Source organism: Actinoallomurus iriomotensis (genome assembly GCF_030269445.1).
Taxonomy (GTDB): domain Bacteria; phylum Actinomycetota; class Actinomycetes; order Streptosporangiales; family Streptosporangiaceae; genus Actinoallomurus; species Actinoallomurus iriomotensis.
In genome coordinates this window covers 157,957-212,417 of sequence record NZ_BSTJ01000007.1, presented here as the reverse complement: position 1 = coordinate 212,417, position 54,461 = coordinate 157,957, and the positions used below count along the sequence as shown (strand labels likewise).

63 protein-coding genes (1 of these 63 running past the window's edge) are annotated in these 54,461 nt (G+C 71.0%); 30 read left to right on the top strand and 33 right to left on the bottom strand.

Features of this window, described 5'->3' with window-relative positions:
• Window positions 1-40, bottom strand: partial view of a S53 family peptidase gene (locus tag QSK37_RS27690; RefSeq protein ID WP_285626610.1) — the 5' portion only. Its footprint begins 1,211 nt before the window's first position; 40 of the gene's 1,251 nt are visible here — the first part of the coding sequence; its start codon is at window positions 38-40; its stop codon lies off the left edge, out of view.
• A 259-nt stretch (window positions 41-299) separates the two neighbouring features.
• Between QSK37_RS27690 and QSK37_RS27685 the strand changes: the two genes are divergently transcribed.
• Window positions 300-851, top strand: coding sequence for an RNA polymerase sigma factor (locus tag QSK37_RS27685; RefSeq protein WP_285626608.1), 552 nt, complete (start codon window positions 300-302; stop codon window positions 849-851).
• Window positions 848-1,972, top strand: a complete 1,125-nt coding sequence (locus QSK37_RS27680; RefSeq protein ID WP_285626605.1) for a CU044_5270 family protein — start codon at window positions 848-850, stop codon at window positions 1,970-1,972. Before QSK37_RS27685 ends, QSK37_RS27680 begins: the two co-directional genes overlap by 4 nt.
• Before the next feature lie 46 nt (window positions 1,973-2,018).
• Here the strand turns inward: QSK37_RS27680 and QSK37_RS27675 are convergent, their stop codons facing one another.
• Window positions 2,019-2,846 (bottom strand): SDR family NAD(P)-dependent oxidoreductase, encoded by an 828-nt coding sequence (locus QSK37_RS27675; RefSeq protein WP_285626603.1) that lies wholly within the window; start codon window positions 2,844-2,846, stop codon window positions 2,019-2,021.
• Window positions 2,847-2,924: 78 nt separating this feature from the next.
• Here QSK37_RS27675 and QSK37_RS51820 point away from each other — a divergent pair, with 78 nt between their 5' ends.
• From QSK37_RS51820 to QSK37_RS27635, 9 genes are all read left to right on the top strand, one after another.
• A complete protein-coding gene (locus tag QSK37_RS51820; RefSeq protein ID WP_432705611.1) occupies window positions 2,925-3,008 on the top strand; it encodes a putative leader peptide in 84 nt (27 codons plus the stop codon).
• A 79-nt stretch (window positions 3,009-3,087) separates the two neighbouring features.
• Entirely contained in the window at window positions 3,088-3,912 is an 825-nt protein-coding gene (locus QSK37_RS27670; RefSeq protein WP_285579812.1) for an ABC transporter permease, read from the top strand.
• Entirely contained in the window at window positions 3,885-4,616 is a 732-nt protein-coding gene (locus QSK37_RS27665) for an ABC transporter ATP-binding protein (protein WP_285626600.1), read from the top strand. The genes QSK37_RS27670 and QSK37_RS27665 overlap by 28 nt, the downstream gene beginning before the upstream one ends.
• Window positions 4,613-5,608: an ABC transporter substrate-binding protein gene (locus tag QSK37_RS27660; protein ID WP_285626597.1), complete on the top strand. Its 996-nt coding sequence runs from the start codon at window positions 4,613-4,615 to the stop codon at window positions 5,606-5,608. Before QSK37_RS27665 ends, QSK37_RS27660 begins: the two co-directional genes overlap by 4 nt.
• 64 nt (window positions 5,609-5,672) lie before the next feature.
• Window positions 5,673-6,764: an LLM class flavin-dependent oxidoreductase gene (locus QSK37_RS27655; RefSeq protein WP_285626595.1), complete on the top strand. Its 1,092-nt coding sequence runs from the start codon at window positions 5,673-5,675 to the stop codon at window positions 6,762-6,764.
• 58 nt (window positions 6,765-6,822) lie between these two features.
• Window positions 6,823-7,344, top strand: a complete 522-nt coding sequence (locus QSK37_RS27650) for an NAD(P)H-dependent oxidoreductase (protein WP_285626593.1) — start codon at window positions 6,823-6,825, stop codon at window positions 7,342-7,344.
• Window positions 7,329-7,829: a flavin reductase family protein gene (locus tag QSK37_RS27645; RefSeq protein ID WP_285626591.1), complete on the top strand. Its 501-nt coding sequence runs from the start codon at window positions 7,329-7,331 to the stop codon at window positions 7,827-7,829. Before QSK37_RS27650 ends, QSK37_RS27645 begins: the two co-directional genes overlap by 16 nt.
• Before the next feature lie 76 nt (window positions 7,830-7,905).
• Window positions 7,906-8,787, top strand: coding sequence for an MEDS domain-containing protein (locus QSK37_RS27640; protein WP_285626588.1), 882 nt, complete (start codon window positions 7,906-7,908; stop codon window positions 8,785-8,787).
• The gene (locus QSK37_RS27635; protein ID WP_285626587.1) at window positions 8,784-9,701 is read left to right on the top strand and encodes a sensor histidine kinase; all 918 of its coding nucleotides are present in this window, start codon (window positions 8,784-8,786) and stop codon (window positions 9,699-9,701) included. The genes QSK37_RS27640 and QSK37_RS27635 overlap by 4 nt, the downstream gene beginning before the upstream one ends.
• Before the next feature lie 21 nt (window positions 9,702-9,722).
• Here QSK37_RS27635 and QSK37_RS27630 read toward each other — a convergent pair whose 3' ends face one another.
• The 6 genes from QSK37_RS27630 to QSK37_RS27605 all read right to left on the bottom strand — a co-directional run bounded on the left by QSK37_RS27630 (window position 9,723) and on the right by QSK37_RS27605 (window position 14,377).
• The gene (locus QSK37_RS27630; protein ID WP_285626584.1) at window positions 9,723-10,175 is read right to left on the bottom strand and encodes a hypothetical protein; all 453 of its coding nucleotides are present in this window, start codon (window positions 10,173-10,175) and stop codon (window positions 9,723-9,725) included.
• 98 nt (window positions 10,176-10,273) lie between these two features.
• Window positions 10,274-10,867, bottom strand: coding sequence for an RdgB/HAM1 family non-canonical purine NTP pyrophosphatase (rdgB, locus tag QSK37_RS27625; protein WP_285626582.1), 594 nt, complete (start codon window positions 10,865-10,867; stop codon window positions 10,274-10,276).
• Complete coding sequence (gene rph, locus QSK37_RS27620) at window positions 10,864-11,583, bottom strand: ribonuclease PH (RefSeq protein ID WP_285626579.1); 720 nt, start codon at window positions 11,581-11,583, stop codon at window positions 10,864-10,866. The genes rdgB and rph overlap by 4 nt, the downstream gene beginning before the upstream one ends.
• A gap of 51 nt (window positions 11,584-11,634) precedes the next feature.
• Complete coding sequence (locus QSK37_RS27615) at window positions 11,635-12,384, bottom strand: MBL fold metallo-hydrolase (protein ID WP_285626576.1); 750 nt, start codon at window positions 12,382-12,384, stop codon at window positions 11,635-11,637.
• A 112-nt stretch (window positions 12,385-12,496) separates the two neighbouring features.
• Window positions 12,497-13,312, bottom strand: coding sequence for a glutamate racemase (gene murI, locus QSK37_RS27610; RefSeq protein WP_285626573.1), 816 nt, complete (start codon window positions 13,310-13,312; stop codon window positions 12,497-12,499).
• Window positions 13,313-13,582: 270 nt separating this feature from the next.
• Window positions 13,583-14,377 (bottom strand): thioesterase family protein, encoded by a 795-nt coding sequence (locus QSK37_RS27605; protein WP_285626570.1) that lies wholly within the window; start codon window positions 14,375-14,377, stop codon window positions 13,583-13,585.
• A 226-nt stretch (window positions 14,378-14,603) separates the two neighbouring features.
• Between QSK37_RS27605 and QSK37_RS27600 the strand changes: the two genes are divergently transcribed.
• Complete coding sequence (locus QSK37_RS27600; protein WP_285626568.1) at window positions 14,604-15,302, top strand: GAF and ANTAR domain-containing protein; 699 nt, start codon at window positions 14,604-14,606, stop codon at window positions 15,300-15,302.
• A gap of 359 nt (window positions 15,303-15,661) precedes the next feature.
• Entirely contained in the window at window positions 15,662-16,597 is a 936-nt protein-coding gene (locus QSK37_RS27595; protein ID WP_285626566.1) for a glycoside hydrolase family 25 domain-containing protein, read from the top strand.
• A 55-nt stretch (window positions 16,598-16,652) separates the two neighbouring features.
• Here QSK37_RS27595 and QSK37_RS27590 read toward each other — a convergent pair whose 3' ends face one another.
• From QSK37_RS27590 to clpS, 5 genes are all read right to left on the bottom strand, one after another.
• Window positions 16,653-17,600, bottom strand: coding sequence for a PLP-dependent cysteine synthase family protein (locus QSK37_RS27590; RefSeq protein WP_285580005.1), 948 nt, complete (start codon window positions 17,598-17,600; stop codon window positions 16,653-16,655).
• A 1-nt stretch (window position 17,601) separates the two neighbouring features.
• Window positions 17,602-17,874: a MoaD/ThiS family protein gene (locus tag QSK37_RS27585; RefSeq protein WP_285579779.1), complete on the bottom strand. Its 273-nt coding sequence runs from the start codon at window positions 17,872-17,874 to the stop codon at window positions 17,602-17,604.
• A gap of 201 nt (window positions 17,875-18,075) precedes the next feature.
• On the bottom strand, window positions 18,076-18,507 hold the full coding sequence (locus tag QSK37_RS27580) for a M67 family metallopeptidase (protein ID WP_285579777.1): 432 nt from the start codon (window positions 18,505-18,507) through the stop codon (window positions 18,076-18,078).
• A gap of 35 nt (window positions 18,508-18,542) precedes the next feature.
• Window positions 18,543-19,085: a DUF2017 domain-containing protein gene (locus QSK37_RS27575; protein ID WP_285626563.1), complete on the bottom strand. Its 543-nt coding sequence runs from the start codon at window positions 19,083-19,085 to the stop codon at window positions 18,543-18,545.
• Window positions 19,085-19,375 (bottom strand): ATP-dependent Clp protease adapter ClpS, encoded by a 291-nt coding sequence (gene clpS, locus QSK37_RS27570; RefSeq protein ID WP_285579775.1) that lies wholly within the window; start codon window positions 19,373-19,375, stop codon window positions 19,085-19,087. Before clpS ends, QSK37_RS27575 begins: the two co-directional genes overlap by 1 nt.
• A 66-nt stretch (window positions 19,376-19,441) precedes the next feature.
• Between clpS and QSK37_RS27565 the strand changes: the two genes are divergently transcribed.
• The 3 genes from QSK37_RS27565 (at window position 19,442) to QSK37_RS27555 (ending at window position 21,926) form a co-directional block, all read left to right on the top strand.
• Entirely contained in the window at window positions 19,442-20,737 is a 1,296-nt protein-coding gene (locus QSK37_RS27565) for a nicotinate phosphoribosyltransferase (protein ID WP_285626561.1), read from the top strand.
• 75 nt (window positions 20,738-20,812) lie between these two features.
• Window positions 20,813-21,391, top strand: coding sequence for an isochorismatase family protein (locus QSK37_RS27560; protein WP_285579772.1), 579 nt, complete (start codon window positions 20,813-20,815; stop codon window positions 21,389-21,391).
• Between the two features lie 28 nt (window positions 21,392-21,419).
• A complete protein-coding gene (locus QSK37_RS27555) occupies window positions 21,420-21,926 on the top strand; it encodes a gluconokinase (protein WP_285626559.1) in 507 nt (168 codons plus the stop codon).
• Between the two features lie 13 nt (window positions 21,927-21,939).
• On the opposite strand, the gene QSK37_RS27550 is transcribed toward QSK37_RS27555, so the two are convergent.
• The 6 genes from QSK37_RS27550 to QSK37_RS27525 form a co-directional block, all read right to left on the bottom strand.
• The gene (locus tag QSK37_RS27550; RefSeq protein WP_285626556.1) at window positions 21,940-23,352 is read right to left on the bottom strand and encodes a dihydrolipoyl dehydrogenase family protein; all 1,413 of its coding nucleotides are present in this window, start codon (window positions 23,350-23,352) and stop codon (window positions 21,940-21,942) included.
• Window positions 23,353-23,503: 151 nt separating this feature from the next.
• Window positions 23,504-25,267: a DEAD/DEAH box helicase gene (locus QSK37_RS27545; RefSeq protein WP_285626553.1), complete on the bottom strand. Its 1,764-nt coding sequence runs from the start codon at window positions 25,265-25,267 to the stop codon at window positions 23,504-23,506.
• A 152-nt stretch (window positions 25,268-25,419) separates the two neighbouring features.
• Window positions 25,420-26,265, bottom strand: a complete 846-nt coding sequence (locus tag QSK37_RS27540; protein WP_285626550.1) for an alpha/beta hydrolase — start codon at window positions 26,263-26,265, stop codon at window positions 25,420-25,422.
• Window positions 26,266-26,537: 272 nt separating this feature from the next.
• Window positions 26,538-27,527 carry a zinc metalloprotease gene (locus QSK37_RS27535; protein ID WP_285626547.1) on the bottom strand — a complete coding sequence of 330 codons (990 nt, stop codon included), beginning with the start codon at window positions 27,525-27,527 and terminating at the stop codon, window positions 26,538-26,540.
• An 83-nt stretch (window positions 27,528-27,610) separates the two neighbouring features.
• On the bottom strand, window positions 27,611-27,853 hold the full coding sequence (locus QSK37_RS27530) for a DUF3039 domain-containing protein (protein WP_285579764.1): 243 nt from the start codon (window positions 27,851-27,853) through the stop codon (window positions 27,611-27,613).
• A 4-nt stretch (window positions 27,854-27,857) separates the two neighbouring features.
• Window positions 27,858-28,433, bottom strand: coding sequence for a YqgE/AlgH family protein (locus QSK37_RS27525; RefSeq protein ID WP_285579763.1), 576 nt, complete (start codon window positions 28,431-28,433; stop codon window positions 27,858-27,860).
• A 152-nt stretch (window positions 28,434-28,585) separates the two neighbouring features.
• Between QSK37_RS27525 and QSK37_RS27520 the strand changes: the two genes are divergently transcribed.
• From QSK37_RS27520 to QSK37_RS27500, 5 genes are all read left to right on the top strand, one after another.
• Complete coding sequence (locus QSK37_RS27520) at window positions 28,586-29,266, top strand: hypothetical protein (RefSeq protein ID WP_285626545.1); 681 nt, start codon at window positions 28,586-28,588, stop codon at window positions 29,264-29,266.
• A 194-nt stretch (window positions 29,267-29,460) separates the two neighbouring features.
• A complete protein-coding gene (locus QSK37_RS27515; protein ID WP_349497995.1) occupies window positions 29,461-29,859 on the top strand; it encodes a GntR family transcriptional regulator in 399 nt (132 codons plus the stop codon).
• Window positions 29,856-30,725 (top strand): ABC transporter ATP-binding protein, encoded by an 870-nt coding sequence (locus tag QSK37_RS27510; RefSeq protein ID WP_285626543.1) that lies wholly within the window; start codon window positions 29,856-29,858, stop codon window positions 30,723-30,725. The genes QSK37_RS27515 and QSK37_RS27510 overlap by 4 nt, the downstream gene beginning before the upstream one ends.
• Window positions 30,722-31,351, top strand: coding sequence for an ABC-2 membrane transporter-related protein (locus tag QSK37_RS27505; RefSeq protein ID WP_285626541.1), 630 nt, complete (start codon window positions 30,722-30,724; stop codon window positions 31,349-31,351). The genes QSK37_RS27510 and QSK37_RS27505 overlap by 4 nt, the downstream gene beginning before the upstream one ends.
• Before the next feature lie 63 nt (window positions 31,352-31,414).
• Entirely contained in the window at window positions 31,415-31,711 is a 297-nt protein-coding gene (locus tag QSK37_RS27500; protein WP_285626539.1) for a hypothetical protein, read from the top strand.
• Between the two features lie 144 nt (window positions 31,712-31,855).
• Here QSK37_RS27500 and QSK37_RS27495 read toward each other — a convergent pair whose 3' ends face one another.
• Window positions 31,856-32,275 carry a MarR family winged helix-turn-helix transcriptional regulator gene (locus QSK37_RS27495; protein WP_285626536.1) on the bottom strand — a complete coding sequence of 140 codons (420 nt, stop codon included), beginning with the start codon at window positions 32,273-32,275 and terminating at the stop codon, window positions 31,856-31,858.
• Between the two features lie 97 nt (window positions 32,276-32,372).
• Here QSK37_RS27495 and QSK37_RS27490 point away from each other — a divergent pair, with 97 nt between their 5' ends.
• Window positions 32,373-33,227 (top strand): NAD(P)H-binding protein, encoded by an 855-nt coding sequence (locus tag QSK37_RS27490; RefSeq protein ID WP_285626534.1) that lies wholly within the window; start codon window positions 32,373-32,375, stop codon window positions 33,225-33,227.
• On the opposite strand, the gene QSK37_RS27485 is transcribed toward QSK37_RS27490, so the two are convergent.
• The 5 genes from QSK37_RS27485 to QSK37_RS27465 form a co-directional block, all read right to left on the bottom strand.
• Complete coding sequence (locus tag QSK37_RS27485; protein WP_285626531.1) at window positions 33,224-34,615, bottom strand: NAD-dependent malic enzyme; 1,392 nt, start codon at window positions 34,613-34,615, stop codon at window positions 33,224-33,226. The genes QSK37_RS27490 and QSK37_RS27485 overlap by 4 nt on opposite strands.
• Window positions 34,616-34,706: 91 nt before the next feature.
• A complete protein-coding gene (locus tag QSK37_RS27480; protein ID WP_285626528.1) occupies window positions 34,707-35,342 on the bottom strand; it encodes a cytidylate kinase-like family protein in 636 nt (211 codons plus the stop codon).
• A gap of 13 nt (window positions 35,343-35,355) precedes the next feature.
• Window positions 35,356-36,273: a tetratricopeptide repeat protein gene (locus QSK37_RS27475; protein ID WP_285626523.1), complete on the bottom strand. Its 918-nt coding sequence runs from the start codon at window positions 36,271-36,273 to the stop codon at window positions 35,356-35,358.
• Window positions 36,274-36,320: 47 nt separating this feature from the next.
• On the bottom strand, window positions 36,321-37,988 hold the full coding sequence (gene icmA / locus QSK37_RS27470; RefSeq protein WP_285626520.1) for a coenzyme B12-dependent isobutyryl-CoA mutase large subunit: 1,668 nt from the start codon (window positions 37,986-37,988) through the stop codon (window positions 36,321-36,323).
• A gap of 123 nt (window positions 37,989-38,111) precedes the next feature.
• Window positions 38,112-38,618: a MarR family winged helix-turn-helix transcriptional regulator gene (locus tag QSK37_RS27465; RefSeq protein ID WP_285626517.1), complete on the bottom strand. Its 507-nt coding sequence runs from the start codon at window positions 38,616-38,618 to the stop codon at window positions 38,112-38,114.
• A 270-nt stretch (window positions 38,619-38,888) separates the two neighbouring features.
• Here QSK37_RS27465 and QSK37_RS27460 point away from each other — a divergent pair, with 270 nt between their 5' ends.
• Both QSK37_RS27460 and QSK37_RS27455 read left to right on the top strand, forming a co-directional pair.
• Window positions 38,889-39,572, top strand: a complete 684-nt coding sequence (locus tag QSK37_RS27460; protein WP_285579744.1) for an ATP-binding cassette domain-containing protein — start codon at window positions 38,889-38,891, stop codon at window positions 39,570-39,572.
• Window positions 39,565-40,812, top strand: a complete 1,248-nt coding sequence (locus tag QSK37_RS27455; RefSeq protein ID WP_285626515.1) for a hypothetical protein — start codon at window positions 39,565-39,567, stop codon at window positions 40,810-40,812. Before QSK37_RS27460 ends, QSK37_RS27455 begins: the two co-directional genes overlap by 8 nt.
• Window positions 40,813-40,872: 60 nt before the next feature.
• On the opposite strand, the gene QSK37_RS27450 is transcribed toward QSK37_RS27455, so the two are convergent.
• The gene (locus tag QSK37_RS27450) at window positions 40,873-41,043 is read right to left on the bottom strand and encodes a YbaK/EbsC family protein (RefSeq protein ID WP_285626512.1); all 171 of its coding nucleotides are present in this window, start codon (window positions 41,041-41,043) and stop codon (window positions 40,873-40,875) included.
• A complete protein-coding gene (locus QSK37_RS27445; RefSeq protein WP_285626510.1) occupies window positions 41,033-41,179 on the bottom strand; it encodes an ArsR/SmtB family transcription factor in 147 nt (48 codons plus the stop codon). Before QSK37_RS27445 ends, QSK37_RS27450 begins: the two co-directional genes overlap by 11 nt.
• A 97-nt stretch (window positions 41,180-41,276) precedes the next feature.
• Here QSK37_RS27445 and QSK37_RS27440 point away from each other — a divergent pair, with 97 nt between their 5' ends.
• The 3 genes from QSK37_RS27440 (at window position 41,277) to QSK37_RS27430 (ending at window position 44,593) form a co-directional block, all read left to right on the top strand.
• Window positions 41,277-42,050 carry a DUF2127 domain-containing protein gene (locus QSK37_RS27440; protein ID WP_285626507.1) on the top strand — a complete coding sequence of 258 codons (774 nt, stop codon included), beginning with the start codon at window positions 41,277-41,279 and terminating at the stop codon, window positions 42,048-42,050.
• Window positions 42,051-42,106: 56 nt separating this feature from the next.
• Window positions 42,107-42,793 (top strand): DUF4230 domain-containing protein, encoded by a 687-nt coding sequence (locus tag QSK37_RS27435; protein WP_285579734.1) that lies wholly within the window; start codon window positions 42,107-42,109, stop codon window positions 42,791-42,793.
• A gap of 72 nt (window positions 42,794-42,865) precedes the next feature.
• Window positions 42,866-44,593 carry a bifunctional lysylphosphatidylglycerol flippase/synthetase MprF gene (locus tag QSK37_RS27430; protein WP_285626505.1) on the top strand — a complete coding sequence of 576 codons (1,728 nt, stop codon included), beginning with the start codon at window positions 42,866-42,868 and terminating at the stop codon, window positions 44,591-44,593.
• A gap of 20 nt (window positions 44,594-44,613) precedes the next feature.
• Here QSK37_RS27430 and meaB read toward each other — a convergent pair whose 3' ends face one another.
• Window positions 44,614-45,573, bottom strand: a complete 960-nt coding sequence (meaB, locus tag QSK37_RS27425; protein WP_285626503.1) for a methylmalonyl Co-A mutase-associated GTPase MeaB — start codon at window positions 45,571-45,573, stop codon at window positions 44,614-44,616.
• Window positions 45,574-45,577: 4 nt separating this feature from the next.
• On the bottom strand, window positions 45,578-46,756 hold the full coding sequence (locus tag QSK37_RS27420) for an acetyl-CoA C-acetyltransferase (protein ID WP_285626500.1): 1,179 nt from the start codon (window positions 46,754-46,756) through the stop codon (window positions 45,578-45,580).
• Between the two features lie 84 nt (window positions 46,757-46,840).
• Here QSK37_RS27420 and mce point away from each other — a divergent pair, with 84 nt between their 5' ends.
• The 3 genes from mce (at window position 46,841) to QSK37_RS27405 (ending at window position 50,503) form a co-directional block, all read left to right on the top strand.
• Window positions 46,841-47,296 carry a methylmalonyl-CoA epimerase gene (gene mce, locus QSK37_RS27415; protein ID WP_285626497.1) on the top strand — a complete coding sequence of 152 codons (456 nt, stop codon included), beginning with the start codon at window positions 46,841-46,843 and terminating at the stop codon, window positions 47,294-47,296.
• A 191-nt stretch (window positions 47,297-47,487) separates the two neighbouring features.
• Window positions 47,488-48,771, top strand: a complete 1,284-nt coding sequence (locus QSK37_RS27410; RefSeq protein ID WP_285579724.1) for a DivIVA domain-containing protein — start codon at window positions 47,488-47,490, stop codon at window positions 48,769-48,771.
• 412 nt (window positions 48,772-49,183) lie between these two features.
• On the top strand, window positions 49,184-50,503 hold the full coding sequence (locus QSK37_RS27405) for an AI-2E family transporter (RefSeq protein ID WP_285626494.1): 1,320 nt from the start codon (window positions 49,184-49,186) through the stop codon (window positions 50,501-50,503).
• A gap of 28 nt (window positions 50,504-50,531) precedes the next feature.
• Here QSK37_RS27405 and QSK37_RS27400 read toward each other — a convergent pair whose 3' ends face one another.
• The 4 genes from QSK37_RS27400 to QSK37_RS27385 form a co-directional block, all read right to left on the bottom strand.
• Window positions 50,532-51,317, bottom strand: coding sequence for an alpha/beta fold hydrolase (locus tag QSK37_RS27400; RefSeq protein ID WP_285626492.1), 786 nt, complete (start codon window positions 51,315-51,317; stop codon window positions 50,532-50,534).
• A 208-nt stretch (window positions 51,318-51,525) separates the two neighbouring features.
• Window positions 51,526-52,236, bottom strand: coding sequence for an alpha/beta hydrolase (locus QSK37_RS27395; RefSeq protein ID WP_285626490.1), 711 nt, complete (start codon window positions 52,234-52,236; stop codon window positions 51,526-51,528).
• Window positions 52,237-52,246: 10 nt separating this feature from the next.
• A complete protein-coding gene (locus tag QSK37_RS27390; RefSeq protein WP_285579718.1) occupies window positions 52,247-52,558 on the bottom strand; it encodes an Rv1322 family protein in 312 nt (103 codons plus the stop codon).
• Window positions 52,559-52,593: 35 nt separating this feature from the next.
• Window positions 52,594-54,234: a 3-hydroxyacyl-CoA dehydrogenase family protein gene (locus QSK37_RS27385; RefSeq protein WP_285626487.1), complete on the bottom strand. Its 1,641-nt coding sequence runs from the start codon at window positions 54,232-54,234 to the stop codon at window positions 52,594-52,596.
• Window positions 54,235-54,461 lie beyond the last annotated feature (227 nt).

Below are 54,461 nucleotides of genomic sequence, written 5' to 3'. Positions count from 1 at the left end.
TGACCGTGAGGACGACGGCGAGTCTTCGGCGGGGGTTCAAATCCGACCTCCTGTACGGGAATGGTCTCTATCCCGAACGCGGAATACCGCGTCACGGTCATATAGCCGCAAAGCCGTCCAGCAAGCCGAAACTAACCCAGTCAGGCGTGAGGTCAACGGCTCTGGCCGGAAGCGGAAACCGCCCGGCCCCAGCGCGAGGACCGGTCCCCGGCTAGGGCAGAATCCTCGGCCGCCGACGTAATCCGGTGGCGCGTACGGCGACTTCTCGACGTATCGCCCCCGAGAAGAGAGGAGGTGGCGTGGACGAGCGAGAGGCCCGATTCACTCGCCTCTACGAGACGTACTACCGCAACGTCTTCGGCTACGTCGTGCTGCGAGTCGCGCCCCAGGCCGCCGAAGACGTGACCGGCGAGGTGTTCACGATCGCGTGGCGGAAGATCGACGAGGTGCCCGAGCGGGCGCTGCCGTGGCTGCTGGGCGTGGCGAAGAACCTCGCCCGCCGGTCGCACGGCGCGGCCGGCCACGAGCGCGACCTGGTCGACCGGCTGGCCGGCCTGACCACCGACGCCGACCGGCTCGCCTGGGACGCCGCCGACCACGTCGTGGCCCGCGACCAGGCGCTCGCCGCCCTGCGGGCGCTGTCACCCAAGGAGGCCGAGGCGGTCACACTGACCGCCTGGCACGGGCTCGAGCCCGCCGATGCGGCCCGGGTCGCCGGCTGTTCCCGCACCGCCTTCACCGTCCGGCTGCACCGTGGCCGCCGCCGGCTGGCCAGGGCGCTCGACGCGTCCCACGACCCCGGCACGGAGGCACCTGCTCCGCGCCCCCGAGTCATTCAGGAGAAGCCGTGAAGCACGACGAACTCGACGGCGTGATCCACGCCCTGCGGCCCGCGATGGTCGACGAACTCGCCGACGCCGCCTACGCACGACGCCCCGACGCGGCGCTGGTCCGTACGCGCGCCGGCACGTCCGTCCCGAGCCCGGATCCGGTACGGAGGCGGCGAACGGTCCGGCGGCCGGCCTTCGCGATCGGCGTGACCGCGGTGGTGGCGGCCGGGGCGGTGCTGGCCGCGGGCTCGCTGTCCGGCGGTCACGACGGCGGCACCGGACCGAGCAGCACGACCGATACCCGTACGTTCCTGCTGGCCAGTGCGGAGACGGCCGCCAAGCAGCCCGCCACCCACGGGACCTGCTGGTACTCCCGGACCCGCATGTGGCAGGACCAGGGGCCCGCCAAGTCCGGCCCGGGGCTCCCGACGCCCAAGGGCCAGGGCCCCGCGTTCCAGGCGCGGACCGCGAGCAGCACCGAGAACTGGAGCTGCACGCTGCCGGGCGGGACCGGCATGCGGTTCCGTACGCACCTGCCATTGGACGTCCAGGTCACCTTCCCCGCCAAGAGGGACGAGGCGGCCTGGAAGGCGGCGGGCTCCCCGCCACTCGACGTCAACGGCGGCACGACGGCCACCAAGCCGCACACGGTCACGTACGACAAGGGCTCGCATCTGGTGAACCCCGACATCGGCTCCCACGAGATCGAGTGGAGGACCGTGCCGAAGCTGCCGGCGACCAAGAGCGGCCTGGAGGCCTACCTGCGGAGGCTGTGGCAGGAGGACCGCGTGGGCGGCGCGAACGGCTACACCGCGACCGCCGACTTCGGCCAGTACGTCTTCGTGAGCGCCTGGGACCTGTTCATGGCCCCGACCACCCCCGGCACCCGCGCGGCCCTCTACCGGATCCTCGCGGACTCCTCGTCCGTCCACGTCACCGGACGCATCCGCGACCGTGAGGGCCGGTCCGGGGTGGGGATCACCGCCCGGGGCACGGGCGTGCGGCTCGTGGTGGACCCGGCGACCGCTCAGCTCCTCGACTTCGAGCAGCTGCCCCAGGCCGCCCGGAGAGCCACCGGCGAGTACCTGGCCTTCGAACGCCAGGGCTGGGTCGACAGGATCGGCACCGTCCCCTCCTCCTGACGGTGCGCTGACGGCGGGCGCGCGACGGCGCGCCCGCCGCCATCGGCTACGTGTTCTTACGGAAGAACCGCCCGGCGAAACGCTCCACCAGGAGGAACGGATCGTCGCCGCCCAGGCGGGCCAGGCGTCGCATCGTCGCGGGTGACAGGCGGGCCAGGGCGTAGGCACCCCACGCGCCCGCGGTGACCGGCACCAGGGGGCGGTCGTGCTCGATGGCGCGCACGATCGCCCTCGCGACGGTCTCCGGGCCCGGCGCCCAGCGGCCCGCGAGGCGCTCGGCGAGCTCTCCCCGGCGCGTCCCCTCCGCGGGGTCCACGCCGGCGTACCGGGCCGCCCGGTAGATGCCGGTCGCGATGAATCCCGGGCACACCGCGCTGACCCCGACGCCCGTGCCGGACAGCTCCGCGCGCAGGCTCTCGGTCAGCATCAGCACGCCCGCCTTCGTGGCGCCGTACGCCGGCAGGGTCCGGGTCGGTGTGTACGCCGCGGCCGAGGCGACGTTGACGATGTGCCCGCGCCCGCGTTCGAGCAGTTGCGGACCGAAGAACAGGCAGCCGTGCACGACGCCCATGAGGTTGACGTCGACGATCCGCCGCCAGTCCGCCACCGTGTGGTCGAAGAACGAACCGCCGATGCCGATGCCCGCGTTGTTGACCAGGACGGCCGGCGCGCCGTGCTCGGCGCGCACCCACTCCGCGAACCGCTCCATCGCCGGTGCGTCGCTCACGTCGACCCGGTACGGCACGCCCACCTCGCCCGCGCGCTCCTCGTCCACGTCGGCGCAGATCACGGTGAGTCCGCGCGCGCCCAGAGCCAGCGCCGTCGCCCGTCCGATACCGCTCGCCGCCCCGGTCACGACCGCCACCACTGCCATGGGGTCGATCGTATCCAGCGGGCGATATTCCCGATATTACCGGTTGACTTTGTCGAATACGTCGCTCACGATGGGCGCGTGAGTACAGGTCAGCTCCTCGTGACGCGCCCGCACGTCGACCTCCGGCGGCAGGCCAGCGCGCTCTGTGCGCCGACCACCTGATCCCCGCAGCCAACGAACCTCGGCTTCCGGAGCGCCACTCCTGCTCCGCACAACTCACGCTCAAAGGGTCTTGTCTCTCATGTCCTCACCTGCCCTTGATCTCGGGGCGGCCCGGCAGGCTGCCCGAACCCGCGCCCGCGTCCCGCGGGCGACCGGCCTCCAACGGCTCATCAGCCCGATCGTCCTTCTCCTCCTCTGGCAGGCCGCCAGTTCCTCCGGCCTGCTCCCCGAACGTCTCATCGCCGCACCCGTGAAGATCGCCGGTACGGCGGTCGACCTGACCGCCGACGGCACCCTGCCGAACGCGATCGGGGTCTCGCTCCAGCGAGTCGTCGAAGGCTTCGTGATCGGGGCGGTGGCCGCGGTCGTGCTGGCTCTGGCCGCCGGCCTCAGCCGGGTCGGAGAGAACGCCATCGACCCGCCCATGCAGATGCTGCGGGCGCTGCCGTTCTACGGGCTCATCCCGCTGTTCATCCTCTGGTTCGGGATCGGCGAGACGCCCAAGGTCGCGCTCGTCGCGCTCGGCGTCGCCTTTCCGCTCTACCTCAACACCTACGCCGGCATCAGGGGCGTCGACGGCGGGCTCATCGAGGCGGGGCGGACACTGCGGCTCGGCCGCACGGCGCTCATCCGGCACGTCATCCTGCCGGGCGCGCTCCCCCAGACGCTCGTCGGGCTGCGGCAGAGCCTCGGCGTCGCCTGGCTCGCGCTGATCGTCGCCGAGCAGGTCAACGCCGACGCGGGCCTCGGCTACATGATCAACGACGCCCGCGAGTTCATGCGGACCGACGTGATCGTCGTCGGGCTGGTGGTCTACAGCGCTCTCGGGCTGATCACCGACGCCGTCGTACGACTCATCGAGAGGAGGGCACTGGCATGGCGACGCGCCTTCCAACCCGCGTAGCACCCGAGCACACCGCGCGGATCCGCGGGCTCAGCCGGGCCTTCGGCGACCGCACCGTCCTCGACCGGCTCGACCTGGACATCGAGCGCGGGGAGTTCGTCGCGCTGCTCGGCCGCAGCGGTTCGGGCAAGTCGACGCTGCTGCGCGCGCTGGCCGGCCTCGACCGGGACACCACCGGCGAGCTCGCCGTCGACGGCACCGTCGCGGTGGCCTTCCAGGAGCCACGGCTCCTGCCGTGGAAACGGGTGATCGACAACGTCGCCCTCGGCCTGCCGCCCGGCGGGCGGGAGCGGGCGCGCGACGCGCTGCGGGAGGTCGGCCTCACCGCGCGCGCCGACGCGTGGCCGCTCACCCTGTCCGGCGGCGAGGCCCAGCGCGCCTCGCTGGCCCGCGCCCTCGTACGCGAGCCCGGGCTGCTGCTGCTCGACGAGCCGTTCAGCGCGTTGGACGCCCTGACCCGCATCACCATGCACCGGCTCGTCCTCGACCTGTGGGACCACCATGCGCGCGACACCAGCGTGCTACTCGTCACCCACGACGTCGACGAGGCGCTGCTCCTGGCCGACCGGGTCCTCGTGCTCGGCGAGGGACGCATCGCGCACGAGTCGCGGATCGAGGCCGAGCGGCCACGCCGGATCACCGACCTGACCGCTCTGCGCGACCGGCTGCTCGGAGAACTCGGCGTCGAGGAGGGGACCCGATGAGGAGGCTCCTCCCTCTGCTCGGCGCGCTCGTCCTCCTCGCGGGCTGCGGCGGTACGGACGGCGCGGACACCGCGGCGATCCGCAAGGACGGCTCGGTCGACCTGAGCAAGGTGACGCTGCGCGTCGGCGACCAGAAGGCCGGTTCCCAGGCGCTGCTCCAGGCCGCCGGCGGGCTCACCGGCGTGAAGTACCGGATCACCTGGTCGCAGTTCACGTCCGGTCCGCCGCTGCTGGAGGCCGTCAACGCGGGCGCCATCGACATCGGCGCCGTCGGCAACACCCCGCCGATCTTCGCCGCCGCGGCCGGATCCAAGATCAAGATCGTCGCGGCGGGGTCCCAGAACCCCCAGGCGCAGGCGATCCTGGTCCCCCGGCACTCCCCGATCCGCACCATCGCGGACCTCAGGGGCAAGAAGGTCGCACTGGCCAAGGGCAGCTCCGCGCACGCGCTCCTGCTCGGCGTGCTGAAGAAGGCCGGCATCGGCTTCGGCGACATCCGGCCGGAGTACCTCCAGCCCGCCGACGCCCTCTCGGCGTTCAGCGGCGGCAAGGTCGACGCCTGGTCCATCTGGGACCCCTACACTGCGCAGGCCCAGGCCCAGACCGGCGCCCGCATCCTGGTGTGGGGCAACGGGTTCGGCACCAACTACAACTTCAACGTCGCGGCCGCCAAGGCGCTGAAGGACAAGGCCAAGGTCGCGGCGATCCGCGACTACCTGAGCCGCCTGGAGCGCGCCACCCTCTGGGCGTCGAACCACCCCGACGAGTGGGCCAGAACGTGGTCGGCGCAGATCGGCCTGCCCCTGGCGGTCACCAAGGTCGCCGCGCACCGGCGGATCACCAAGCCCGTGCCGGTCGACGACACCGTGATCGCCGGCGAGCAGCCGCTCGCCGACGCCTTCTCCGACGCCAAGCTCATCCCCGGCCGGTTGAAGATCGCCGACTTCGTCGACCGGCGCTTCAACGACATCGTTCCCAAAGGATCCTCATGACCGAGCGAAGCGAGGGAATCGGCAAGCACGGCGACCTGGTCTCACCCCCGACGAAGGAGGGCTCATGACCACCTTTCACTGGTTCCTGCCGACGAGTGGGGACGGGCGCAACCTCGTCGGCGGCGGGCACGGCGCCGCCCGGCGCGGGGTGCAGCGGCCGCCGGACATCGAGTACCTCGCGCAGATCGCCCGCTCGGCCGAGCAGCTCGGCTTCGAGGGCGTGCTCACGCCCACCGGCACACAGTGCGAGGACGCCTGGCTGACCACGGCCGCGCTCACCCGGGAGACCGAACGCCTGAAGTTCCTCGTGGCCTTCCGCCCCGGCGCGCTGTCGCCCACGCTCGCCGCGCAGATGGCGGCGACCTACCAGCGCCTGTCGCGCGGGCGGCTGCTGCTCAACATCGTCACCGGCGGTGAGACGGCCGAGCAGGCGCGCTTCGGCGACCATCTCTCCCACGACGAGCGGTACGCCCGCACGGATGAGTTCCTGTCCATCCTGCGCGGCGCGTGGAGCGGACGGCCGTACGACTTCAGCGGCGACCACTACCAGGTGGAGGGCGCGACGGTCTCCACGCCACCGGACCCGCGGCCCCGGCTGTACTTCGGCGGGTCCTCGGCGGCGGCCGGACCGGTGGCCGCCAAGCACGTGGACGTCTACCTGACCTGGGGTGAGCCGCCCGCCCAGGTGAAACGCAAGATCGAGTGGGTCCGCGAGCTCGCCGAGCGCGAGGGCCGTGAGATCCGCTTCGGCATCCGGCTGCACGTCGTGACCCGCGACTCGGCCAAGGAGGCGTGGCGGACCGCCGAGCGGCTGCTGGACGACCTCGACCCGGCCGAGATCGCCGCCGCCCAGAGCGGCCTGGCGCGCAGCGAGTCGGTCGGCCAGGCGCGGATGCGCGCGCTGCACGAGGAGTACCGGTCCGGCGGCTCCGTCCACGACCTGGAGATCTACCCGAACCTGTGGGCCGGCGTCGGCCTGGTACGCGGGGGCGCGGGCACCGCGCTCGTCGGCAGCCACGCGCAGGTGGCCGAACGCATCGCGGAGTACGCCTCACTCGGGTTGGAGGAGTTCATCCTGTCCGGGTACCCGCACCTGGAGGAGGCGTACTGGTTCGGCGAGGGCGTGCTGCCGAAGCTACTGAAGGAGGCCGCATGAGAACATCCGAACTCGCCGCGTCAGGCGTTCCGAGTCCCGGCCGGGAAGGCGGGGCCAGGTGAGCGCCCCGGCACCGACCCTGCGCGGCGGGGGCGTCGTCGCGCTGGTCGGCAACCCGCGCCCGGCGTCGCGTACGCACACGGTCGCCGTGCGGGCGGCCCGCGCCCTCGCGCCGGACGCGACGCCCGACGTGATCGACCTGACCGCGCTCGCCCCGGTCCTGCTGGGCCCCACGCCCTCGGCCGCGGTCGAGGACGCGGTCGAGCGCGTCAGCACGGCCGGGCTCCTGGTGGTGGCGAGCCCGACGTACAAGGGCACGTACACCGGCCTGCTCAAGGCGTTCCTCGACCGGGTGCGCTCGCTGGCCGGGGTCACCGCGGTGCCGCTGCTCGTGATGGGCTCGCCGCGGCACGCGCTCGCCGTCGAGGTACACCTGCGCCCGCTCCTGGTCGAACTCGGCGCGACCGTGCCCACCCCGGGCCTCGCGGTCGTCGAGTCGGACCTGGAACGCCTCGGGGAGGTCCTGGCGGAATGGGCGGCCACGCTACGGATACCGGAGTCGGTATGGGCACCCGAGTGAGTCAGACCCCGATCGTGGACGCCGCCCGGTTCCGCCGTGCGCTCGGCCGGCACGCCGCCGGGGTGGTCGTGGTCACGGGTCCGGGACCGGTCGGCATGACCGCCACCTCGCTGACCTCGGTCAGCCTCGATCCGCCGCTGGTGTCGTTCTGCGTGAACCGCGAGTCGACCACCTGGCCGGACCTGCGCGAGGCGCCGTACTTCGCGGTCAACGTGCTCGGGAGCGGCCAGGCGGCGCTGGCGGCGCGGTTCGCAGGGCGCGGCATCGACCGGTTCGCGGCTCCGACGCGCTGGCGCTCCGGCCCGTACGACGTCCCGATTCTGGCCGGGGTGACGGCCCACCTAGTCTGCGAGCCGTACGACACCATCGCGCTGGGCGACCACTGGCTCGTCGTCGGCCTCGTCGTGGGCTCCGAGCTGGGCGATTCGGGAGAGCCACTCCTGTACCACCATGGCCGGTACGGCCGCTTCGATCCGCATACGTAGGCAGTGCGAGTCAAAGACACGTCGAGTCGTTGGGCTTAAGCTGAACGCACCTGCCGGAGCCGTCGGGGTGGAGCCCATGGACAGCTGGTTCGCCGAACGATCCGTTGGGCAGATGCTGCCCGGAGACCACGCCTGGTTCTCCTACTCCAGCCAGGAGGAGCAGGACTACGTCATCGGCGCGTTCCTGCGCGACGGACTCCTCACGGCGGACAAGGTCATCTACGTGACCGACGCCGACCCGCACGAGCTTCCCGGCCTACGCGGGAGCGACGGCTTCGACCTCGACTCCTACCTGCGCACCGGCCAGCTCGCCGTCCTCCCGCGCTCGGAGACCTGCCTGACGGCCGGGGTCCTGGACCCCGGCCGGATGGCCGCCTCGTTCGAGGACGCGCTGGCCCGCGCGGAGCGCGACCGGTTCCGCGGCGTTCGCATCACCGCGGACATGACCTGGGCGATCCGGCAGCGCAGCGGCCGCTTACGCGTCCTCGACTGCGAGGCGGGCGTCGACGCGGCCATCGCTCCCAGCACCACCGCGATGGCGATCTGCCAGGTCGACCGGCGTTCGTGCACACGCGACGAGCTCGCCGCACTCAAAGAGACACATGAGGTCCTCGTGGGCGCCGACCCGGAATTCGACGATGGTGTCCTCACCATCACCCGCACGTTCGCGCCGCGTGGCCTGCGATTGACCGGCGAGCTCGACGGCGCGCGGCACACGGTGTTCGCCGAAGCCCTGCACTCCGTGACGGCCCAGGGCGGCGACATCCATCTCAACCTTCGCGACCTGCGCTTCATCGACCTCGGAGCGCTGAACATGATGGCCGGCGCGGCGATACGCATGGCCAGCCGCGGCAGCCTGATCCTCGACGAGCCGCCACCCGACCTCACCGAGGTCGTCCAGCTCGTCGGCGGGCCGATGCACCCCTGGCTGAAGATCGGCACGGGGGCGCGCCCATGACGAGACTGCTCCACCGCGCCATGGTCTACGCCGACGAGCGGGCCTTCCTCGACGCCACGATCCCGTTCCTCCACGAGGGCCTGGTCGCCGGCGAGGTGGTGCTCGCCGTCGCGCCCGCCTCCTCGCTCGACCTGCTGCGCCGGACCCTCGGCACCGGCGACGTGGAGTTTCGCGACGCGGCATGCTGGTACGCCCAGCCGACGCGCACCATCGCGGCGTACAGCTCCTTCATCGACCACAACCCCGGCCGGCGCCTCCGCGTCCTCGCCGAACCCGGCTGGGAGGGCGGCACACCGGCCGAGATCTCCGAGTGGACCCGCTACGAGTCGATCGTCAACCAGGCGTTCGCGCAGGTCGACGCGTCCGTGCTGTGCCTGTACGACGCACGCGGCACGGCCGCCGACGTGCTCGACGGCGCGTTGCGCACCCATCCGGAGCTGCTCGGCGACTCCGGCCCGCACGCCAACGCGGCGTACACCGACCCGGCCACGGTGTACGCCGAGATCGACGGGCGGCCGCTGCCCCCCGTTCCCCCGGACGCGTACGCGATGCCGGTCGACGACATCGACCTGCGGCGGCTGCGCGCCTTCATCGGTGACCACGCCGGGCGCCACGGCATCTCCTCCGCCCGCCTGCACGATCTGCTCGTCGCGACGACGGAGGTCGCCACCAACGCGATCCGGCACGGCCTGCCCCCGGTCACCTGCCGCACGTGGGCGGACAACGGCGACGTCGTGGTCGACGTGACGGACGGCGGTCACTGGACGCCGGAGGGCCTGCCGGGCTTCCTGCCGCCGGACCCGTTCGTCCGCGCGGGCTTCGGCCTGTGGGGCGTCCGCATGCTGTGCCCCCTGGTCCAGCTCCGTACGGGGCCGGGCGGCACCGACATCCGCCTGCGCGTCCGCACCCGCTGACGGACGCGGGCGCGGCAGCGGCTAGATGTGGGCGCAGAGCATCTCCGCCCGCCCCCCGACCACCTTCTGCAGGCGCTTGGCGGTACGCGCGGTGTCCGGCGTGACGTCCCACCGCTGGTTGTCGGAGACGGCCGCGATCTTGACGCCCGTGCCACAGACGGCCTTCATCACCTGCTTGAAGACCTGCTCCGACGGATAGACCTCGATGTTGACCTGCTCGCCGTTGACCGTGCAGGTCACCTTCTTACCCCCTGCCACCTCGGCCGGATTGGGGCTTGCGCAGCCCAGACCGGCCTTCTTGATCTTCTGGGCGATCTGCATGGGCGTCGTGTAGCCGGTCGTGCCGGCGCCGGCCGCCGCGGGCCGGGTCGCGGCCGGAGACGTCGGGGCGCCGGTGCTCTCGCCCTTCGAGTCGCCGGAGGACGAGCCACCACAGCCCGTGGCGAGGATCGGCAGTGCGACAAGGAACGCCATCCGGCGCATGATCAATTTGGACACGATTGATTGACGCCTAAGGCAACTTTGTCGTTGTCATGCCCCTACGTCCTATTTGTAGGACTACGGAGCGGCGACTACGCGGTCGCCGACCGCTGGGCCAGGCGTTCGGCGAGGGCGCGGAACGCCTTGCCGCGGTGGCTGATGGCGTCCTTCGCCTCCGGCGACAGCTCCGCGGTCGTACGGGTCTCGTCGTCCGGGACGAAGATCGGGTCGTAGCCGAAGCCGTTCGCGCCGCGGCGTTCGCCGATGACGTGGCCGCTCAGCTGGCCTTCGACCGTTTCCTCCTCGCCCGACGGCCAGGCGACGGCGGCGACGCAGACGAAGCGGGCGCCCCGCAGCTCCGGCGCCACGTCGGCCAGCTGCCCCAGCAGCAGGTCGATGTTGGCCTCGTCGTCGCCGTGCCGGCCCGCCCAGCGGGCGGAGAAGACTCCCGGCATGCCGTTCAGCGCGTCGACGCACAGGCCGGAGTCGTCGGCGACGGCGGGCAGGCCGGTGTGCGCGGCGATCGCGCGCGCCTTCAGCAGGGCGTTGCCCTGGAACGTCAGCTCGGTCTCCGGGACGTCGGGCGCGTCCGGGTACTCGTCGAGGCCGACGACGTCGACGCCGTCGAGGATCCGGCGCAGCTCGACGACCTTGCCCTGGTTGCGGGTGGCGAGGACGACCTTCACGAGCCCAGGACCTCCTGCTGGATGCGGGTGAGCTCGGCGCAGCCGCCGGCCGCCAGGTCGAGCAGGGCGTCGAGCTCCGAACGGTCGAACGGCTGGCCCTCGGCCGTGCCCTGGACCTCGACGAAGCGGCCGTCGCCGGTGCAGACGACGTTCATGTCGGTCTCGGCCGCGACGTCCTCTTCGTAGCACAGGTCGAGCCGGGGCTCGCCGTCGATGATGCCGACGCTCACCGCGGCGACGGAACCGACGAGCGGGCTGGACTTGACCATCTTGCGGTCACGCATCCAGGCGACCGCGTCGGCCAGGGCGACGTACGCCCCGGTGATCGCGGCGGTGCGGGTGCCGCCGTCGGCCTCCAGCACGTCGCAGTCGAGCAGGATGGTGTTCTCACCGAGCGCCTTGAAGTCGACGCACGCCCGCAGGGACCGGCCGACGAGCCGGGAGATCTCGTGCGTACGGCCGCCGATCTTCCCCTTGACCGACTCGCGGTCGTTGCGCGTCGTGGTCGCGCGCGGAAGCATCGCGTACTCCGCGGTGACCCAGCCGAGTCCGGAGTCGCGGCGCCACCGGGGCACCGAGCCCTGCACCGTGGCGGCGCACAGAACGCGGGTGCCGCCGAACTCCACCAGCACCGAGCCCTCCGCATGGGTGAGCCATCCGCGACGGATGGTGACGGGGCGGAGCTGGTCGGCTGAACGATCGTCGGGACGAGCCATGTCGTTCACCCTATCGAGACCGGACCGCCGGGGGCGGCGGCCCGGCGCGATCTACAGGTCGTACACGGCTCCTTGGCTGGCCAGTTCGATGTGACCCCGGTAACCGCTGGACTTCGCCTCCGCCAGCGTGTGGCCGGGGTCGTTCCACGGGACCAGGTGGGTGAGGACGAGCCGCCCGGCGTCCGCCCGCGTGGCGTACACGCCCGCCTGCCGCGCGGTGAGGTGCAGATCGTCCGGCAGCCCTTCCCGCTCGACGAAGGACGCCTCGGCCAGCAGCAGGTCGACGCCGCGCGCCAGGTCCACGAGCGCCTCGCACTCTCCGGTGTCGCCGGTGTAGGCGAGGGCCGCGCCCTCGTACTCCACGCGGAACCCGTACGCCTCGACCGGATGGTTCACCGTCGCGGCCGTCACGGTGAACGGCCCGACGTCGAACGTCCCCGGCGCCAGCGTGCGGAAGTCGAACGCCTCCGACATACCCGGCTCGGGATCCAGGTCGTACGCGCGCGCCATCCGCTCGGCCACTCCGCCCGGCCCGTAGACCGGGATGCGTGGTTTCAGGCCGTCCGGTGCGTACTTGCGCGCCACCCAGTAACCACAGAGATCCAGGCAATGGTCCGCGTGCAGGTGAGTGAACAGAATCGCATCGATGTCATAGAGGCCGATGTGGTTCTGCAGCGCGCCGAGGGCGCCGCTGCCGAGGTCGAGCAGCAGCGCGAAGCCGCCGGCCTGGACCAGATAACACGAGGCCGGGCTGTCCGGCCCCGGAAAGCTCCCCGAACAGCCGATCACCGTAATCCGCACGTTGCCGGCCTCCTCACGTCGCCCGAGAGCAGGACGATCGGTTCCGCTGTCGCCTTCGTGCGTCATCCACCTGGATCGACGCTCCCCTCTTCCAGTGTCCCGCGGGCCGTTCTCACGCCGAGAACGTGATGCCCACCGGTGCGGATTCGACAAGCCCGATCTCCGGGCCGAGGAAGCGGCGGCCGAGTGCGCCGAACGGCGCGGGATCCCCCGTCGCGAGGAACCGGTGGCACGGTTCCGGGGAGCCCTCCGCTCTGGCCAGGCGGCGGTCGTGCAGTACCCGGTAGACGTCTTTGGCGGTCTCCTCGGCGCTGGAGACGAGGGTCACCCGGTCTCCGGCGACGTAGGAGATCACTCCGGTCAGCAAGGGGTAATGCGTGCAACCGAGGATGAGCGTGTCACAGCCCGCCTCGACAATCGGTGCCAAATACTCTCGTGCGACGCCGAGTAGTTCGTCGCCCCTGGTGATGCCCCGCTCCACGAACTCCACAAAACGCGGACAGGCGACACTTGTCAGTGTCACATGAGGCGCAGCGGCGAACGCGTCCTCATAGGCGCGACTGGTCACCGTCGCACGAGTCGCGACCAAGCCCACCTTTCCCGTACTCGTCGCACTCACCGCCGCCCGTACCGCGGGCTGGATGACCTCGATCACCGGCACCTGATAGCGCTCACGCGCGTCGCGCAGCACCGCGGAGCTGGCGCTGTTGCAGGCGATCACGAGCATTTTCACGCCTTGTTCGACAAGGTGGTCCAGCACCTCGAGGGCGTTCGCGCGCACCTCGGCGATCGGCTTCGGCCCGTACGGGAAACGCGCCGTGTCCGCGACGTACAAAAGCGGCTCGTCCGGTAGCTGGTCGAGGATCGCACGGGCGACGGTCAGCCCGCCGACGCCGCTGTCGAAGATTCCGATCGAAGCGTCAGACATGACCCCACAGGCTAGAGAACGCCGCGGGCGACGCGGCATCAATGCGCTGCATGTCACACGGGTATTTCGCCGGCCTCTCGCGACGCGTGCCCGGTCGGTGACGGTTGCGGCCCGCTCGGGCGGTCTGACGGGCCGCGCCGCCGCGAGCACGTTCGCGCCCCGGCCTCCGTGCCCGCCACCGGACATGCCTCCGACAAGGCCGACCAGGCGGCCGCCGACGCCGGCGAGCACGGCCGGCCGACCTCCAGATGGAACGACTTCCAGGACTCGTCAGGAGGGACGGCGACCGGCGCGGGCGAGCTGACGGCTCTGGGCGACCAGCCGGCCGGCCGCGTCCCGCACCTCGACCTCCTCGTCGAACCAGCCGTCATTGACCAGGCGACCGCTGCCGTACAGGGCGAGCGGTCCCGGCGCCGGTACGGCCCGCATGTGCCAGGTCAGTTCGACCGTGGGCGACCAGCCGTACCGTCCGGTGTTCAGCACGACCGGCGGGAGCGCGTCGACGGCGAGCGCCAGCAGGACGCCGTCGGGCTCGTACGGCTCCCGGAGCCGGAAGTGGGAGCGCATCTCCAGCCGGCCGCTCGGCCGGCCGTCGAGCCAGCCCATGGTGGCCGGGTCGTACCGCATGTCGATCTGGGCGGCGAACCCGTCCTTCCCGCCGCCGTCGCCGCCGAAGGTGACGCACTCCTCGATCGCCGGGAGGTGACCGGCGTCCTCGGAGTAGAGGGGTTCGGCGTCGCCGTCGAGGGCTCCGGTGGTGATCAGGGCGTCGACGATCGGGGTGTCGTCCTGGACGAGGGAGACGCGGGCGACCTCGGCCGTACGCCCGGACTTGCGCGTCTCGACGAGCACCTCGGCGGGGCCGGGCTTGGCGACCCGCAGGAAGCTCGCGGCGGTGGAGATCGGGTGCGGGCGGTCGGCGGCGTCCAGGGCGGCCCGGGCGAGGACGGCCATCAGGTAGCCGCCGTTGAGCGCCTGCTCGAACCCGAAGTCGGCGTCGAGCACGGCGGAGTAACGCCCCTCGCCCGTACGCCGTACCGCCGTCGCCTCGCCGAATCCGCCCATGCCAGCCCCCAACCGGAAAATTAGAACGATATTCGGTATGCACCATACCGGGACACCTCAGAAGGGTCACGCGCGACGACCCTCCTTCGCTCTCGGGATAGTACGAGGCGGTCCGTTCGCGTCCTGGCTTTCCAGGTGGCCGTCGGATTGGGATGGTCGACGTGGAGAATGTCCGGGCGGTGTGCCCGGCCCGGATCAGAACCGCGGGGCGATGCCGTCTGACGAGATGACGCCGGTTGATGGAGTGAGCCATCACCTGGCGGGGCTCGCGCGAGTCCTGGAGGCCGAGGACGACGCGGCCCTCGTCGTCCAGCAGCTCCTGCGGTTGGCCGAGAACGAGATACCCGGCACCGCCCATGCGGGGGCGACGATGCTGGGCCAGGACGGCGCGTCGACGCCCCTCTACACCGGCGATCTGGCGGCACGGCTGGACGCGCTGCAGTACGACGTCGGCGAGGGCCCGTGCCTGGACGCCCTGCTCACCGACATCGTGCGCGCCGACGACCTGGCCTACGAGTCACGCTGGCCGAGGTTCGCCCCGGTGGCGGTCGCGCTGGGCGTACGCTCGGTGCTGACGTACCGCCTGTCCGTACGGATCGGCACGGTGGGCGTCCTGAGCCTGTACTCCCCGAAGCCGCACGCCTTCTCCCCGGCCGCCGAACGGATCGGCACCTCGATCGCGGCCTGCGCCGCCATCGCGATGGCCACCATCGGCGAACGCACGCAACTGCGGGCCGCGCTCGAGAGCCGCGATGTCATCGGACAGGCGAAGGGCATCTTGATGGAGCGGTACAGGGTCGACGCCCAGGAAGCGTTCGCCCTGCTCAGCGCGTCGTCCCAGCACTCGAACGTCAAACTGCGCGACGTCGCCGAACGCCTGGCCAAGACCGGAGAGTTCACCCCACCCCCGACCGACCGCGACTGAGCCGACCGCCTAACCGGCCGCTCTTCTGAGCCGGGCGCCAAGAGACGGCGTCCCACAGACGCACGTACCTCCGCCGCCGACGGCGAGCACGTCACGATCGGCGATCCTTACCGGCTCTGGCGGCACCATGACCGCCGCGTGCTTCTCCGCCTACGCGGATCCGTGAACGAGATCGGGCGCTGCGGCGAAGTACCGGTGTGAGACTCCTCGGTCACCGCACGCCGCCACCCCCGACAAGGGCAAGAAGGGCTTCTTTGTTGAAACATTACGCGAGACCACTGCCGCGCCTATATGCGGTCTGTACCATACGGAAAAATTACCGGTAAAAGGAGTAATAGTTGCGTAAGATTTGGTCAGGAATGTCGGCGCTGCTGGTGGCCGGCTCGACTCTGGCAGCGGCCGTGCCGGCCCAGGCGGACACCACTCGGCCGGAAGTCATTCACACTGTGGCGTCCGACGCGATCGGCGGATTGCCCATCAAGAGCCTCGACGGAACGAAGGAGTACATCCCTCAAGCACCGGCACGCTCCAGCCTCCCGAACGCCGCCCGCACGGGCACGCCGGCGCACAGGGCCGAGAACATCTGGCCTACCGGAGCAACCGGCTACGACATCTCCTGGCCCCAGTGTCCGGCGCACAATCCCGTGTTGCCACCCGACTCCGACATCGCGGTCGTGGGAGTGAACGACGGAACTCCGTTCACCGCACTCCCCTGCATCGAACAGCAACTGGCCTGGTCACCGAACGGCGTCCATGCGCAGTACATGATTCTCGACTCGCCCATCGGTTCCACGACTGACACGGCACTCCAATACGCTTACCACGGGCCGGCCGGAAACTGCGCGTCCGACAATTACTACTGCCAGGCCTTCAACTGGGGCTGGAACGCCGCGAACTACTCGGTCCAGATCGCGACAGCCGCAGGCGCGACGAGCAATTCCTACTGGCTCGACGTCGAGCTTCCGACCGCCACCAGCATCAACCAACCCGGCCCGGACTGTTACGCGGCGAACTTCTGGACCTGCGATCCGAAGGTCAACAGCACCATAGTCGGCGCCGCGATCGCCGCTCTGACGGCACAGCACAAACAGGCGGGCATCTACTCCACGCAGTTGCAGTGGGGCAAGATCACCAACGGCTTCAAGGTCGGGCTGCCCATCTGGATCGCCGGCTGGAGCCACCCGGGCGCGACCTACTGCGATCCGGCCAACGCCTCGTCGTACTGGTTCGGGGGTGGTAAGCCCTGGCTGGTGCAGGGATTGCCCACGGACTACGACCCCGACACGGCCTGCTGACGACCTCACCGCGGCACCGGTGGTCCTTCCCATCCGTGGGAGGACCCACCGGCGCCTACGCCCAGAGTTGCCCTTCCAGGCGCTTCTCCGCCTCGTCCAGCGTGCCGTCGTACGCGCCGGTGGACAGGTACTTCCAGCCGCCGTCGGCGACCACGAAGGCGATGTCGGCGCGCTCCCCCGCCTTGACCGCCTTGGCCGCCATGCCCAGTGCCGCGTGGAGTGCGCACCCCGTCGAGATGCCCGCGAAGATGCCCTCCGCCGCCAGCAGCTCACGCGTGCGCCGCAGGGCGTCCTCCGACGTCACGGAGTACCGCGTGGTCAGCACCGACTCGTCGTACAGCTCCGGCACGAACCCCTCGTCGATGTTGCGCAGCCCGTACACCAGCTCGCCGTAGCGCGGTTCGGCCGCGACGATCGCGACGCCGGGCACCCGCTCGCGCAGGAACCGGCCCACGCCCATGAGCGTGCCCGTCGTGCCGAGGCCCGCGACGAAGTGGGTGATCGTCGGCAGGTCCTCCAGCAGCTCCGGGCCGGTGGACTCGTAGTGGGAACGCGCGTTCGCCTCGTTGCCGTACTGGTAGAGCATCACCCAGTCGGGGTGCTCGGCGGCGAGCCCCTTCGCGACGCGTACGGCCTCGTTGGAGCCGCCCGCCGCGGGTGAGGGGATGATCTCGGCGCCCCACATCTTCAGCAGCTGGGTGCGCTCGGCGGAGGTGTTCTCGGGCATGACGCACACCATGCGGTAACCGCGCAGGCGGGCGACCATGGCCAGGGAGATGCCGGTGTTGCCGGACGTGGGCTCCAGGATCGTGCAGCCCGGCGTCAGCAGCCCTTCCTTCTCCGCCTTGTTGATCATCCAGTGCGCCGGCCGGTCCTTGACGGAACCGGTCGGGTTCCGGTCCTCCAGCTTGGCCCAGAGGCGCACGTCGGCCGACGGCGACAGACTCGGCAGGCCGACCAGCGGCGTGTGGCCCAGCGAGTCGAGCAGCGAGTCGTAGCGCACGTCAGCCGCCCGCGACGGCGGGCAGCACGGTGACGGTGTCACCGTCGGACACCTTGGTCTCCAGCCCGCCCAGGAAACGCACGTCCTCGTCGTTCAGGTAGACGTTGACGAACCGGCGCAGACCCTTGTCGTCGACCAGCCGGTCGCGCAGGCCCGGGTGGCGTCCTTCCAGGTCGGTGAACAGCTCGTCGAGGGTGGCCCCGCCACCCTCGACGGCCTTCGCGCCGTCGGTGTAGTTGCGAAGAATCGTCGGAATGCGAACCTCGATCGCCATGGCGATGTGCTCCTTCGTCGTACGGTCCCCGGCAACGCACGCCAACACACGGCATCGCCCGGGGATTCCATGCCTCGGGGGAAATGCCTCAGTGACAGTCGTAGACGATCTCGGCGCGGCTGTGGCCGAACAGGAAGTTCTGCACGGGTGCGACGACACGCCCGCGTCCGCGGCGCTTCATCATCGTCGTCATCACGCTGGTCAGTTTACCGAGTCGGATTCGCCGGCCTCCACGATGGAGACCTCCTCCTCGGTGATCTCGCCGTCGACGATCCGGTACGAGCGGAACTCCGTCTCGTCGGCCTCGCGCGTGGAGACCAGGACGTAGTGGGCGTTCGGCTCGGAGGCGTAGGAGACGTCGGTACGCGAGGGGTACGCCTCCGTGGCGGTGTGGGAGTGGTAGATCACGACCGGTTCCTCGTCGCGGTCGTCCATCTCCTTCCACACCTGGAACTGCTCCATCGAGTCGAAGCGGTAGAAGGTCGGCGAGCGCTCGGCGTTCGCCATCCTGACGAAGCGCGTGGGCCGGTCGGAGCCGATCGGGCCGGCCACGACGCCGCACGCCTCGTCGGGATGGTCGGCGCGCGCGTGCGCGATGATCTGGTCAACGATGGCGCGCTCGATCATCAGCATGGGCACAGCGTAGCGACGACCCCTCAAAGGCCCGTTCACCAGAGGGCGCGTACGAGGCTTTCCTGGAGGTACGTCAGCCAGTCGTACGCGGCGTATCCGGCATTGCGCGGATCGTCCCAGTCGAAGCTCCGCATCTGGTCGAGCGTCTCCTCGGTGATGTCGAGGCGCACGCCGAGCGCCAGGCGCAGATCGTTGAGGGACCGCAGCCACGCCTGCGCCTCGTCGGGGCCGAGCACGATCTCGCCGCCCTCGCCGAGCGTCGCGAGCACCGTACGGGCCGCGGCGCGCTTGCCCTCGCGCAGCCCTGCCTCGGTGTAGCGCCGGAACTCGGCGGAGGCCTTCTGGTCCTCGCCGTAGGCGTCCGGGAACAGCCGGGCCAGCACCGGGTCGTCGGAGACCGCGGTGTTCTCCGACAGCTGGAGATCGGGCATGCCGTCGTCGGGCCGGGGGCCGGGCTCGCCGCCCTCGCCGAGAAGGTCGATGAGCTGGCCCATGAGCAGGCGCACGACGGCCGCCTCCTCCGAGCCGATGCGCAGGCGCACACCTCCGCCGCGGGCGCCGGTGAAGCCGCCGTTCATCAGACGTCCTGCTTGACGGTCGCCCACAGCCCGTAGGAGTGCAGGATCTCGCAGTCGCGCTCCATCTCCTCGCGGGTGCCGCTGGAGACGACCGCGCGCCCCTTGTGGTGCACGTCGAGCATGAGCTTCTCGGCCTTCCGCTTGGAGTAGCCGAAGACGGCCTGGAACACGTAGGTCACGTAGGACATGAGGTTGATGGGATCGTTCCACACGATCGCCACCCACGGACGGTCCGGTCGTACGTCCTCGGCGGCGTCCGGTCGACCGAGTTCGACGGGAGCCGTGGTCACTTTGGTGCCTCCTTAACGGGAGCTCCCCTCAATCATCGTGCACACCTTCACCGTAATCTGCCATTCGTGGATCTTTCGACGACGGCACTGCTGACCGACCGCTACGAACTCACCATGCTGCGCGGTGCGCTCGCCGCCGGCACCGCGGCACGCCGGGCGGTGTTCGAAGTGTTCGCGCGCCATCTCCCGGAGGGCCGCCGGTACGGCGTCGTGGCCGGGATCGGCCGCTTCCTGGAGGCCCTGGCGGCCTTCCGGTTCGACGAGTCCGCGCTGGAGTTCCTCACCTCCCATGACATCGTGGACGAGCCGACGGCCGCGTGGCTGGCCTCGTACCGGTTCTCCGGTGACATCTGGGGATACGCGGAGGGCGATCTTTACTTTCCCGGCTCGCCGATCCTCGTCGTCGAGGGGAACTTCGCCGAGGCGGTCATCCTGGAGACGCTCGCGCTGTCGATCCTGAACCACGACGCCGCGATCGCGTCCGCCGCGTCCCGCATGGTGCACGCCGCGGGCGGCCGCCCCATCATCGAGATGGGCTCGCGCCGTACGCACGAGATGGCCGGTGTCGCGTCCGCGCGGGCCGCCTACCTCGCCGGGTTCACCTCGACCTCGAACCTGGAGGCCGGCCGGTCCTACGGCGTGCCGACCGCGGGCACCAGCGCCCACGCGTTCACGCTCCTGCACGACAGCGAACGGCACGCCTTCCGCGCCCAGCTCGAGGCGCTCGGCCGCGACACCACCCTGCTGGTCGACACGTACGACGTGGCCCGTGCCGTCGCCGTGGCCGTGGAGCTGGCCGGGCCGGAGCTGGGCGCCGTACGGCTCGACAGCGGCGACCTGGCCGAGACCGCGCACGAGGTGCGTGCCCAGCTCGACTCCCTGGGCGCGTCGAAGACGCGGATCATCGTGACCGGCGACCTGGACGAGTACTCGATCGCGGGCCTGTCCGCCGCGCCCGTCGACGGGTACGGGGTCGGGACGTCGCTGGTCACGGGCTCGGGCGCGCCGACGGCGGCGCTGGTGTACAAGCTGGTGGCGCGCGAGGAGGCCGACGACGGCCTGCTGCGCCCCGTCGCCAAGCGCTCGGTCGGCAAGCCGAGCCGGGGCGGCCGCAAGTGGGCGGTCCGCCACATCGGCGAGGACGGGAAGGCCATCGCGGAGATGGTCTCCACGGCCGAACCCACGCCGGGCCCGTTCGACCGGCCGCTGCTGACGCCGCTCGTACGGGGCGGAGAGATCATCGGCCGCGAACCCCTGGCCGAAGCCCGTGCCCGCCATGAACGTGCCCTGGCCGAACTCCCCTCCCACGGGTTCCAGCTCTCCCGCGGCTACCCGGCCGTCCCGACGGAGTTCACCGGCTGACCGTCCGGGGCACTGATGTTCCGGGGCTCACGCGGGTAGCTTTCCCCGTGGGATCACTCTGGGGAGGGGCTGGTCATGAGCCGAGCGTTGATCATCGTTGATGTGCAGAACGACTTCTGTGAAGGGGGGTCGCTGGCCGTCGCCGGTGGGGCGGACGTGGCCGCTGCGATCTCCTCGTTCGTGGCCGCGCACCGCGGCGAGTACGACCACGTCGTCGCCACCCGCGACTTCCACCTCGATCCCGGCGACCACTTCGCCGAGCATCCCGACTACACCGACTCCTGGCCGCCGCACTGCGTGATCGGCACGCCGGGGGCGGACTTTCATCCGAATCTGGACCTGGCGCCGATCGAGGCCGTGTTCAGCAAGGGCGAGCGGGAGGCGGCCTACAGCGGCTTCGAGGGTGTCGCCGACGACGGCACGCCGCTCGCCGAGTGGCTGCGCAAGCACGAGGTCGACAGCGTCGACGTCGTGGGGATCGCCACCGACCACTGCGTACGGGCGACCGCGCTGGACGCCCGGGGCGCGGGGCTGTCCACCCGTGTCCTGCTCAGGATGACCGCCGGGGTGGCCCGGCCCACCACCGAGCGCGCGCTGCAGGAGCTGAGCGACGCGGGGGTGCGGCTCACCGGAGAGCCGGTCCTCGCGCCCTGATCACGTGCCGCCCGGTACGTTGCCGTCCATGTCTAACCCGATTTTGCTGCTGATGGGCGTTTCCGGCAGCGGAAAGACCACGATCGGCGCGATGCTGGCCGGCCGGCTCGGCTGGACCTACGCCGAGGCCGACGACTTCCACCCGCGCGCGAACGTGGAGAAGATGCACGCCGGGATTCCGCTGACCGACGACGACCGCCGGCCCTGGCTGGAGGCCACCGCGAGGTGGATGCGGGACCAGACCGCACCCGCCGTCGTGACCTCCTCCGCCCTCAAGCGCACGTACCGCGACCTGCTGCGGGAGGGCCGGCCGGATCTGCGCCTGGTCTACCTGGAGGGCGACAAGGAACTGATCGGCGAACGCCTGGCGGCACGGCAAGGGCACTTCTTCCCCCGGCAGCTGCTGGACAGCCAGTTCGCCGACCTCGAAGCCCCGGGGCCCGACGAGGACCCGGTCGTCGTGTCCATCGACGGCCCGCCGGACCAGGTCGTGCAGCGGATCATCGACCGGGCGGGGCTGGGCGGGGGCGCCTGACGCCCCCACGGCCTCACAGGCCGTACTCCTCCAGCAGGCGCAGCCAGATCTCGCTCACGGTCGGGAAGGCCGGGACGGCGTGCCACAGCCGGTCGAGAGGGACCTCCCCGGCGACCGCGATCGTGGCGCCGTGCAGGAGGTCGACCACCCCGGGGCCGGCGAACGTGACCCCCAGAAGCACCCGCCGGTCCTCGTCGACGACCATCTTCGCCCGGCCGGTGTAGCCCTCGGCCCGCAGGTACGCGCCCTCGACCGCGCCGATGTCGTACTCGACGGCGCGTACGGCGAAGCCGTCGGCACGGGCCCGCGCCTCGGTCCGCCCGACCGCGCAGATCTGCGGGTCGGTGAAGATCACTTGCGGCGCGCCCCGGTCGTCCGCGGTGTCGCGGAGCCCCGGCCGGTCGTCGGGCGCGCCGGTCGCACGGGCGGCGATCACGTCGCCGCACACCCGCGCCTGGTACTTGCCCATGTGGGTGAGCAGGCTGCGCCCGTTGACGTCACCGACGGCGTAGAGCCACGGCACTCCCTCCACCCGCATACTCGCGTCCACCTGGATCGGGCCCTCGGCCGCCAGGCCGATCGTGTCCAGGCCGATCGCGTGCGTGGCGGGCCGCCGGCCGGTGGCGACGAGGACCTCGTCGGCCTCGACCGACGCTCCGTCGTCGGTGTGGACGGTCACCGGGCCGTCCGGCAACGGCCGCCGGACCTCGGTGACCGAACGGCCGAGACGCACGTCGATCCCCGACTCCAGAAGCGACGCCGTCAGCAGGTCTCCGGCGAACGGCTCGGTACGGCCCAGCGGCCGGTCACCGCGTACGAGCATGGTCGTCTCGTGGGCACCGAGCGAGTGCAGGGCCTGGGACATCTCGCAGGCGACGGGACCGCCCCCGATCACTGCCAGCCGTTTCGGGACCTGCTGGACGCTGGTCGCCTCACGGTTCGTCCACGGGCGCGCCGCCGAGAGCCCCGGCACGTCCGGGATCAGCGGATCGCTGCCGGTCGCGATCACCACGGCGTGCCGCGCCCGCAGCGAACGGGTGCCGTCCGGCGCGGTCACCTCGACCCGCAGCGGCCCGGCCAGGCGTCCCCGGCCACGGACGAACGTCGCCGGCAGGTCCTCGATCCAGCTCACCTGGCCGCGGTCGTCCAGGTGGGACACGGTCCTGTCGCGACGGGCCAGCACCGCCGGCGCGTCGATCGGCCCGCGCAGCTGCAGCCCCGGCATCCGCTCCACCTCGGCCGCCAGCTCCATCGGCCGGAGCAGGGCCTTGCTGGGGACACAGGCGTAGTACGCGCACTCGCCGCCCGCCAGGCGTTCCTCGACGACGGCCGCCGTCAGGCCGCCCCGTACGACCCGTGCGGCCGCGATCTCCCCGACCGGCCCCGCGCCGATCACCACCACGTCGAAGACGTCCTCGCCCGTCATCGCTTCCCCTGACGTCGTCCCAGGTCAACACACCTGAGTCTCCCCCGCCGGACCGTACGGGACGCGTCCGGTCCACCGTGCGTACCGGACCGCACGGGAGGCGGGTGTTCGCCGTCATCGGCCACGCCCGCCTCCGGCCGGACTTACTCGGCTAGTCCTTGGTGCGGGGGGTCGGGCGGGCGGCCCATTCGCGGATCTTGGCGATGCGCTTCTGGACGTCCTCGGTGCTGGCCTGGGCCGACGGGGGGCCGCCGCAGGTGCGGCGGAGTTCGGCGTGGATCACGCCGTGGGGCTGGCCGGTGCGGTGGTGCCAGGCGCCGACCAGGTTGTTCAGCTCCTTGCGCAGCGCGTGGAGGTCTTCGGCGGTCGTGCGGTCGTCCTTCTTCTCCGCCTTCGCGCCGTTCTTGCGCTGGGCGGCCAGCTGCTCGGCCTGCCGCTGCTTCAGCAGGCTCGCGACCTGGTCGGGTTCGAGCAGGCCCGGGATGCCCAGGAAGTCCTCCTCTTCGGCCGAGCCCGGCGCGCCGCCCATGCCGAACTCGCCGCCGTCGAAGACGACCCGGTCGAAGTGGGCCGACGCCTCGACGGTCTCGAAGGGGAGCTCCTCGCCGACGTCGGGGTTGTCGCGTTTGCGGTTGGCCTCGGCGAGCAGGTCGTCGTCCAGGCCGTCCTCACGCTTGGGACGGTCGAGAACGTGGTCGCGCTCGGTCTCCATCTCCGCGGCGTGGCCCATGAGGGTCGGTACCGACGGCAGGAACACCGAGGCGGTCTCACCACGCCGCCGCGCACGGACGAAACGCCCGATCGCCTGGGCGAAGAACAGCGGGGTCGAGGTGGAGGTGGCGTAGACGCCGACGGCGAGGCGCGGGATGTCGACGCCCTCGGAGACCATGCGCACGGCGACCATCCAGCGGTCCTCGGACTCGCTGAACTGCTTGATCTTCCGGCTCGCCGACGGATCGTCGGACAGCACCACGGTGGCCCCGGCGCCGGTCACGTTGCGGATCATCTTGGCGTACGCCCGCGCGGTCTCGTGATCGCTCGCGATGATCAGGCCGCCCGCGTCGGGCACGCCGCGGCGCACCTCGGTCAGCCGGCGGTCGGCGGCGGCGATCACCTGCTGGATCCATTCGCCCTTCGGGTCGAGCGCGGCGCGCCACGCCTGGGACATCTGGTCCTGCGTCAGCGGCTGGCCGAGCGTCGCGGTGATCTCGTCGCCGGCGCGGGTGCGCCAGCGCATCTCCCCCGCGTACGCCAGGAAGATCACCGGCCGGACCACCCCGTCGGCCAGTGCCGGGCCGTAGCCGTAGGTGTAGTCGGCGCGGCTGCGGCGGACGCCGCCGACCTCCTCGTACGTGACGAAGGGGATCGGGTTGATGTCGGTGCGGAACGGCGTGCCGCTGAGCGCGAGCCGCCGCGCGGCCGGCTCGAACGCCTCTCGGATCGCGTCACCCCACGACTTGCCGTCGCCCGCGTGATGGACCTCGTCCATGATCACGAGGGTGCGGCGGTCCTCCGTGCGGTTGCGGTGCAGCGCCGGGTGGGCGGCGACCTGGGCGTAGGTGACGGCGACGCCGACGAAGTCCTTGGCCGTACGGCCGTGCGCGTTCTTGAACTCCGGGTCGATCTTGATGCCGACGCGCCCGGCCGACTCGGCCCACTGGCGCTTCAGGTGCTCGGTCGGGCAGATGATGGTGATCCGGTCGACCACCCGGCGCCCCATCAGCTCGGCCGCCAGCCGCAGCGCGAAGGTCGTCTTGCCCGCGCCGGGCGTCGCGACGGCGAGGTAGTCACGGGGCTCGGTCCGGAAGTATTCCTCCAGCGCTCCCTGCTGCCAGGCGCGCAGGGCCGGGGCGGTGCCCCAGGGCGCCCGCCCGGGCAGCGCGGGAGGGGTGTCGGATGCGGCGAACGTGCTCACGGTGAAGAGAGGCTACCCGTAAGCACTGACAGGACGTGCCGAGCGTGATGCGATCCACAGGATCCCGCGCGGCACGTGTTAGGCACTGTGGCGAGCCGGCGGCTCCGCCGCGGATTGCGCGATGAAGCCGTCGGCAGCCGGACCCGGCAGGGCTACGACAGGCCGTCGAGCCACTGCGTGATCGCCGCGTCGGCCTCGGGCGCGGAGCGGTGAAGCTGCAAGTCGTGGCCGCTGTTCCGGGCGACGACGACGCGCAGACGCGCCTCGGGCCGGTAGTAGGGCTTCTCGGCGGCCAGGATGCTCGCGGGGGTGCAGTCGTGGCCGACCGGCGGCCCGCAGAACGCGCCGTCGTGGTCGCCCATGACCAGGAGCGTCGGCACGGTGATCGAGCGAGTGAGCGTCACCAGGGGTGGCAGCTCGACGGCCGTGATCTGGGCGAGTTCCGGCACGGAGATGGTCTGCTTGAGCCGTTCGTCCTCGTCGATGACCGCCTGGTCGACGCCCGGCCGGTAGTAGAAGGTGTCGCCTCGTGTCCCCGGAAGCGAGGTCAGATAACCGGGGTCCAGGATCTTGCCCCGGAACTTGTCATCGACGATCGCCGGGCCGAGGAGATTCGCGAGCTTCGTCGCGAAGGTGAGATTCACGTTGTGGAGCGCCCCCGTGAGCACGAACGCGTCGACGTCGTGGTACTTGTGGGCCTCGAACCAGGCGGTGAGCGAGCCCATCGAGTGCCCGACCCAAACGACGCGGGAGAACGGACGGCCGCCGACGCCTCCGTCACGGAGCTTGGCGATCACCTGGTGCATCGCCTCGGCTCCGTTCTCGAACGTGTCCGACACGCCGGGCGGACGGGAGCTCTCACCGTCTCCGAGCCGGTCGACGTTGAACGTGGGATACCCGGCCTTCAGCGCCTTGTCGACGTATGAGTAGCGCCCGGGGTCCTGGGGCCAGTCGAAGTAGTTGTGGTCGTACGTGCCACCGTGCACCAGCAGTTGCACGGTCCGCGCCCTGCCTCCGGCGCCCTCCGGGACACACAGCTCTCCGTAGATGCGCGCACGACCCACAGCCGGAATGGAGACCGGCACCTGTGTCGCGTGACAGCTCGCACCGGAATGCCTTGTGACAGCATTCGCCACCGTCGCATAACAGGACATAACGCAACAAATTGCTAGCGCGACAGTAATGCGACCGAACATGGCGCTGCTCCCTGATCAACTTCGGGCAGCGCACACGCTAGCGGACGTTTCCTTCTAAATGGAGAGCCAAAACCTTATTTTCGGACCTGGGCGTTGGTGCGGGCCTGGCGGAGCAGGGGCGAGCCGGCCGGTCCGGCGCGGTAGGCCGCCCACATCGCGCGGATGCGCAGGCCCTGGCCCGGCGTGAACGAGGTCATGCACGGGTCCCAGGCGTAGTCCATGAAGTTGTGCACCGGATCGCTGCCGGGCTGCGGGCAGGTGTCCTTGAACGAGGGGCAGCCCGTGGTCGGCGTGCTCTCGTACGGAGTGTCGTCCACGCCGTCGCCGGGCGGGACGCAGCCGTTCTCGAACGGGTGGAACAGGCCGAGCCAGTGCCCGATCTCGTGCACCGCCGTGTAACCGCGGTTGAAGTGCGCGAACGATCCCCCGGGGACGCTGCGGTAGTCGACGACCACGGCGTCCAGCCCGGGCCGCGAGCGGTACGCCTGGGGGAACGAGGAGAAGCCGAGAACCTCCGAGCCGACCTCGGCGGTGAAGAGGTTCAGCGTGCCGGGGCCGCCCTTGACGAGCGCGCCCAGCATCGGGCCCTGGAGCTCGTGCGGGCGTTCGAACCAGTCGGCGTTGCTCACGGCGTCGGCGCTGATGAGCCGGAACGACACCCCCGTGTCGGCGCCGCCCGTGGCGCCCCCGTACGCGGCGTTGAGGCCGCGGATCTGCTGGTCGATGGTGGCCGTGGTCAGCCGGCCGTTCCGCCCGTCGGTGATGACGTGGAAGCGGACCGGGACGACGAGGCGGCCCGCGAGCCGCCGGCCGGCCTCCAGCTGCCGCTCGTCGGCGACCCCGTACCTGCGGCGCAGAGTCTCGGTGAAGTCGCGCAGCATCGCCTTGACCTGCGACGGCGACAGGCCGTCGTCGTCACGCGGACGGCTGGTGCGGAGCGTGGCCGCGGCGGCGCGCCGCAGGCAGGACACTCCGCGGGCCGCGGGCGCGCAGCTGCTCGCGGGCACTGTGGCGCACGACGCGAGAACGACTCCGAACAGGCCCCACAGGACTCTCCGTCTCATGGATTCCCCCTGAGACGGAGAGGCTAGGACCTCGGCTCGGCGCGGAGCGCCCGACGCGCGGATCCGTCAAGCCGATTTGACGCTCACTCGTCGTCGTCGCCGGACATCGACTCGTAGATCTCCTTGCATTCCGGGCAGACCGGGTACTTCTTCGGGTCGCGGTTCGGCACCCAGACCTTGCCGCAGAGCGCGATCACGGGTGTGCCGCTGACGGCACTCTCCATGATCTTGTCCTTCTGCACGTAGTGCGCGAAACGCTCGTGACCGCCGTCGCCGTGGGAGAGGTCCGGCCGGGTGTCGCTCTCAGGAAGGATCTTCGTACTCACGGGCTCAGTTTAGTGACGGATCCTCGGGAAACGTCGCGACGAACGCCAGATCCCCGCCCTGTCGCCGCAGGACGTCCTGCCACAGACGCCCCGGATCGTCGCGGAACGCGTCCCCCGACTCCGCCGGCACGACGTACCAGGCGCCCTCTTCGACCTCTGACCGGAGCTGGCCAACCCCCCATCCGGCATACCCGGCGAAAACCCGCAGCTTCGTGACCTCGGTGGCGAGCAGCTCCGGCGGCGCGTCCAGATCGACGAGGCCGACGCGCGCCACCGCGGGGCTGCCGTTCAGCGCACGCCAGCCCAGAGGCTCGTCGGTGCCGGGGATGTGCGCGAGCGCCAGCGCGCTGTCGAGCGCGACGGGTCCGCCCTGGAACACCACCGACGGGCCCGTCACCAGCTCCGACCAGGGTGGGAGGACCTGTTCGACGGGCACCTCCGTGGGTCTGTTCAGCACGACCCCCAGCGTGCCGCCCTCCTCCTCGTGCTCCACGAGAAGGACCACGGTGCGCCGGAAGTTCGGGTCGGCCAGCTTTGGAGTAGCGACGAGCAGCCGGCCCGCGATTATCCCGTCGTCCATGACTCAATCATCCTGTGCCGGGGCCCGCATGCGAACAGTGCACGGCCGAGTACGTCGGTTACGCGCCCTCACCCCTTGGGTAATCGGCAGAATACGGGCCTAGATCACAAACTAGATCACGAAGGTGTGCCCCCCACCTACGGAGGACCCCGATGCAGCTTTCCAGGGTCGCCATCGCGGCCGTGTTCTTTGTCGTCGGGGCGCTCATCATCATCCCGATGCTGTTGGGCGGCTCCTCACCCTCACAGCTGACGAGCGCCACCCCCTCACCCAACGTCTCGGCGTCACCTTCGGCCTCTCACTCCAGGTCCGCCAAGCCGTCCCACACGCCCACGCACCGCCCCTCTCCGACGCGGGCGAGCCGGACCCCGAGCAAGCACCCGGTCACGCCGGCCCCGACGCCGTCGGTGACGCCCCAGGCGCCGCTGAAGGTCGCCATCGGCACCGTCCGGTGCCCGGGTCGCAGCGTGCTGGTGTCGGTGACCAACAGCGGCAAGGCCATCGAGGACTACACCATCACCACCGACGGCTCGATCTCGGTGGCCGACCGCATCCCGGCGGGCGCCACCCGCAAGTCCACCTTGACCATCAAGGAGGACCACGCCACCACGATCGCCGTGACCTGGCACAACGTCCCGGTCAAGAGCCTCGACCGTACGGCGCACTGTGCCCGCAACACGCCGGGCCACACGCTGCCGCACACGGGCCCGGACAGCGGAATGATCATCGCCAGGGTCGCGACCGGCGTCGCCGCGATGCTGACCGGCCTGATCATCTTCTGGTACGGCCGCGTGTGGCCGGGCCGCAAGGACAAGATGTTCGGCGACAACTGACCTCCTCCGGCCCCTGAAGGGCCGGGATCCCTCACCCCCCGGGCGCACGCGTCCGGGGGGTTGCTCCTTTTCCGCACTGGGCCGGTGGCTCCTGCCTGCGCTCGGCGAGCCGTCTCCACCGTTGGGCCGATTCCCCGCCTTGACGCGATCTCAAGGCGATCGCTACCGTTTTACTAACATCATAGTGAAAGGGGATGAGCGTGTTCCAGTTCCGATTGGACGGCTCGAGCGGCGTCCCGCCCTATCTCCAGCTCGTGCAGCAGGTACGACAGGGGCTGCTCCTGGGCCATCTGCGCTCCGGGGACCAACTGCCCACCGTGAAGGAGGTGGTCGCCTCCCTGGCGATCAATCCGAACACCGTGGTGAAGGCCTATCGCCAGCTGGAGCACGAGGGGATGGTGAACGCCCGGCCGGGCCAGGGCACCTTCATCACCGCCTCGATCGAGCCGGTCGCCCCGGGACCCTACGCCCGGTTGCGTCACTCGCTCGAGCAGTGGGTCCGCGATGCCCATGCCGCCGGGCTGGACGACGAGACGGTCACGGCCATGTTCGCCTCCGTCCACAGCGAGTTGCGGACGGAGGGGGCGGCATGAGCACCGCGCTGGAGACCAGGGACCTGGGCATGCGCTACGGCCGGAAGTGGGCGTTGCGGGGCTGCTCCTTGCGGCTGCCCACCGGCTCGGTGATCGCCTTGGTCGGCCCGAACGGCGCCGGGAAGACCACGCTGCTGCAACTGATCACCGGTCTGCTGCGCCCGACGGAGGGAACGGTCGAGGTCCTCGGCCGGGACGCCCGTACCGGCTCGGCCGAGGCACTGGCCCAGGTGGGCTTCGTCGCCCAGGAACACCCGCTCTACCGGGGCATGTCCGTAGCGGACCTGCTGCGAATGGGACGCTCGCTCAACCTGCGCTGGGACCGGCCGATGGCCGAGCGACGACTGGCCGACGTCGGCATTCCCCTGACCCAACGCGCCGGAGCGCTGTCCGGCGGCCAGCAGGCCCAGGTCGCCCTGGCACTGGCCCTGGCCAAACGTCCCGCGCTGCTGGTGCTGGACGAGCCGCTGGCCAACCTGGACCCGATCGCTCGCCGCGACTTCATGCGCACGGTGATGGTCGCCGTCGCCGAGGACGAGGTCACCGTCCTGCTGTCCTCCCATGTGATCGCCGATCTGCAGGCCGTCTGCGACCAACTGGTGCTCCTCAAGGACGGCAGCCTTCAGCTCGCCGGCGCGATCGACGACGTCCTGGCCGGTCACCGGATTCTCACCGGACCGCGCACTGACGCCGAACCGCCGGTTCCCGGGCTCGTCCGCGCCACCCACAGCGACCGTCACACCGACCTGCTGGTCCGCACCGGAACCGACCGGCCCGAATTCCATCCGGCCTGGCGATCCCACCCGGTCGGCCTGGAGGAGCTCATCCTCGCCTACCTCGAACAACCGACGGAGATCGCCCGATGATCTGGCTCACCTGGCGGCAGCACCGCGTTCAGGCGTTCGCCGGCCTGGCCCTGATCGGCCTCGCCGCCCTGGTCTTCCTGCCGTACGGCCACGCGATCCGCGGCGCCTATGACCAGCACGGCGTTGGACCGTGCCTGGTCCACGGCACCGGCGGTGACGACTGTCAGTCGGCCATGTCCGCGTTCATGAGCCGGTTCAACGGCATCGCCAACCACCTGCTGACCTGGTTCACTCCGATACCTGGCCTGATCGGCGCGGTCGTCGGCGGGAGCCTGCTCGGCCGCGAGTATGAGCATGGCACCTGGCGCCTTGCCTGGACCCAGGCCGTACCCCGGACGCGATGGCTGACGGCCAAGGTCCTGCTCGTCGGTCTCGGAATCGTGACGATCACCGCGAGCCTCAGCGCCGTCTTCGGCTGGTTCCGCGCCCCGATAGACAACGTGTCCAGCAGATTCTCCTCGGGAGCGTTCGATCTTGAAGGGCTTTCGCTCACCGGATACACGCTTTTCGCTTTCGCGGCGGGCGTCCTGGCCGGGCAACTGTTCCGCCGTACGGTACCGGCGATGGTCGCGGCATTCGCCGCGTTCATGGCGCTACGTCTTCCGGTGGAATTCTGGCTGCGGTAGCGGTACCAGCCGCCGGCGACCCGCCTGCTCCCTCCGACCGGCCACTGGGGCCCCATCGGCCCGATGGCCGCGCCCATCACACCGGACACGCCGGGCTGGACCCTCAGCAAAGGCCTGGTCGACAAGACCGGCCACCCGATCTCCGCTGCCCTCCAGGAGCAGATCTCCCGGCGAGTGGATGCTCTCGACGGCCCCGCCGCCGACGCCTACCTCCGCGGACTCGGACTCCACCTCAAGGTCGTCTACCAGCCCGCGAGTCGGTTCTGGACCTTCCAGATCATCGAGGCGTCGCTGTTCATCGGCCTCGCCGCGGCCCTGATCGGCATCGCCATCGGGCTGCTTCACCGCCGGAACGCCTGACCCGTGAGGCACCACGGATCGCGACACCTCTCGCCACCTGCTCCACCCCGCAGCACCTCCGGGATGCCCACCGCATCCAGCCCCTGCTGGACGCCGGGTCGACGGCCCCTCCACTCGCGCGCCACGCCGGGCCACTGACGCCGGTCACAGCAGGTCGCTCGCCGACCTGTGGACCTTGGCCAGGGCGGTCATCAGGCAGCGGCGCTCGGCCTCGGTGAGGTCGGCGGTGACCTTCTCCTCCAGGCCGCGGCGCTCGGCCTCGACCGGCTCCTGGAGCGCCCGGCCCGCGTCGGTCAGGTAGAGCCTGACCAGCCGGCTGTCGCGCTCGTCGCGGCGGCGGGTGAGCAGGCCGGCGGCGCTCATCCGGGTGGCCATCTTGACGACGGTGGGCGTGGTGACGTGCAGCGCGGCGGCGATCTCACCGGGCGTACGGCCGTCGCGCTCCCACAGCGCCGCCAGGAGGTGGTTCTGCCCCTGGTGCAGGCCGTGGCGGCGCATGGCGGTCTCGGCCAGCGCACGCAGGACCTTCGTCGTCTGGCTGTGCAGGTCGAGGAACTCGGGCATCGCCGCCTCCATGCGAGCAGATCGATTGACGGCTAATCATTTGCCGTCTAACGTTCTCTTCAGCCGATCGTTAGACGGCAAACGACTAGGAGCATCGATGATACTGATCACAGGGGCCACCGGCAGAATCGGCCGTGAGCTGGTGCGAGAGCTCGACGCGGCGAAGGCGGACACCCGCGTTCTCGTGCGCGACCCGGCCCGCGCGGCCGGCCTGCCCACCAGCGCCGAGCGCGTGGTCGGCGACCTGGACGAACCCGCGACGCTCATCCCCGCCTTCGACGGCGCCGACCGGCTGTTCCTGCTCACCCCGGGCATCGGCGTCGACCAGGCCGCGAACGCCATCGCCGCGGCCCGCGACGCGGGCGTACGGCACATCGTGCTGCTGTCGTCCATCTGGGCCGACGGCGACCCGGTGCCCGCGATGGGCCGCTGGCACCGCGAACGCGAGCGGCTCCTGGAGGCGTCCGGCGTACCCGCGACGATCCTGCGCCCCGGCGGCTTCGCCACCAACGCCCTCGAATGGGTGCCCTCCATCCGCGAGAACGGGTACGTCGTCGACGCGATCGGCCCCGGCCGGGCCGCGGCCATCGACCCGGCCGACATCGCCGCGGTCGCCGCCGCCGTCCTCACCCAGGACGGGCACGAGGGCCGGACCTACGTCCTCACCGGGGACGAGGCCCTGACCACGGCCGAGCAGGTGCGGATCATCGCCGACACGATCGGCCGCGACATCGAGGTCCGCGCCGCGACCACCCCCGAGGAGATCGTCGGGTCCCGCTACCCCGGCGGCGCTCCCAAGCCGCTCGCCGACGCCGTGCTCGAGGCCGCGGCGGTCATGCGCGCCGACACCACCGGGGTGCGGACCGACACCGTCGAACGCCTGCTCGGCCGCCGCCCCCGCACCTTCGCCGACTGGTGCGCGCGCAACCGCGACGCCCTGCGAGGCGTTTAGCGCGACGCGGTGGCCGCCTTCTGGACGGCCGCGGCGACCGCGTGGGACACGTCCGCGTGGAACACGCTCGGCACGATGTAGTTCGGGCCGAGCTCCTTGTCCGTGACGACCTCGGCGAGCGCGCGGGCCGCGGCGAGCAGCATGTCCTGGGTGACCGTACGGCTCTGGGCGTCGAGCAGGCCGCGGAAGACGCCCGGGAACGCCAGCACGTTGTTGATCTGGTTCGGGTAGTCGCTGCGGCCGGTGGCGACCACCGCCGCGTGCTCGCGCGCCTCCGCCGGGTCGACCTCGGGGTCGGGGTTGGCCAGGGCGAACACCACCGATCCCTCGTTCATCGTGGCGATGTCCTCACCGGTGAGGATGCCGGGCGCCGAGACGCCGATGAACACGTCGGCACCGCGCACCGCGCCGCGCAGGTCGCCGGAGTAGCCCTCGTGGTTGGTGTTGTCGGCGATCCAGCGCAGCGACTCGTCCAAGTCGTCGCGGCCGGTGTGCACCGCGCCGCGGTAGTCGCAGACGACGACGTTCTTGGCGCCCGCGTGCAGCAGCAGTTTGAGCACGGCCGTACCGGCGGCGCCCGCGCCCGCCATCGCCACGCGCACGTCGGCGAGGTCCTTGCCCACCACGCGCAGGGCGTTCATGAGCGCGGACAGCACGACGATCGCGGTGCCGTGCTGGTCGTCGTGGAAGACCGGGATGTCGAGCAGGTCGCGCAGCCGGCGCTCCACCTCGAAGCAGCGCGGCGCGGAGATGTCCTCCAGGTTGATGCCGCCGAACGCCGGCGCGAGGATCTGCACCGTACGGACCAGCTCGTCGGTGTCCTGGGTGTCGAGGCAGATCGGCCAGGCGTCGATGCCGGCGAACCGCTTGAACAGGGCCGCCTTGCCCTCCATGACCGGCAGGGCGGCCTCCGGGCCGATGTTGCCGAGGCCGAGCACGGCCGAGCCGTCGGTGACCACGGCGACGCTGTTGCGCTTGACGGTCAGGCGCCGCACGTCGTCGGGGTTGCGGGCGATCGCCAGGCAGACCCGGGCGACGCCCGGGGTGTAGGCCATGGACAGCTCGTCGCGGTTGCGCAGCGGCACCTTCGACTGCATCTCGATCTTGCCGCCGAGGTGCATGAGGAACGTACGGTCGCTGACCTTGTGGATGGTGACGCCGTCGACCTGCTCCAGCGCGTCGACGATCTCCTGGGCGTGCTCGGTGTCCCGCGTGGCGCACGTGACGTCGATGCGGAGCCGGTCGTGGCCGGCCGGGGTGAGGTCCAGGGCGGTGACGATGCCGCCGGCCTGCTCAACCGCACCGGTGAGCTGGCTCACCGCCTTGCCGCCGGCCGCCACCTCGAGGCGGACGGTGATCGAGTAGGACACGCTGGGCACGGTCGCCACGTCAACTGCTCCTTTTGCCTGGTCAGGGCTTCGCCTCGCGATGATTTCACGCGTCCGGCGGGGTCCGGGCCTCGGGCGTCGGCTTTGTTTTTCAGAGGATGGCGAGCGCTGCCGTCACGATGATGTCGGCACAGGCCGGCGCCGCCAGCCGCGTACTGTCGATGACCAGATCATAGAGCGCCGGGTCGGCCGGGTCGGCCCGGTAGAAGTGCTTGACGTACGCCGTCCGCGCCCGGTCGTTGTCGTCGAGGAGCCGCTCGGCCTCCCGCTCGGACAGGTCCAGCGATTCCCGTACGTTCGCCAGCCGCCGCCTCCGCGAGCCGTCGAGGCGTACGTGCAGGGCGCCCGGGAGGCCGGCGAGCACGAGCTGGGAGGCACGGCCGAGGATCACACCACCCCCGTGCTCGGCGATCTGCTTGATCACCTTCTCGGTGCGGATGAGGAACTCCTCCTCCGGCACGAAGCCGCGGTCGGACAGATAGTCGTCCATCCCGCCACCGAGGGTGATGTTGGGCAGCCGCGAGGCACTGGACAGGATGCGGCCGAGGCCGTGCTCGGCACGGTCGTCGTGGTCGAGGGCCTCCTCGATCGAACAGCCGATCTCCGCGGCCACGGTGTAGGGGATCGCCCGGTCGACGAAGGGCACGCCGAGACGCTCGGCGACCGCGGGACCGATGACGCTGCCCCCCGCGCCGAACGCCGCGGAGATCGTCACGACGCCGGCCACGATGTCCGCCCGGTCAGAACAGCGCCGACGCGAGCCGGCGCCGTGCCTGCCCCACGCGGGGGTCCTCGGACGGCAGCACCTCGAACAGCGACAGCAGGTGCTTTCGCGCCAGCTCACGGTCGTCGCCGGACGTGCGGCGTACGGTGCCGATCAGCCGGTCGAACGCCTCTTCGACACGCCCCTCGACGAGGTCGAGGTCGGCGACGCGGGTCTGGGCCTCGGCGTCGTCCGGACGGTCGGCGGCGTCCTTGCGCGCCTGCTGCGGGTCGAGGTCGGTCACCCGGCGCTGCAGCTCGACCAGGGCCAGGCCGCTCTTGGCGTACACGTCGCTCGGCTGCGACTCGAGGATCTTGCCGAACGCGCTCGCCGCCGCGTCGAGGTCGCCGCGCTGCAGCGCGGCCTCGGCCTCGTCCTGGAGGGGGTCGCCGGCGGGCTCCTGAGGCGCGGCGGGGGCGCCGGCGCCCTCGGGCATCAGACCCTGCTCGCGCAGCGCGTCGAACAGCTGGTCGAGGACCTGACGCACCTGCGGCTCGGGCGCGGCGCCGTTGAGCACCGGCAGCATCTGACCGGCGACCACCGCGGCGACGAACGGGATGCCCTGCACGCCCATGCGGCTGAGCTGCTGGGCGAGGGCCGGGTTCGCGTCGATGTCGACCTTGGCCAGCAGCCAGGCCCCGGCCGCCTCGTTGGCGAGCTTCTCCAGGATCGGGCCGAGCTGTTTGCACGGCTGGCACCAGTCGGCCCAGAAGTCCACGAGCACCGGAACCGTACGCGACCTGTCGATGACCTCGGCGTTGAACGTCGCATCGGTCACGTCGATGACGGAGGCGGGGCCACCCGCGGAGGCCGGACGCTGCTGCGCCCGCTTCGCCGCGGCCTGCCGGGCGCCCAGGTCGACGGCGCCGTGCAACGAGAAGTCCGATGACGTCATGCATCCATCCTGCCGCATACACCGGCGAATGCGTACGAGCGACCGCCTCAGAAGCGGGCGGGCTCTGAGTAGCTCCCCCATTCGTCACGCAGCGCGCCGCAGATCTCGCCAAGGGTGGCCTCGGCGCGGGCGGCGTCGAGCATGGCCGGGATGAGGTTCTCCTCCGTACGGGCGACCTCGATCATCCGGGCCAGCGCCGCGCCCACCGTGGCCTGATCGCGTTCCGTACGCCGGGCCGCCAGGAGGCGGTTCTGCTCGCGCTCGACCTCGTGGCTGACCCGCAGGATCTCCAGGGGCTCCTCGATGCTCTGCGTGTGGGTGTTGACGCCGACGATGCGCTTCTCGCCCTTTTCCAGCTGCCGCTGGTAGGCGAAGGCCGCGTCGGCGATCTCGGCCATGAACCAGCCGTCCTCGATGCCGCGCAGGATGCCGCCGGTCATCGAGCCGTCCGGGCTCATGTCCTTGATCCGGGCGAAGATCTTCTCGGCGTCGGCCTCGATCCGATCGGTGAGGGCCTCGATGTACCAGGAGCCGCCCAGCGGGTCCACGACGTTGACGACGCCGGTCTCCTCCATGATCACCTGCTGGGTGCGCAGGGCGATCTCGGCGGCCTTCTCGCTGGGCAGCGCCAGCACCTCGTCCAGGGCGTTGGTGTGCAGGGAGTTGGTGCCGCCGAGGACGGCGGCGAGCGCCTCCAGCGCGGTGCGTACGACGTTGTTGTCCGGCTGCTGCGCGGTCAGCGACACCCCGGCGGTCTGGGTGTGGAACCGCAGCCACTGCGCCTTCTCCGACGTCGCGCCGTACACGTCGCGCATCCAGCGGGCCCAGATCCGGCGTGCGGCGCGGAACTTGGCGATCTCCTCGAAGAAGTCGATGTGGGAGTCGAAGAAGAACGACAGGCCGGGCGCGAAGGCGTTGACGTCGAGGCCCCGCGACAGGCCCAGCTCGACGTACCCGAAGCCGTCCGCGAGCGTGAACGCGAGCTCCTGCGCGGCCGTGGAGCCGGCCTCGCGGATGTGGTAGCCCGACACGCTCAGGGGCTTGTACGCCGGGATCTCGGCGGCGCAGTACTCCATCAGGTCGCCGATGAGGCGCAGGTGCGGCTCGGGCGCGAACAGCCACTCCTTCTGCGCGATGTACTCCTTGAAGATGTCGGTCTGCAGCGTGCCGTCCAGCCCGTGGATGTCGGCGCCCTGCCGCTCGGCCGCCACGAGGTACATGCAGAAGATCGGCACGGCCGGGCCGGAGATCGTCATGGAGGTCGTGGTCTCGCCGAGCGGGATGCCGTCGAACAGCACGTCCATGTCGGCGGCCGAGTCGATCGCGACGCCGCAGTGGCCGACCTCGCCGAGGGAGCGCGGGTCGTCGGAGTCGCGGCCCATGAGGGTGGGCATGTCGAAGGCGACCGACAGCCCTCCGCCGCCGGCCGCGAGGATCATCTTGTAGCGCTCGTTGGTCTGGCGCGCGTTGCCGAAGCCGGCGAACTGCCGGATCGTCCAGGCCCGCCCGCGGTAGCCGGTGGCGTACAGGCCCCGGGTGTACGGGAACTCCCCCGGCCAGCCGATGCGCTCGAACCTGGGGTCGTCGGCCGGCGGACCGTAGACCGGGTCGACCTCGGCGCCGGACAGCGTCGTGAAGTCGGCGTCCCGCTTGCGCGACGCGTCGAACCGCTCCTGCCAGCGCCGGCGGCCCTCCTCGATGTCCTGCATGTCCATGAGCGCTCCTCCGGGTTGCTCCTCACTCCAAGATACTAGGACGTCCTAGTAATTTGTGTCGCGGAGCCACCGCGAGCCGGTCCGGAGCCGTTTCCAGGCCCGCGCGCCGCGGAGAGAGCCCGGTCAGTCCTGGAAGTCGCCCGCGGTCACCCGCAGCGACCGCAGCACGTCGAAGATCGTTCCCAGCTCCTCGGCGTCGTACGCCCCCAGACCGAAGTCGGCGGCCATGAGGTCGCGGGTGGCGCGCTCGACGGTGTCGCGGCCACTCTCGGTGATCTCAGCGAGCACGCCGCGCCCGTCGCGCGGGTTCGGGCGGCGGAGGACGTAGCCCTGCCTCTCCAGCCGGTCGATCGTGTTGGTCACGCTCGTCGGGTGCACCATCAGCCGTTCACCGATCTTGGAGAGCGGCAGCGCGCCCTTGCTGCTGAACGTCAGCAGCACGAGGGCCTCATAGCGGGCGAAGGTCAGTTCGTACGGCTTGAGCCGGGCGTCGAGTTCGGCGATGAGGATCGCCTGGGCGCGCATGATCGACGTGACGGCGAGCATGGCGGGCGAGCGCCCCCACCGGCGTTCCCAGAGGTCACCGGCTCGGGCGATGGGGTCGAAGGGGAGGTTGAGCGGCTTGGACACCCGGACACGGTAGCGCCTGGACTCCGCGACTCTCCGGCGAGCATCCATCCGACATTTACCGACCTATAACAACAATTGTTTCCCGCATTCTCCTCAAATCATTGCCAACGACACCGGCGGACACAACAACGCTGACAGTCATCACCAAGGCAAGTTATAGTTCCGTTGTCGGTGCGTGCGGCGACGGCAAAGGGGGGCGTCGACGCGGCCGTTCATCGGGCTGATCCGCCTCTAGCCTCGAGCGCGCACCGAGATTTCGGGGGGTAGTGAATGATCGCGGATTTCTCCACGATCGTGGCTCGGGACATGGGAATCCGCCGCGGGGGGCGGTGGATCCTGCGTCCCACCACGTTCGGCATCACCTCGGGGGTGGTCGGACTCGCAGGTCCGCCCTGCTCGGGCAGGTCGGCGCTGCTGACGACGCTGGCCACGCTGCGCCGGCCCAGCGTGGGCGAGCTGGAGCTGCTGGGCCACGACGTGACCGGGCCGGCCGGGCAGCGGGCCGTACGCCCGCGGCTCGGCCTGCTGCCGCACCGGTTCGGCTGGGCGGCCGGGGTCACCGCCCGCGAGTACGTGGCCTACGCGGCCTATTTCAAAGCCACGCCGAAGAACGCGGCCGAGGCGATTTTGGAGCGATTTGAATTGACCGATGCCGCGGAATTCGAGATGGACATGCTGCCCGCCGATCTGCGGTTGCGGGCGGGGCTCGCGGCGACCTGTGTGCATCGGCCCGATCTGGTCTTCCTGGACGAACCGCTCGGATCCATCGCCGATTCGGAGCGCGACGAGTTGATCGGCGTGGTGCGCGCGCTCGCCCCGGCCGTGGTCGTGACCGCGCCCGATCCGGCGGAGCTGACGGGGTGGTGCGACCGGGTCTTCACCATCGCCCGTGCTCGCCTGATCGAGTCCTTGGAGGTCTGCCGAACGTGGTCCCGGGTGCCGGCCGGTGTCTGACCTGGGGCGGGTGCTGCGGATCGACGCCCGCCGCACCGCCCCGTTCCTGGCCGTCCCGGCCCTGGCGCTGCTCGGCGCGGTCGCGGCCTGGCACGCCCTGCTGCCCGGCGTCGCGTACTGGGATGACGCCGTCGCCGCGCTGTTCGCGTCGGTGCGCGTGCTCGGGCCGGCCTCCGCGGCCCTCGCCGCGTGGGTGGCGCTGCGCGAACACCGGCTCGGCTACCTGCGGGGATTGAGCGCCCGGTCGCCCGCGCTCGGGCCACTGCTGGACCTGACACTGCTCGGCGTCGTCTCGCTGTGCGCGTACCTCGTCGTGGCCGCGATCGTCGTGGTGAAGACCCTGCTGCACGTCGAGGCCGGGCATCCCCAGGTGGTCGGGCTGCTCGCGGGCGCGCTCACCCTGCTGGACTACACCGTGATCGGCTACCTCGCGGGCCGCGCCGTCCCCCGGCTGCCGACGGTCGCCGCCGCGGCCGCCGTCACCTGCCTGTGGGGGGTCGCCCGCCCCGGCACGTGGACGTACCTCCTGCCGCCGCCGGGGGTCGAGCACATCCATCCGTTCGCCGGCCTGCGCACCGAACTGCTCGCCGGACAGGCGCTGTGGTCGCTCGGCTTCGGCGGGCTCCTCGTCAGCGGCTACCTGTGGACGCTCACGCGGCGCGCGCGGCTCGCCCTGCCTCTCGTCGCGGCGGCGGGGCTGATCGCGCTCACCACCCTGTGGATCCACGCTCAGCAGCGCACGCCGCTCGCCCCCCGCGCGTTCGAGTACTCCTGCCGCCAGTGGCCGCTGACCGTGTGCGTGCACCCGGCGCTGCGCTCGGCGCTCCCGTCGCTGGAGGCCGCCCTGACCCCGCTGGCCACACGCCTGAGCGGCACGCCGGGCGGATTCACGCGGGTCGAGCACCGGCCCGACAACGACTTCCCGCGTCCTGGGCACGGCGTGGTCTACATCCACCTCACGGACCTGTCCCCGGGGTACGAGCACCGCGCGGAGCAGGAGATCCAGATCAGCCTGCTCGACGCGCGCACGTGCGGCAACCCCGCGCACGCCGTCGGCGTGCGCTACACCGCGCTGGTGTCGGCCTGGCTGCTCGACGAGACACCGCCCCGCATGACCGACGCGGCGGCCGCCCGCGCCTTCGGCCGCTGGGCCGAGGCGCGCCGCCGGCACTGGCTGCGCCTCCACTACGCCCGCTACCGCTCCTGCACGCTGCGCGGCCTCGACTTCCGCACCGTCTGACCGGTTCAGTCGCCGGTGGCGACGACGCCGGCCTTCTCGATCATGAGCTCGAGCCGCAGGTCATTCGGCGGCGTGCGCCACGTCGTGCCCGCGAAGGGCGCTGACCAGGTCGGTGCGCCCCTCGGGCGGATGGTCGATCAGCCGGTAGCGCGCGCCCGCGGCGTCCGGGTCCGCCACCAGTCGGTCGTAGCGGGCCGGCGCGGACGCCACGGCCTGTGGATCACCAGTCACCGCTCAACATCTCCTTCGCCTCAGCGATGCGACCCTCGTCACGCCGGTAGAACACCCACTGTTTGATCTTCGTGCCGCGTACGAGGCCGGCCTGGCTGAGGATCTTCATGTGCTCGCCGCGGGCCGGCCGGCTCACGCCGAGCTTCTCGGCGACGACCAGCGCGCACCCCTGAATACGGCCGGTGATCTCAGGAGCACCACATGCGTCCGTAATGTTGACTATCGTCAGCGGCGTGGACTGGAGCCTGCTGACCTGCGCCCGCAAGGGCCACATCACGTACGCGCCGGACGAGACCGCCCTGCGCGACCGGCTGCACGTCGAGACGCCGGCCGGAGAGGCGTGGCGGTGCCTGCGCTGCGGCACGTACGTCCACGGCGAGCCCCACGGGAGCGGCCCGGCCGACCGTGCGCCGCTCGTCATGCGCGGGCATGAGCTGCGCGAAGCGCTCATCATGCGGTTCTTCGCCCTGGAGCGGGTGATCCGCGGCCTGGTGATCGCCGCCGCGGCGTACGGCGTGTGGCGGTTCTCCGCCCACCGCGGGTCCATCGAGAAGGTCTTCGAGAAGGAGATCCCGCTCCTCAAGCCCATCGCCCGCCAGGTGGGGTGGGATCTGGACAACTCCCACGTCGTGGAGAGCATCCGCCATGTCTTCGTGCTCAAGTCCAGCACGCTGACCTGGTTCGCCCTCGCTCTGCTCGCCTACGGCCTCATCGAGCTGATCGAGGCGGTCGGCCTGTGGCTCCTCAAGCGCTGGGGTGAGTACTTCGCGGTGGTCGCCACCGCCTGCGGGCTGCCGCTGGAGATCTACGAGCTGACCGAACGCATCACCGCTGTCCGCGCGGGCGCGCTGGTGATCAACGCGGGTCTCGTCGTGTACCTGCTGGTGTCCAAGCGGCTGTTCGGGATCCGTGGTGGCAAGGAGGCGTACGAGGCCCGGCGGCGCGGCGAGTCGCTGATCGAGGTCGAACAGGCGGCCGTCACATCACACACGGAGCCGGCGGGGTGACTTTCGCGTCTATCTGGGGAATAGCCGGGTTGAGCTAACCCCAGAGGTGATGCGAAATGGCGCACTCGGACACAACCGAGGACACACAGATATCCGAGCGTCCCCGCAGGCCCGTCCTGCGCGCGGTCGCCGTCGTCGTCGTACTCGTCGCATTGGTCTACGCGGGCCTGCAGGCGGCGCACAAGCTGCCGCACTGGCTCAACCCGTTCGGCGAGACGACCAAGGACCGCAGCGCGCCCGTCGTGCTGAACTCCATCCAGAACCTTTCCCGCTACGAGGCCGCGAGCGGTAACTACCAGGTCGTCGTCGACCTGGAGAAAGACGCGAGATTCCTGCCCAGCGCGCTGCGCGGAAAGCGCACGCTCTTCGTCGGGAACGGCACCGTCGACGCCTACGTCGACTTCTCCCACATCGGCAACGGCGCCCTCACGGTCGACAAGACCCGTGAGACGGTGACCGTCCGGATGCCCCACGCCCAGCTGGAGAAGACCAACCTCGACCCCAAGCACAGCTACGTCTTCGCCACCCAGCGCGGCCTGTTCGACCGCTTCGGTGACTTCTTCGGCTCCAACCCCAACCAGCAGCAGCAGCTGTACGTCCTCGCGGCCCAGAAGATCCAGGACGCGGCGAACTCCAGCGGGCTCGCGCAGCGTGCCGACGCGAACACCAAGCAGATGCTCACGAACATGTTGAAGGCTTTGGGCTTCAAAACAGTTACCGTGACCTTTGCCACATCTTCCTGAATGAGGGCGAAGGATCACCGGGGGAATACCTCTCCATGAGGCGTGGTTGGGGACGAGTCGGGGTGATTCGCTGTGTCCATCGCGGCAGAAGCGGCGACAGTCGCGCACGACCCGGTACGACGGCCGACATGGCCGTTCGCGGTACCCGTGGCGGCCGCCGCGGTCGCGGTGGGACTCCCCGCGCTCGTCCCCTCCTTCTCCGCGCGACCCGCGGAGCTCCTCGTGGGCGACCTGTTCCCCGATGGGCAGGAGCTGCTCCTCGCGCTGGTCCTGCTGGCCGCGGCCCGCGGCCTGCTGCTCCGCCGCCGGGTGGCGTACTACGTCGTCCTCGCGCTCACCATCCTGTCCATGCTCGACGCGGTCAGCGTGCGCGAGTTCGGCCGCCTGCTCATCCTCGGCGTGGCGGCGATCGGCTTCGTCCGCTACCGCCGCGAGTTCGACACCACGCCGAGCCGGTTCCGCGCCGCGGTCCGCGCCGGCGTGGTCACGTACGGGGTGGCGGTCGCGTACGGGCTGGCCATCATGATCGCCCAGCGGCACCACATCACGCCGGGCCCGTCCGCGAGCGAGGCGGGGCGCGAGATCCTCGCCGGGCTGAGCGCCTCCGGATCCGGCCCGCTGCACTTCGACGGCTCGGCCGACCACTGGTTCCTGGCCAGCCTCGGCATCCTCGGCGGCGGCGGCCTGCTCGCGATGTTCGTCACGCTGCTCTCGCCGGCGCCCCCGCCGCCGCCCGGCACCGATGAGGAGCGCGCCGAGGCGGCGCGCCTGGTCGACGCCGACGGCTCCGACACTCTGGCGCCGTTCCTGCTGCGCGGCGACAAGTCCTACGTCTTCAGTCCCGACCGCCGCGCGGTGATCGGCTACCGCGTCCTGTTCGGCGTCGCCGCGGCGGGCGCGGACCCGGTGGGCGACCCGCGCTCCTACCCCGGCGCGGTGGCCGAGTTCGTCGCGCTGGCCCGCCGCTCCGGCTGGCGGATGGCGGTGCTCGGCGCCCGCGAGGACCTGCTGGAGCTATGGACCCCGTACGGCATGCGCGCGATCGGCATCGGCGACGAGGTCCTGCTCACGCCCGGCGAGTTCGGGCTGAACGGCCGGAGCATGCGCAACGTGCGCCAGGCGGTGCGCCGCACCCACAACGCCGGCGTGACCACCGAGGTCCTGCCCGAGGGCACCCTGGCCGAGGACGACCGCGAACGCCTGCGGGCACTCGCCACCGAGGCCCTCGGCGGCGTCGAGGAGCGCGGCTTCTCGATGAACATGGACGGTCTGCTCACCGGGCGGCACGCCTTCCCGGTGCTCGTGGTCGCCCGTGACGCCGACGGCGCGCCGGTGGGCTTCCAGCGCTACCTGCCGAGCGCGTCCGCCCACCGCCTGTCACTCGACGTGATGCGCCGCGCGCCGGGCTCCCCGAACGGCCTCAACGAACGCATGATCGCCGACATCATGGAGTACGCCGCCGAGCACGGTGTGGACGAGGTGTCGCTCAACTTCGCGGCGTTCCGCGAGCTGTTCGACACCGAGGACCGCAGCGCGCTGGAGCAGGGCACGTACCACGTGATCCACCTGCTCGACCGGTTCGTGAAGGTCGAGTCGCTGTACCTGTTCAACCGCAAGTTCAAGCCACGCTACGTCGGACGCAAGGTGGTGTTCCCGTCGTGGGCGAGCCTGCTGCCGATCGCGGTGGCGCTGCTCACGCTGGAGTTCGGCCACTGGCGCCCGGCCGGCGAGAGCGGCCGGGGACACGCCGAGACCGCCCCCGAGGACTCCTACGCCCTGCCGATCACCCCAGGCTGGTGACGGCACCCCTCGAAGGTCCGTCAGCCGGACTCGGTGAGGCCCTCGACCAGTTCGTCGGCTGCGGCGTACGGGTCGCAGGAGCCGTCCAGCACCTTCTCGGCCAGCACGTCGAGGCGCTGGTGGCCGTGCAGGTCGCCCATGCGCTCCCGCAGGGCCGTGACGGCGATCGCCTCGATCTCGTCGCGGGCGCGGGCGCGGCGTCGCCGGTTCAGCTCGCCGGAGTCCTCCATCCACGCCAGGTGCTCGTCCAGCTTCCGCACGACGTCGGCGACGCCCTCGTCCTTGACCGCCACCGTCGGCACGATCGGCGGCTTCCAGCCCTCCGGCGCGGCCAGCGCGATCATGTTGCGCAGGTCGCGTACGGTCTGCTGGGCGCCGTCGCGGTCGGCCTTGTTGACCACGAAGACGTCCGCGATCTCCAGGATGCCGGCCTTGGCCGCCTGGATGGAGTCGCCCATTCCGGGCGAGACGAGCACGATGGTGGAGTCGGCGAGCGAGGCGATCTCCACCTCCGCCTGGCCGACGCCGACCGTCTCGACCAGGACCACGTCGCAGCCGGCCGCGTCGAGTACCCGGATCGCCTGGGGCGCCGCCCACGCCAGCCCGCCGAGATGGCCACGGCTGGCCATCGAGCGGATGAAGACGCCCGCGTCGGAGGCGTGGTCCTGCATGCGCACGCGGTCGCCGAGGAGCGCGCCTCCGGTGAACGGCGAGGAGGGGTCGACGGCGAGCACGCCGACCCGCAGATCCTGACGGCGGAACGCGCGTACGAGCGCGTTGGTGGAGGTCGACTTGCCGACCCCCGGCGCACCGGTCAGGCCGATCACGCGGGCCCGGCCCGCCAAGGGGTTCAACGCCGCCATGACCTCACGGAGCTGCGGCGAGGCGTTCTCGATCAGGGTGATGAGCCGCGCGACCGCGCGGGGCTCGCCCTTGCGCGCCCGCGCGACCAGGTCGTCGACGTCGGCCGTACGCGCCACCGGGTCAGACCTTGAGGATGAGGGCGTCGCCCTGACCGCCGCCGCCGCAGAGCCCGGCCGCGCCCACGCCGCCGCCGCGCCGGCGCAGCTCGTACGCCAGGTGCAGCACGATGCGAGCGCCGGACATGCCGATCGGGTGGCCGAGCGCGATCGCGCCGCCGTTGACGTTGACCTTGGTCTCGTCCACGCCGAGGTCGCGCATCGACTGGAGGCCGACCGAGGCGAACGCCTCGTTGATCTCGATGAGGTCCAGGTCGGCGACGTCGAGGCCCTCCTTGCCGAGCGCGTGCTTGATCGCGTTGCTCGGCTGGGACTGCAGGGAGTTGTCCGGGCCCGCGACGTTGCCGTGCGCGCCGATCTCGGCGAGCCAGGTGAGACCCAGCTCCTCGGCCTTGGTCTTGGACATGACGACGACCGCGCAGGCGCCGTCGGAGATCTGCGAGGAGGACCCGGCGGTGATCGTGCCGTCCTTGCTGAAGGCCGGCCGCAGCCGGCCGAGCGACTCGGCGGTCGTGTCGGCGCGCACCCCCTCATCCTGCTTGAACACGATCGGGTCGCCCTTGCGCTGCGGGATCTCGACCGGGACGATCTCGTCGTCGAACAGGCCGTTCTTGGCCGCGGCGGCGGCGCGCTGGTGCGAGCGGGCGGAGAACTCGTCCTGCTCCTCGCGGCTGATCCCGAGCTTGGCGTTGTAGCCCTCGGTCGACTCGCCCATCGAGACGCCGTCGAAGGCGTCGGTGAGCCCGTCGTGCGCGGTGGCGTCGAGCACCTCGATCGAGCCGTACTTGTACCCGTGCCGCGCCTTCGGGAGCAGGTGCGGCGCGTTGGTCATCGACTCCATGCCGCCCGCCACGACGACGTCGAACTCGCCCGCCCGGATGAGCTGGTCGGCGAGAGCGATGGCGTCAAGGCCCGACAGGCAGACCTTATTGATCGTCAGCGACGGGACATTCATCGGAATGCCGGCCTTTACCGCGGCCTGACGCGAGGGGATCTGACCGGCCCCCGCCTGGAGCACATGCCCCATGATCACGTAGTCGACCTGATCACCGGTGACGCCCGCGCGTTCGAGCGCAGCCTTGATCGCGAGCGCGCCGAGATCGACGGCGGCGAACCCCTTGAGGGAACCGAGCAGACGGCCGATGGGCGTGCGCGCCCCGGCGACGATGACGGATCCGGCCATGAATAGGACCTCCAGCACCCGGTCGGTACGACGTTTGCCAACATACCCACACGGGGACAGTGCACTTCCTGGGAGGCCAACGCCATGTTCACCGGACTCACGCGGATCGATCACGTCGGCATCGCCTGCCACGACCTGGAGGAGAAGATCGCTTTCTACGAGTCGACATTCGGCCTGGTCGTGGCCTCGCGCGAGGTCAACGAGGCGCAGGGCGTGAAAGAGGCCATGCTCCACGTCGCCGACGGCCCGGCCGGTTCCTCGTACGTCCAGCTCCTTGAACCGCTGGGCCCGGACACGCCGGTGGGCCGGTTCCTCGCCAAGCGCGGCGAAGGCGTGCACCATGTCGGCTACGGTGTGGACGACGTCGCGGCCGCGCTCGAGGCGATCGGGGCCAAGCACGTGCGCCTGCTCGATGAGCGTCCCCGCCATGGGTCGATGGGAGCCTCCATCGCGTTCCTGCATCCGAAGGATGTCGGAGGGGTGCTGACCGAGCTGGTACAGGCGGCGAAAGATCCTCTCCAGGGTCGACACAACGCCTGACTACTCATAACAACCAAGACATTTCACCCAGGGCGTCAAGTTGAGCCCCCAACACGGCAGTGTCCGGAGTACTCTGCTGTCGCGGAAGTGGTCCAGCGCGTGCAATACCCCGTAACACGCAGTATTCGCGCGGCCATGATCCGATATCTCCACCCACCGGTAGCCGTCTCGTCACAGCAGGATTGAGCCTCATGCAGTCCGACATCGACGCCCAGCTCAGCAACTTCTTCGAAGACACGCCCCCACGCGAGTTCGACGTGGTGCTACGCGGCTACGACCGGCACCAGGTCGAGGAGCACATCAAGCAGCTCGACAACGAGGTCCGCCAGAGCCGTGAGCAGGCCCAGGCGATGCAGCGCGAGCTGTCCGACGCGCATCGCCAGCTGCAGGAGCAGGAACGGCCCACCTACTCCGGCCTAGGCGCGCGCATCGAGCAGCTGCTCCGCCTCGCCGAGGAGCAGGCCACCGAGCTCGTGCAGGCTGCACGGTCCGAGGCCAACGAGATCAAGGCCGCGGCCAAGGTCGACGCGGCCGAGCTCCGCGCCACCGCCGAGAACGAGGCCGCCGAGCTCCGCGCCACCGCCCAGCGCGAGGGCGAGGACATGCGCAACATGGCCGAGCGCGAGGCCGAAGAGGTGCGCACGTCCGCCCGCCGCGGGGCCGACGAGCTGACCTCCACGACCGAGCGTGAGGTGGCCAAGCTGCGCGCCACCGCCGACCACGAGGTCGCCGAGAAGCGCGCCGCCGCCGAGCGTGAGATCGCCAAGCTCCGCACCACGACCGAGCGCGAGGTCGCCCAGCTGCGGGCGTCCACCAAGCGCGAGCGCGACGAGATCCTCACCACGGCCAAGCGCCAGGCCGACGAGATGCGGGCCCAGGCCCAGCGCATCCTCGAGGAGAGCGAGGCCCAGCGCGCCCAGGCCGAGGGCGAGTTCGAGATCCAGCTCGCGGCCCGCCGCGAGGAGGCCGAGCGCCAGGACAACGAGCGTCACGCCGCCGCGCAGAGCGCGACGCAGAAGCTCGTCGCCGAGGCCGAGCAGCGTGCCGCCTCCGCCGAGCAGCGCGCCACCAAGGCGACCCAGCAGGCCGAGCAGACCCGCCGCGAGGCCGACAACCACGCCAAGCAGCTGGTCGCCAACGCCCGCAAGAACTCCGACTCGGTCATCGCCGAGGCGAAGGCCCAGGCCGAGCAGCTCCTCTCGGACACCAAGTCCGAGGCCGAGAAGATGCGCACCACCGCTCAGCGCCAGGTCGACGAGCTCACTCGCCAGCGCGACAGCATCACCAGCCACCTCAACCAGCTGCGCCAGCTCATCGGCGGCGTCGCCACCCCGGGTGGCGACGAGGCCATCGCCGCGCCGCCGGAGAAGCCCGCGCTCGCCGCTGCCGACCCGAAGCCGGCCGCGCAGCCGAAGGCGCAGCAGCCCTCCCAGCAGCGCAAGAAGGACGACGAGGACGACTGGTGGCAGGAGTGACCATCAGCGCCCGCACCGAATAAAGCGGCGAATCCCGCAACACAGCGCGAGACGGCGGAAAGCCTAGAGGAGATTTCCTCTAGGCTTTTTGCCGTAATTTGGGGCACTTCACGGGAGGTGAAGGGTGCCTGAGGAGCTCTCTGAGAGCGACCGGCGCGCGGACCGGGGCCTGCTGGCCCGGGATCGCCGCCGTGCCAAGAAGTCGGCCGACCAGGACGGGGCCGACTCCGATACGGCCGATGCCGGAGCGTCGGAGACGGGCGAAGCGGGGAACGGGGCCGCATCCGGTGGATCGCAAGCAGATCCGAACGAGTCGGGTGCCGCGAAGACGGATCTTGTGAACCTCCGCCTATGGGCCCACCACCTGCGGAAGCGAGTCCCGTGGGAGCTCCGGCGCAAGGACTCTGACACGGTGGTCGACGGAGCGACGGCGGGCGCGAAGTCCGACGGCCCGGCCGCCGCCACGGCGGCCGAGGGAGCCGAGGACACCGCCGCTACATCCGGCGAAGCCACCAGGAGCACGGCCACCGCGGAAGCCGCCGAAGACACGGCCGACGAGGTCTCCGAAGAAGGCGGCGGGGGGCTCATACGGCGGCGCGGCCGGGTCGCCCAGGCGGATCCGGTCACCGACGTGAAGGCCCGGGAGCGCGAGGCGGGCGTGGACGAGTTGTTCCCGTTCGGGCGGCCCGGCCGGCCGCTCACCCGCAACCATCCGTTCGTCTTCGGCTTCTACGGCGCGCTCGGCGTGCTCGCCGCGTACATGCTGGTCCAGGCGTTCACCAACGCCCGCTCGGTCATCATCCTGATCGTCGTCGCGCTGTTCCTGGCCGTCGGCCTCAACCCGGGAGTCGAGGCGCTCGAACGCATCGGCGTCTCACGGCGGTGGTCGGTGCTGCTGGTGTTCCTGGCGCTGGTGGGATTCTTCGTCGGGTTCGGATTCGCCATCGTGCCGCCGCTGTCGGAGCAGACGACCGCGATCATTCACAATCTCACCAGCGGCCACGGCTACCTCGAACAGCTGCAGAACAACCCGAAACTTCAGGACCTGGACAAGCGCTACCACCTGCTGGAGAAGGCCAGGTCGGCGCTGGAGAGCAAGGACCTGGGCACCCGCGCCGCGAACGGCGTCGTCGGCGTCGGCCAGATCGTCGTCAGCGGCGTCTTCAGCGCGCTGACCGTACTGATCCTCACGCTGTACTTCCTGAGCTCGCTGCCGAGCATCACCGGCTTCATGTACCGGCTGGCACCGCGGTCGCGGCGGGCGCGGGTGGCGCTGCTCGGCGACGAGATCCTCGCCCGGATCGGTGGGTACGTCGCGGGCAACCTGCTCATCTCGCTCATCGCCGGCGTGACGTCGTACATCTTCCTGTTGATCGTCGGCGTGCCGTACGCGCTCGCGCTCGCGCTGCTCGTGGCGATCACCGACCTGATCCCGCTGGTCGGCGCGACGATCGGGGCAGTCTTCGTGACCGGCCTGTCGTTCTTCTCCGGGCTGTGGGTCGGCATCGCCACCGCGATCTACTTCGTGATCTACCAGCAGGTCGAGAACTACATCGTCCAGCCGAGGGTCATGAAGCGGTCCGTCGACGTACAGCCCGCGGTGACGATCATCGCCGCGCTGATCGGCGGCGCGCTGCTCGGCGTGATCGGCGCGCTCCTCGCGATCCCGGCCGCCGCGGCGGTGGCGCTGATCCTGCGCGAGGTCGTGATGCCACGTCAGGAGGAGTCCTAGGGCGCCGCACTGATCGACTCGGCGCCCCTCAGCGCACCGTACGGGTCAGGGCCGCGCCGAACTCGGTGACCGCGTCGTTAAACAGCTGTGGCTGCTCGACGGCGGTGAGGTGGCCTGACCCGGGGATCGTGATGAGCTCGGCGTCAGGCAGGGCATCGACCATGGTCCGGGCGTCGTCCTCGGTCATGAGGGCGTCCTCGGCGCCGTGCAGCACGAGGGTCGGCGTGCGGAACCCGGCGAGCGCGCCGACCGAGTCCGGGCGCGCGGCCATCGCGCGCTGCGCCCAGGCGGCGGCCGCCGGCGGCGTCGACTGCACCAGCCCGCGCACCCGGCCGTACACCAGGGCGCGGCTGCGCATCGTCGTCGGGCCGACCAGCCGCGGCAGCAGCTCCTCCAGGAGCACGTTGACGCTGCCCTCGGCCTCGATGCGTTCGGCGGTCCGGATGCGGGCCGCACGCGCGGCCTGGGCGTCCTCCGTGGCCTTCGTGTCGGCGAGGATGACGCCGAGGAGGCGGTCCGGATGCCGCCGGCCGAACGCCAGCGTCACGTACCCGCCCATCGACAGGCCGCCGACGATCGCGCGATCGATGTTCTTGGCGTCGAGCAGGGCCGCGACGTCGTCGGCCATGACGTCGATGGAGGGATCATCGCCACCGAGGGACGAACCACCGAATCCGCGCAGGTCAGGGGTGAGCACCCGGAATCGCGCCGCCAGGCCCTCCCGCTGCGCCAGCCACATGGCCGACGACAGCGGAAACGCGTGCAACAGCACCAACGGCGTCCCGCCACCGATGTCGCGGGTGTACAACTGCACGGTGCCCCTCCCCGTTCCGCAACGGACCCCATCGGGGCCGGCCGGCGAGTCCGCTCGGCGCGGACGGCCCGCCCCGGTCCGGCGCACGCCGGACCCCGCTCATCGTCACTCCTGATTCCCGTCCTGCCGAGAACCGTGGCCGTGATCGGTCTTCGACGTTTAGGGCGAACGGCCGGGCACCGTGGCCGGGGCTCTGGGGCGGTGGAGCCTAGAGGACCTCGGTGGGCAGCGGGTACGCCTCCGGCGCCACGTGTTTCACGATCTCGTTCAGCACGATTCGGACGTACGGCTCACCGACCCACAGGTGTTTGGCGCCGTCGACGCCCACCACCTCCGCCTGGGGCACCCGCTTGAACCTCTCCCGCGCCTCCGGCGGCCGCAGGTAGTCGTCGCGCTCGGGCACCAGCGCGACCAGCGGACGGCCGAACTCCGCCCACGCGTCCAGGTCGGCGTCGGTGGCGCGGTGCAGCGGCGGCGACAGCAGGATCGCCCCCTCCACCAGCGGGTCACGCCCCCACCGCAGCGCCAGCTCGGTGCCGAACGACCAGCCGAGGAGCCAGGTGCGCGGCAGGTCGTGGTACTCCGCCCACTCCAGGGCCGCCGCGACGTCGTACCGCTCGGCCTCGCCCTCGCCGAACTCACCCTCGCTCGTCCCGCGATCGCTGCTCGTCCCGCGCGTGTTGAACCGCAGGACGGCCAGACCGGCGAGCGCGGGCAGCCGGTACGACGCCTTGCGCAGCACGTGGCTGTCCATCATGCCCTCGGCCGTGGGCAGCGGGTGCAGGCACACGAGCGTCGCGACGGGCGGCCGGTCCTCCGGCACCGCGAGCTCGCCGACGAGCTTCAGGCCGTCGGCGGTCTGCAGTTCGATGTCCGTACGGCGCGCGGGCAGCACCGTGCTCGCCCGGATCTCCGCCATCGCAGTCCTTTCAGTAGCGCGGGCCGCGGCGGGACCGCTGGATCTTGGGCGCGCGGTGCAGCCGGTGTTCCCAGCAGGGCCGGTGCCAGTGGCGCCGGTCCTCCGGACCGCCGCCCTCGGCCGGCCACGCGACGACGTGCCCGACGCCCGGGGGGATCTCCTGGTCGCACCCGGGGCAGCGGTAGGTCTTCGCGGCGCCGGCCGCGGGCCGGACGATCCAGTCACCGTCGGGCCCCTCTTCGATCCGCTGCGGACCGCCGAACGCACCCTGCCCGGTTTCCCGGGGCATGTCGCGCGTGCGGCGGTTTTTGCGCGGACTCATGCCGATCAGGGTACGGGCTGAGCCGGACACACCCGTCAGCGGAAGGTGGCCCCGGCGGTACGGAGCCGGTCCAGCAGCGGGGCGGGCGCGAACGCGGGATCGCGGTACTCCGTGTACAGCGCGCGCAGCACCTCCACGGCGCGGTCGAGCCCGATGCGGTCGAGGTCGGCGATCGGGCCGATCGGGTACCCGCAGCCGTGCGTCATCGCCGCGTCGATCGCGTCCGCGTCGGCGTACCCGGACTCGAGCATCCGCACGGCGTCGTTGAGGTACGGCACGCGCAGCGCGTCGACGATGAAGCCGGCCCGGTCCGCGGAGCGTACGGGACGCTTGCCGAGCCGGGTGAGGTACGCGGCGGCCCGCTCGGCGATCTCCGGGTCGGTCACGACGGTGCTCACCAGCTCGGCGAGCCCGCCCTCGGGGTCCGGCAGGTGCAGGCCCACGACGTCCTGCGGCCGGTCGGTGGCCATGGCCAGCTCGATGACCGGCACGGTGGCGCCGGTGGTGGCCAGCACCGCGCCCTTCCGCGCCACGTCGTCGACGGCGGCGAGCAGCGACCGCTTGACCGCGACGTCCTCGGCCACGGCCTCGACGATCAGGTCGCGGTCGGCGAGCAGGGACAGGTCGGTGCCGCCGGTGACGCCTTCGCCGACGGCGTCGCGTACGGCGCGCGCCTTGTCGTCGTCGCCCGCGACGAAGCGGACGTCCGCCCCGGCGCGCTCGGCCGCCTGGATGACGGCGACGGCGAGCGGCCCGGACCCGGCGACGCCGACGCTGGGCGCGGCCCCCGGCTCCGTGCCGGGCTCCGCGACCTGCTCCGGCCCGTCGTACGTGTAGAAGCCGCGGCCGGTCTTGCGGCCGAGCAGGCCGGCGGTGACGAGCCGCCGCAGGATCGGCGCGGGCGCGTGCCGCCGGTCGCGGGTCTCCCGGTAGATCGCCTCGCAGACCTCCAGCGACACGTCGAGGCCGATGAGGTCCATGAGCGTGAGCGGGCCCATCGGCAGGCCCGTGCTCGTCATCGCCGCGTCGAGGTCCTCACGCGTGGCGTACCCGGCCTCGTACATCCCGGCGGCCTGGTTGAGGTAGCCGAAGAGCAGCCGGTTCGCGATGAACCCGGCCCGGTCGCCGACGGTGACGGCGACCTTGCCGAGGCTCCCGACCAGCTCCTCCACGGCCGTGAGCGCCTCGGGCCGGGTGAGGACGGTGTGGATCACCTCGACCAGCTTCATGACCGGCGCGGGGTTGAAGAAGTGCACGCCGACGATCTGCTCCGGTCGGCCGGTGGCCGCCGCGATCTCGGTGACCGACAGCGAGGAGGTGTTGGTGGCGAGTACGGCGTCGGGGCGGCACACCGTGTCCAGCTCCTCGAACACCCGGCGCTTCAGGTCCAGCCGCTCGGGCACCGCCTCGATCACCAGGTCGCACTCGGCGAGCCCGGCGAAGGAGGTGCCGAGCTCGATCCGGCCGAGGATCGCCGCCTTGTCCTCCTCCGACAGCCGGCCGCGGCGTACGGCACGGCCCGTCGACCTCTCCAGGTTGTCCCGGCCACGCTGGAGCGCGTCGTTGTTCACCTCGACGCCGACGACGGAGTGGCCGCCGCGCGCCAGCACCTCGGCGATGCCCGCGCCCATCGTGCCCAGCCCGACGACTCCGACCCTGCTCACCGCTGCACTCATGCTCCGCAGTTTTCCAGACCGGCGCGATGCCGCCCATGACCGAGCGCAGCGAGGGAATCAAAAAGCGCGGTCCCGTGGTCACACCTTCCGACGAAGGAGGGCCCATGACCGAGCGCAGCGAGGGAATCAAAAAGCGCGGTCCCGTGGTCACACCTTCCGACGAAGGAGGGCCCATGACCGAGCGCAGCGAGGGAATCAAAAAGCGCGGTCCCGTGGTCACACCTTCC

Bases quoted from the DNA above. Each gene is read 5' to 3' on its own strand.
- QSK37_RS27675 (WP_285626603.1), bottom strand. From the start codon at position 2,846: ATGGCAGTGGTGGCGGTCGTGACCGGGGCGGCGAGCGGTATCGGACGG.
- QSK37_RS27670 (WP_285579812.1), top strand. From the start codon at position 3,088: ATGTCCTCACCTGCCCTTGATCTCGGGGCGGCCCGGCAGGCTGCCCGA.
- QSK37_RS27665 (WP_285626600.1), top strand. From the start codon at position 3,885: ATGGCGACGCGCCTTCCAACCCGCGTAGCACCCGAGCACACCGCGCGG.
- QSK37_RS27660 (WP_285626597.1), top strand. From the start codon at position 4,613: ATGAGGAGGCTCCTCCCTCTGCTCGGCGCGCTCGTCCTCCTCGCGGGC.
- QSK37_RS27655 (WP_285626595.1), top strand. From the start codon at position 5,673: ATGACCACCTTTCACTGGTTCCTGCCGACGAGTGGGGACGGGCGCAAC.
- QSK37_RS27645 (WP_285626591.1), top strand. From the start codon at position 7,329: ATGGGCACCCGAGTGAGTCAGACCCCGATCGTGGACGCCGCCCGGTTC.
- QSK37_RS27640 (WP_285626588.1), top strand. From the start codon at position 7,906: ATGGACAGCTGGTTCGCCGAACGATCCGTTGGGCAGATGCTGCCCGGA.
- QSK37_RS27635 (WP_285626587.1), top strand. From the start codon at position 8,784: ATGACGAGACTGCTCCACCGCGCCATGGTCTACGCCGACGAGCGGGCC.
- QSK37_RS27630 (WP_285626584.1), bottom strand. From the start codon at position 10,175: ATGGCGTTCCTTGTCGCACTGCCGATCCTCGCCACGGGCTGTGGTGGC.
- rph (WP_285626579.1), bottom strand. From the start codon at position 11,583: ATGGCTCGTCCCGACGATCGTTCAGCCGACCAGCTCCGCCCCGTCACC.
- murI (WP_285626573.1), bottom strand. From the start codon at position 13,312: ATGTCTGACGCTTCGATCGGAATCTTCGACAGCGGCGTCGGCGGGCTG.
- QSK37_RS27605 (WP_285626570.1), bottom strand. From the start codon at position 14,377: ATGGGCGGATTCGGCGAGGCGACGGCGGTACGGCGTACGGGCGAGGGG.
- QSK37_RS27600 (WP_285626568.1), top strand. From the start codon at position 14,604: ATGACGCCGGTTGATGGAGTGAGCCATCACCTGGCGGGGCTCGCGCGA.
- QSK37_RS27595 (WP_285626566.1), top strand. From the start codon at position 15,662: ATGTCGGCGCTGCTGGTGGCCGGCTCGACTCTGGCAGCGGCCGTGCCG.
- QSK37_RS27585 (WP_285579779.1), bottom strand. From the start codon at position 17,874: ATGGCGATCGAGGTTCGCATTCCGACGATTCTTCGCAACTACACCGAC.
- QSK37_RS27580 (WP_285579777.1), bottom strand. From the start codon at position 18,507: ATGCTGATGATCGAGCGCGCCATCGTTGACCAGATCATCGCGCACGCG.
- QSK37_RS27575 (WP_285626563.1), bottom strand. From the start codon at position 19,085: ATGAACGGCGGCTTCACCGGCGCCCGCGGCGGAGGTGTGCGCCTGCGC.
- QSK37_RS27560 (WP_285579772.1), top strand. From the start codon at position 20,813: ATGAGCCGAGCGTTGATCATCGTTGATGTGCAGAACGACTTCTGTGAA.
- QSK37_RS27555 (WP_285626559.1), top strand. From the start codon at position 21,420: ATGTCTAACCCGATTTTGCTGCTGATGGGCGTTTCCGGCAGCGGAAAG.
- QSK37_RS27550 (WP_285626556.1), bottom strand. From the start codon at position 23,352: ATGACGGGCGAGGACGTCTTCGACGTGGTGGTGATCGGCGCGGGGCCG.
- QSK37_RS27535 (WP_285626547.1), bottom strand. From the start codon at position 27,527: ATGAGACGGAGAGTCCTGTGGGGCCTGTTCGGAGTCGTTCTCGCGTCG.
- QSK37_RS27525 (WP_285579763.1), bottom strand. From the start codon at position 28,433: ATGGACGACGGGATAATCGCGGGCCGGCTGCTCGTCGCTACTCCAAAG.
- QSK37_RS27520 (WP_285626545.1), top strand. From the start codon at position 28,586: ATGCAGCTTTCCAGGGTCGCCATCGCGGCCGTGTTCTTTGTCGTCGGG.
- QSK37_RS27515 (WP_349497995.1), top strand. From the start codon at position 29,461: ATGAGCGTGTTCCAGTTCCGATTGGACGGCTCGAGCGGCGTCCCGCCC.
- QSK37_RS27510 (WP_285626543.1), top strand. From the start codon at position 29,856: ATGAGCACCGCGCTGGAGACCAGGGACCTGGGCATGCGCTACGGCCGG.
- QSK37_RS27505 (WP_285626541.1), top strand. From the start codon at position 30,722: ATGATCTGGCTCACCTGGCGGCAGCACCGCGTTCAGGCGTTCGCCGGC.
- QSK37_RS27500 (WP_285626539.1), top strand. From the start codon at position 31,415: ATGGCCGCGCCCATCACACCGGACACGCCGGGCTGGACCCTCAGCAAA.
- QSK37_RS27495 (WP_285626536.1), bottom strand. From the start codon at position 32,275: ATGCCCGAGTTCCTCGACCTGCACAGCCAGACGACGAAGGTCCTGCGT.
- QSK37_RS27490 (WP_285626534.1), top strand. From the start codon at position 32,373: ATGATACTGATCACAGGGGCCACCGGCAGAATCGGCCGTGAGCTGGTG.
- QSK37_RS27475 (WP_285626523.1), bottom strand. From the start codon at position 36,273: ATGACGTCATCGGACTTCTCGTTGCACGGCGCCGTCGACCTGGGCGCC.
- icmA (WP_285626520.1), bottom strand. From the start codon at position 37,988: ATGGACATGCAGGACATCGAGGAGGGCCGCCGGCGCTGGCAGGAGCGG.
- QSK37_RS27460 (WP_285579744.1), top strand. From the start codon at position 38,889: ATGATCGCGGATTTCTCCACGATCGTGGCTCGGGACATGGGAATCCGC.
- QSK37_RS27435 (WP_285579734.1), top strand. From the start codon at position 42,107: ATGGCGCACTCGGACACAACCGAGGACACACAGATATCCGAGCGTCCC.
- QSK37_RS27420 (WP_285626500.1), bottom strand. From the start codon at position 46,756: ATGGCCGGATCCGTCATCGTCGCCGGGGCGCGCACGCCCATCGGCCGT.
- mce (WP_285626497.1), top strand. From the start codon at position 46,841: ATGTTCACCGGACTCACGCGGATCGATCACGTCGGCATCGCCTGCCAC.
- QSK37_RS27410 (WP_285579724.1), top strand. From the start codon at position 47,488: ATGCAGTCCGACATCGACGCCCAGCTCAGCAACTTCTTCGAAGACACG.
- QSK37_RS27395 (WP_285626490.1), bottom strand. From the start codon at position 52,236: ATGGCGGAGATCCGGGCGAGCACGGTGCTGCCCGCGCGCCGTACGGAC.
- QSK37_RS27390 (WP_285579718.1), bottom strand. From the start codon at position 52,558: ATGAGTCCGCGCAAAAACCGCCGCACGCGCGACATGCCCCGGGAAACC.
- QSK37_RS27385 (WP_285626487.1), bottom strand. From the start codon at position 54,234: ATGAGTGCAGCGGTGAGCAGGGTCGGAGTCGTCGGGCTGGGCACGATG.